General features: G+C 56.9%; 52 protein-coding genes and 2 pseudogenes (1 of these 54 cut by a window edge). 23 read left to right on the top strand and 31 right to left on the bottom strand.

The window, feature by feature from the left end; translation table 11 throughout:
- Positions 1-445: 445 nt before the first annotated feature.
- Both F7R06_RS03725 and salA read right to left on the bottom strand, forming a co-directional pair.
- The gene (locus F7R06_RS03725; protein WP_090326253.1) at positions 446-1,396 is read right to left on the bottom strand and encodes a SphA family protein; all 951 of its coding nucleotides are present in this window, start codon (positions 1,394-1,396) and stop codon (positions 446-448) included.
- A gap of 451 nt (positions 1,397-1,847) precedes the next feature.
- Positions 1,848-3,134, bottom strand: a complete 1,287-nt coding sequence (gene salA / locus F7R06_RS03720; protein WP_090326251.1) for a salicylate 1-monooxygenase — start codon at positions 3,132-3,134, stop codon at positions 1,848-1,850.
- A 315-nt stretch (positions 3,135-3,449) separates the two neighbouring features.
- Between salA and F7R06_RS03715 the strand changes: the two genes are divergently transcribed.
- Positions 3,450-4,379 (top strand): LysR family transcriptional regulator, encoded by a 930-nt coding sequence (locus F7R06_RS03715; RefSeq protein WP_090326248.1) that lies wholly within the window; start codon positions 3,450-3,452, stop codon positions 4,377-4,379.
- A 163-nt stretch (positions 4,380-4,542) separates the two neighbouring features.
- On the opposite strand, the gene F7R06_RS03710 is transcribed toward F7R06_RS03715, so the two are convergent.
- Genes F7R06_RS03710 through F7R06_RS03700 form a run of 3 tightly spaced genes read right to left on the bottom strand, consistent with a single transcriptional unit; the run spans position 4,543 to position 7,463 of the window.
- Positions 4,543-5,613: a maleylacetate reductase gene (locus tag F7R06_RS03710; RefSeq protein WP_090326245.1), complete on the bottom strand. Its 1,071-nt coding sequence runs from the start codon at positions 5,611-5,613 to the stop codon at positions 4,543-4,545.
- A gap of 11 nt (positions 5,614-5,624) precedes the next feature.
- Positions 5,625-6,635: a cyclase family protein gene (locus F7R06_RS03705; RefSeq protein ID WP_090326242.1), complete on the bottom strand. Its 1,011-nt coding sequence runs from the start codon at positions 6,633-6,635 to the stop codon at positions 5,625-5,627.
- Between the two features lie 30 nt (positions 6,636-6,665).
- Entirely contained in the window at positions 6,666-7,463 is a 798-nt protein-coding gene (locus F7R06_RS03700) for an IclR family transcriptional regulator domain-containing protein (protein WP_090326240.1), read from the bottom strand.
- Between the two features lie 207 nt (positions 7,464-7,670).
- Between F7R06_RS03700 and F7R06_RS03695 the strand changes: the two genes are divergently transcribed.
- The 3 genes from F7R06_RS03695 (at position 7,671) to F7R06_RS03685 (ending at position 11,251) form a co-directional block, all read left to right on the top strand.
- Positions 7,671-8,456 carry a dioxygenase family protein gene (locus tag F7R06_RS03695; protein WP_159437827.1) on the top strand — a complete coding sequence of 262 codons (786 nt, stop codon included), beginning with the start codon at positions 7,671-7,673 and terminating at the stop codon, positions 8,454-8,456.
- 66 nt (positions 8,457-8,522) lie between these two features.
- The gene (locus F7R06_RS03690) at positions 8,523-9,653 is read left to right on the top strand and encodes a muconate/chloromuconate family cycloisomerase (RefSeq protein WP_090326234.1); all 1,131 of its coding nucleotides are present in this window, start codon (positions 8,523-8,525) and stop codon (positions 9,651-9,653) included.
- Positions 9,654-9,916: 263 nt separating this feature from the next.
- Positions 9,917-11,251, top strand: a complete 1,335-nt coding sequence (locus tag F7R06_RS03685) for an MFS transporter (RefSeq protein WP_090326232.1) — start codon at positions 9,917-9,919, stop codon at positions 11,249-11,251.
- Positions 11,252-11,469: 218 nt separating this feature from the next.
- Here F7R06_RS03685 and F7R06_RS03680 read toward each other — a convergent pair whose 3' ends face one another.
- Both F7R06_RS03680 and F7R06_RS03675 read right to left on the bottom strand, forming a co-directional pair.
- Positions 11,470-11,835: a histone-like nucleoid-structuring protein, MvaT/MvaU family gene (locus F7R06_RS03680; RefSeq protein WP_090326231.1), complete on the bottom strand. Its 366-nt coding sequence runs from the start codon at positions 11,833-11,835 to the stop codon at positions 11,470-11,472.
- A 739-nt stretch (positions 11,836-12,574) separates the two neighbouring features.
- Positions 12,575-13,195, bottom strand: a complete 621-nt coding sequence (locus tag F7R06_RS03675; RefSeq protein WP_090326228.1) for a TetR/AcrR family transcriptional regulator — start codon at positions 13,193-13,195, stop codon at positions 12,575-12,577.
- A gap of 219 nt (positions 13,196-13,414) precedes the next feature.
- Between F7R06_RS03675 and sdhC the strand changes: the two genes are divergently transcribed.
- Entirely contained in the window at positions 13,415-13,792 is a 378-nt protein-coding gene (gene sdhC, locus F7R06_RS03670) for a succinate dehydrogenase, cytochrome b556 subunit (RefSeq protein WP_090326226.1), read from the top strand.
- An 80-nt stretch (positions 13,793-13,872) separates the two neighbouring features.
- On the opposite strand, the pseudogene F7R06_RS03665 reads toward sdhC, so the two are convergent.
- Both F7R06_RS03665 and tnpA read right to left on the bottom strand, forming a co-directional pair.
- A pseudogene (locus F7R06_RS03665) lies at positions 13,873-14,253 on the bottom strand (IS66 family transposase); the annotation flags it as partial.
- Positions 14,165-14,470: an IS66-like element accessory protein TnpA gene (tnpA, locus tag F7R06_RS03660; RefSeq protein WP_090326223.1), complete on the bottom strand. Its 306-nt coding sequence runs from the start codon at positions 14,468-14,470 to the stop codon at positions 14,165-14,167. The gene tnpA and the pseudogene F7R06_RS03665, both read right to left, overlap by 89 nt.
- A 505-nt stretch (positions 14,471-14,975) precedes the next feature.
- On the opposite strand from tnpA, the gene F7R06_RS03655 reads away from it, so the two are divergent.
- The 3 genes from F7R06_RS03655 to F7R06_RS30980 are packed head-to-tail and all read left to right on the top strand — an operon-like array spanning position 14,976 to position 17,990.
- Entirely contained in the window at positions 14,976-16,259 is a 1,284-nt protein-coding gene (locus tag F7R06_RS03655) for an SIR2 family protein (protein WP_090326221.1), read from the top strand.
- Entirely contained in the window at positions 16,256-17,395 is a 1,140-nt protein-coding gene (locus tag F7R06_RS03650) for a helicase HerA domain-containing protein (RefSeq protein WP_245706725.1), read from the top strand. The genes F7R06_RS03655 and F7R06_RS03650 overlap by 4 nt, the downstream gene beginning before the upstream one ends.
- Before the next feature lie 28 nt (positions 17,396-17,423).
- Entirely contained in the window at positions 17,424-17,990 is a 567-nt protein-coding gene (locus tag F7R06_RS30980; protein ID WP_245706724.1) for an ATP-binding protein, read from the top strand.
- A 442-nt stretch (positions 17,991-18,432) separates the two neighbouring features.
- On the opposite strand, the gene F7R06_RS03640 is transcribed toward F7R06_RS30980, so the two are convergent.
- From F7R06_RS03640 to F7R06_RS03625, 4 genes are all read right to left on the bottom strand, one after another.
- The gene (locus tag F7R06_RS03640) at positions 18,433-18,801 is read right to left on the bottom strand and encodes a hypothetical protein (protein WP_090326215.1); all 369 of its coding nucleotides are present in this window, start codon (positions 18,799-18,801) and stop codon (positions 18,433-18,435) included.
- Positions 18,802-18,964: 163 nt separating this feature from the next.
- The gene (locus F7R06_RS03635; protein WP_090326214.1) at positions 18,965-19,321 is read right to left on the bottom strand and encodes a hypothetical protein; all 357 of its coding nucleotides are present in this window, start codon (positions 19,319-19,321) and stop codon (positions 18,965-18,967) included.
- Between the two features lie 489 nt (positions 19,322-19,810).
- Positions 19,811-20,233: a hypothetical protein gene (locus tag F7R06_RS03630; protein WP_090326209.1), complete on the bottom strand. Its 423-nt coding sequence runs from the start codon at positions 20,231-20,233 to the stop codon at positions 19,811-19,813.
- Between the two features lie 42 nt (positions 20,234-20,275).
- The gene (locus F7R06_RS03625; protein ID WP_090326206.1) at positions 20,276-20,683 is read right to left on the bottom strand and encodes a DUF6957 family protein; all 408 of its coding nucleotides are present in this window, start codon (positions 20,681-20,683) and stop codon (positions 20,276-20,278) included.
- Between the two features lie 157 nt (positions 20,684-20,840).
- Between F7R06_RS03625 and F7R06_RS03620 the strand changes: the two genes are divergently transcribed.
- Both F7R06_RS03620 and F7R06_RS03615 read left to right on the top strand, forming a co-directional pair.
- Complete coding sequence (locus F7R06_RS03620; RefSeq protein ID WP_090326203.1) at positions 20,841-21,344, top strand: helix-turn-helix domain-containing protein; 504 nt, start codon at positions 20,841-20,843, stop codon at positions 21,342-21,344.
- A 574-nt stretch (positions 21,345-21,918) separates the two neighbouring features.
- Positions 21,919-22,236, top strand: a pseudogene (locus F7R06_RS03615) (thymidylate synthase); the annotation flags it as partial.
- Between the two features lie 130 nt (positions 22,237-22,366).
- Here the strand turns inward: F7R06_RS03615 and cadR are convergent.
- Positions 22,367-22,816, bottom strand: a complete 450-nt coding sequence (gene cadR, locus F7R06_RS03610) for a Cd(II)/Pb(II)-responsive transcriptional regulator (RefSeq protein ID WP_090326201.1) — start codon at positions 22,814-22,816, stop codon at positions 22,367-22,369.
- Positions 22,817-22,901: 85 nt separating this feature from the next.
- On the opposite strand from cadR, the gene F7R06_RS03605 reads away from it, so the two are divergent.
- The 7 genes from F7R06_RS03605 (at position 22,902) to F7R06_RS03575 (ending at position 31,987) form a co-directional block, all read left to right on the top strand.
- Entirely contained in the window at positions 22,902-25,199 is a 2,298-nt protein-coding gene (locus F7R06_RS03605; protein ID WP_090326198.1) for a heavy metal translocating P-type ATPase, read from the top strand.
- 16 nt (positions 25,200-25,215) lie between these two features.
- Positions 25,216-26,079, top strand: coding sequence for a LysR family transcriptional regulator (locus tag F7R06_RS03600; RefSeq protein WP_090326196.1), 864 nt, complete (start codon positions 25,216-25,218; stop codon positions 26,077-26,079).
- A gap of 222 nt (positions 26,080-26,301) precedes the next feature.
- Positions 26,302-27,378: a putative 2-aminoethylphosphonate ABC transporter ATP-binding protein gene (locus tag F7R06_RS03595; protein ID WP_090326194.1), complete on the top strand. Its 1,077-nt coding sequence runs from the start codon at positions 26,302-26,304 to the stop codon at positions 27,376-27,378.
- Positions 27,378-29,102 (top strand): putative 2-aminoethylphosphonate ABC transporter permease subunit, encoded by a 1,725-nt coding sequence (locus F7R06_RS03590; RefSeq protein ID WP_090326191.1) that lies wholly within the window; start codon positions 27,378-27,380, stop codon positions 29,100-29,102. The genes F7R06_RS03595 and F7R06_RS03590 overlap by 1 nt, the downstream gene beginning before the upstream one ends.
- A 53-nt stretch (positions 29,103-29,155) precedes the next feature.
- Positions 29,156-30,181, top strand: a complete 1,026-nt coding sequence (locus F7R06_RS03585) for a putative 2-aminoethylphosphonate ABC transporter substrate-binding protein (protein WP_090326187.1) — start codon at positions 29,156-29,158, stop codon at positions 30,179-30,181.
- A 115-nt stretch (positions 30,182-30,296) separates the two neighbouring features.
- Complete coding sequence (locus tag F7R06_RS03580; RefSeq protein WP_090326184.1) at positions 30,297-31,430, top strand: TIGR03364 family FAD-dependent oxidoreductase; 1,134 nt, start codon at positions 30,297-30,299, stop codon at positions 31,428-31,430.
- On the top strand, positions 31,430-31,987 hold the full coding sequence (locus F7R06_RS03575; protein ID WP_090326182.1) for a phosphonate degradation HD-domain oxygenase: 558 nt from the start codon (positions 31,430-31,432) through the stop codon (positions 31,985-31,987). The genes F7R06_RS03580 and F7R06_RS03575 overlap by 1 nt, the downstream gene beginning before the upstream one ends.
- A gap of 47 nt (positions 31,988-32,034) precedes the next feature.
- Here the strand turns inward: F7R06_RS03575 and F7R06_RS03570 are convergent, their stop codons facing one another.
- Both F7R06_RS03570 and F7R06_RS03565 read right to left on the bottom strand, forming a co-directional pair.
- The gene (locus F7R06_RS03570; RefSeq protein WP_090326180.1) at positions 32,035-33,399 is read right to left on the bottom strand and encodes a GTPase/DUF3482 domain-containing protein; all 1,365 of its coding nucleotides are present in this window, start codon (positions 33,397-33,399) and stop codon (positions 32,035-32,037) included.
- A complete protein-coding gene (locus F7R06_RS03565; RefSeq protein ID WP_090326177.1) occupies positions 33,392-34,762 on the bottom strand; it encodes a DUF2868 domain-containing protein in 1,371 nt (456 codons plus the stop codon). The genes F7R06_RS03570 and F7R06_RS03565 overlap by 8 nt, the downstream gene beginning before the upstream one ends.
- Before the next feature lie 100 nt (positions 34,763-34,862).
- Here F7R06_RS03565 and F7R06_RS03560 point away from each other — a divergent pair, with 100 nt between their 5' ends.
- A complete protein-coding gene (locus tag F7R06_RS03560; RefSeq protein ID WP_090326174.1) occupies positions 34,863-35,375 on the top strand; it encodes a dihydrofolate reductase in 513 nt (170 codons plus the stop codon).
- A 115-nt stretch (positions 35,376-35,490) separates the two neighbouring features.
- Here the strand turns inward: F7R06_RS03560 and F7R06_RS03555 are convergent, their stop codons facing one another.
- Entirely contained in the window at positions 35,491-36,882 is a 1,392-nt protein-coding gene (locus F7R06_RS03555) for an L-cystine transporter (protein ID WP_090326171.1), read from the bottom strand.
- Positions 36,883-37,122: 240 nt separating this feature from the next.
- Between F7R06_RS03555 and F7R06_RS03550 the strand changes: the two genes are divergently transcribed.
- Positions 37,123-38,178, top strand: a complete 1,056-nt coding sequence (locus tag F7R06_RS03550) for an HAD family hydrolase (protein ID WP_090326169.1) — start codon at positions 37,123-37,125, stop codon at positions 38,176-38,178.
- Positions 38,179-38,360: 182 nt separating this feature from the next.
- Here the strand turns inward: F7R06_RS03550 and ilvD are convergent, their stop codons facing one another.
- The 4 genes from ilvD to F7R06_RS03530 all read right to left on the bottom strand — a co-directional run bounded on the left by ilvD (position 38,361) and on the right by F7R06_RS03530 (position 43,758).
- Complete coding sequence (gene ilvD / locus F7R06_RS03545; protein WP_090326166.1) at positions 38,361-40,202, bottom strand: dihydroxy-acid dehydratase; 1,842 nt, start codon at positions 40,200-40,202, stop codon at positions 38,361-38,363.
- A gap of 259 nt (positions 40,203-40,461) precedes the next feature.
- A complete protein-coding gene (locus F7R06_RS03540; protein WP_090326165.1) occupies positions 40,462-41,664 on the bottom strand; it encodes an MFS transporter in 1,203 nt (400 codons plus the stop codon).
- Positions 41,665-41,901: 237 nt separating this feature from the next.
- A complete protein-coding gene (locus F7R06_RS03535) occupies positions 41,902-42,360 on the bottom strand; it encodes an REP-associated tyrosine transposase (protein ID WP_090326162.1) in 459 nt (152 codons plus the stop codon).
- Between the two features lie 201 nt (positions 42,361-42,561).
- Complete coding sequence (locus tag F7R06_RS03530; protein ID WP_090326160.1) at positions 42,562-43,758, bottom strand: class I SAM-dependent rRNA methyltransferase; 1,197 nt, start codon at positions 43,756-43,758, stop codon at positions 42,562-42,564.
- Between the two features lie 248 nt (positions 43,759-44,006).
- Between F7R06_RS03530 and F7R06_RS03525 the strand changes: the two genes are divergently transcribed.
- Entirely contained in the window at positions 44,007-44,822 is an 816-nt protein-coding gene (locus tag F7R06_RS03525) for an HDOD domain-containing protein (RefSeq protein ID WP_174552509.1), read from the top strand.
- A gap of 44 nt (positions 44,823-44,866) precedes the next feature.
- The gene (mutM, locus tag F7R06_RS03520) at positions 44,867-45,679 is read left to right on the top strand and encodes a bifunctional DNA-formamidopyrimidine glycosylase/DNA-(apurinic or apyrimidinic site) lyase (protein WP_047534590.1); all 813 of its coding nucleotides are present in this window, start codon (positions 44,867-44,869) and stop codon (positions 45,677-45,679) included.
- Between the two features lie 195 nt (positions 45,680-45,874).
- On the opposite strand, the gene F7R06_RS03515 is transcribed toward mutM, so the two are convergent.
- The 5 genes from F7R06_RS03515 to F7R06_RS03495 form a co-directional block, all read right to left on the bottom strand.
- The gene (locus tag F7R06_RS03515) at positions 45,875-46,126 is read right to left on the bottom strand and encodes a YfhL family 4Fe-4S dicluster ferredoxin (protein WP_090326155.1); all 252 of its coding nucleotides are present in this window, start codon (positions 46,124-46,126) and stop codon (positions 45,875-45,877) included.
- Between the two features lie 203 nt (positions 46,127-46,329).
- Complete coding sequence (gene coaD, locus F7R06_RS03510; RefSeq protein ID WP_007939322.1) at positions 46,330-46,809, bottom strand: pantetheine-phosphate adenylyltransferase; 480 nt, start codon at positions 46,807-46,809, stop codon at positions 46,330-46,332.
- Positions 46,810-46,924: 115 nt separating this feature from the next.
- Positions 46,925-48,520 carry a GMC family oxidoreductase gene (locus F7R06_RS03505; protein ID WP_090326153.1) on the bottom strand — a complete coding sequence of 532 codons (1,596 nt, stop codon included), beginning with the start codon at positions 48,518-48,520 and terminating at the stop codon, positions 46,925-46,927.
- A 132-nt stretch (positions 48,521-48,652) separates the two neighbouring features.
- Positions 48,653-49,198, bottom strand: coding sequence for a twin-arginine translocation pathway signal protein (locus tag F7R06_RS03500; RefSeq protein WP_090326151.1), 546 nt, complete (start codon positions 49,196-49,198; stop codon positions 48,653-48,655).
- A gap of 28 nt (positions 49,199-49,226) precedes the next feature.
- A complete protein-coding gene (locus F7R06_RS03495) occupies positions 49,227-50,657 on the bottom strand; it encodes a coniferyl aldehyde dehydrogenase (protein WP_090326148.1) in 1,431 nt (476 codons plus the stop codon).
- Between the two features lie 146 nt (positions 50,658-50,803).
- On the opposite strand from F7R06_RS03495, the gene F7R06_RS03490 reads away from it, so the two are divergent.
- Both F7R06_RS03490 and F7R06_RS03485 read left to right on the top strand, forming a co-directional pair.
- Positions 50,804-51,472 carry a TetR/AcrR family transcriptional regulator gene (locus F7R06_RS03490; protein WP_090326146.1) on the top strand — a complete coding sequence of 223 codons (669 nt, stop codon included), beginning with the start codon at positions 50,804-50,806 and terminating at the stop codon, positions 51,470-51,472.
- Positions 51,473-51,522: 50 nt separating this feature from the next.
- Positions 51,523-52,377, top strand: a complete 855-nt coding sequence (locus tag F7R06_RS03485; protein ID WP_090326143.1) for a sulfurtransferase — start codon at positions 51,523-51,525, stop codon at positions 52,375-52,377.
- Between the two features lie 51 nt (positions 52,378-52,428).
- On the opposite strand, the gene F7R06_RS03480 is transcribed toward F7R06_RS03485, so the two are convergent.
- The 5 genes from F7R06_RS03480 to F7R06_RS03460 all read right to left on the bottom strand — a co-directional run.
- Complete coding sequence (locus F7R06_RS03480; protein WP_090326142.1) at positions 52,429-53,268, bottom strand: AraC family transcriptional regulator; 840 nt, start codon at positions 53,266-53,268, stop codon at positions 52,429-52,431.
- Between the two features lie 3 nt (positions 53,269-53,271).
- Complete coding sequence (locus F7R06_RS03475) at positions 53,272-54,270, bottom strand: hydrolase (RefSeq protein WP_090326140.1); 999 nt, start codon at positions 54,268-54,270, stop codon at positions 53,272-53,274.
- Positions 54,271-54,333: 63 nt separating this feature from the next.
- Positions 54,334-54,948 carry a 16S rRNA (guanine(966)-N(2))-methyltransferase RsmD gene (gene rsmD / locus F7R06_RS03470; protein WP_090326137.1) on the bottom strand — a complete coding sequence of 205 codons (615 nt, stop codon included), beginning with the start codon at positions 54,946-54,948 and terminating at the stop codon, positions 54,334-54,336.
- Positions 54,948-56,438: a M16 family metallopeptidase gene (locus tag F7R06_RS03465; protein WP_090326134.1), complete on the bottom strand. Its 1,491-nt coding sequence runs from the start codon at positions 56,436-56,438 to the stop codon at positions 54,948-54,950. Before F7R06_RS03465 ends, rsmD begins: the two co-directional genes overlap by 1 nt.
- Positions 56,431-56,644, bottom strand: the 3' end of a protein-coding gene (locus F7R06_RS03460) for a M16 family metallopeptidase (RefSeq protein ID WP_090326132.1). Its footprint extends 1,142 nt past the window's final position; only the last 214 of its 1,356 coding nucleotides appear in the window; the start codon falls outside the window, past its right edge; the stop codon is at positions 56,431-56,433. Before F7R06_RS03460 ends, F7R06_RS03465 begins: the two co-directional genes overlap by 8 nt.

Raw genomic sequence — 56,644 nt, 5'->3', positions numbered from 1 at the left:
CCTTTGCTTGTTCTTTTGCTGTGTTGAAGCCAGACGTCCCTGCCTGATGCACCAATGTCCCCCAATTACCAGTACGGCCGATCGATCGTCGTTGACCGAGGGGGTGTCCAGAGGAATCCGTTCCCAGTAAATCTGATGTAAACCAGGCAGCCTTTGTGCTACCCGACAGAGACTTCATCCTATGTGGAAATCCAGGATCCCGAGCTAGAGATAATTGTCACTCATGACACGTGAGTGAGTAGGTACAGAGTCTGAAAAGCTAACCGGAAGCTAACGCTGTAGGGGGCGGCGGGGATAAAAAGGGCCGCTCGCACCAGCCAGGCACGAACGACCAAAAAAGTTTGCGAGCTATCAGAGCGGATAGGGCTAATCAAAAGCTCTACTGTGAATCACGTCATCTTAGTGAGCACTGAGATGACAGCACTGATTGCTAGACTCTACGGCATTAAAACCGGAAAACTGCTTGGAGCCAAAACTTATCGCCTTCAGCTCTGTTTAACACCATTGATTCATGTTGCCATTTTGCAACAAAGCCCCAAGCAGGGGTTTGATATTTCATTGCTGGGCCTATTGCGAATGCGCGCCCCTTATTGTCTTCTGTGCTAGTAGTGACAATATCTTGGTCGTCACCGGTTATTTGTTTGTAAAAGTAACCGCTTACACCAAGCTGGAGCGTCGGTGTAATGTTGTACCCTATGTTGTAGTCTATATTTAGTTCATTGCCTGATTTATATTTGGTTGCGCTGTTTTCTTTGTTGACTATATAGAGTGCCTTGGCGCTAACTTCAAGATTTTTTATGGGATATGCCGTTATCCCGTACCAAGGGGCGAAAGACCAATAATTTCGGCCAGGATTAAAAAGCCTATCTTTGTCATAAGAGCCGGTTGGCGTAAAAATATCTACCGCTACGACTTGACTCAATCCAGGCGAACTCCATCCCAAAAGTAGTGGAACAAGCGTAATATCGCCAACTCCCTCTTGGCGATCACTTCTGTGCACGCGTCCTGCTGGCGTATCAACGTCAAAGCTGACATTGCCTTTGACAAGCGGAATGATAAATCGACTCGAGAGTGTTGCACCGAGAATTGAGTAATCTGAATAAGTATAGTCGAAACGCAATGCAAGCGCTTTGACATCAAGATCGAAGTTATGAATGTTGGGCTTCTCGGATCCATTGTTTCCGATGGTTTTAGTTGCCTTATAGTCTGATACATAAACGAAATTGGTCAAGCCGGGAGGGGGAAGCTTTCCAGAGAGCACGGTATTCACCCCAGAAGGGTATACTGATCCACCCCCTTCTGTAGCGACAGCAACGCCTGTAAAAAAAGGAAGCATGGCAAGAGTAATCGACGCGGGAGATAAGGCACGCCGAGCAGTACATTTTTTATTTTTCATTATTTAAACCCTACTTTTTGATTGTTTTTATATGTTGAGCTGTTTTTGTTTCGGAGTTTCTAATGGAAGCGTTGCTCTGCCTGCAGGTGGTTATAAAATATTCATAGGTGTACAGCTTAAGTTGCTCCGAGCGAATAAATCGCTAGGGGGCGATCTACAGTTAGCGTCGCCGAAAAATTACCCCAGCCCAACTTGCGTGGAGTTGAGTTGGGGGGTATAGAATACCTTTCGACAAAACTTAATGAGTCTGTCAGGCCAGTGGTTATATGGCCTTAGGGTTGCCCCTGCTAGTACCCTGTTTAAGGGTCGTAATCTCAGCAGAACCTGGAGCATATCGATAATAGAAACTTTTGCGCCTACTCTTGCCAGCCAATATTTCGCGGGGTGCAAGCTCGCGAAGATCAAAACTTGCAAGAGTATCTATTTATCTTTGACTTTCGACATTGCCTCTCTACGAATGGGAAGGATGCACTTCACGCATAGTGTCTTTCATGGCTTGTTGCACCTCTTCGCCAAGATCATGCTTCCAGATCCAGTCCATTCGGTTCTCTAAGCAAAATTTCAGCTTCGAAGTGTCCCGCCCAACGCCTTGAGTTTTATATTCGTACAAATCCCCAGCTTCCCGTGACGTTAGCTGGACTCGCGAAGCGCGCGCTCTACGTGTGTCGTCATAAGCAGCTAGCAGACGAGGCACATCAGCTACACCATGGGCAGGATTGCTGAGTACTTCGGTCATGAAGAATGCATCTTCTAACCCTTGGCCTGCACCTGCTCCTTGATGGGGAAGCATCGCGTGAGCCGCATCACCAATCAGAGCCACCCGACCATGGACATAAGTTGGCAAAGGATCGAAATCGTGTAGGGCCCACAGCGTGGGATTTTTTATGCTTGATAGCAACGTCTTAACTGCAGAGCCCGCACCATCGAATCGATGCAGCATTTCATCCGTAGTAGCGTTGCGAACCCAAGGCTGGCCCGCTGGCCATTCTGGCTCAGCTACACTTCGGTCAGATACAAAGGCAACAATATTGGTCAAGCGACCTTTTTTTACTGGGAAAGTTAAGACGTGACCATCCTCAATCAGGAACATTTGGGGAACATTCAGGAGGTGTTCATCCAGCGAAGCGGCTCGGAATGCTTCCCGTAGCACGGCAGTTTCAACGAGCCCTCGATATGCGGATGTGCCAGTAAAACGAGGATCAACGCGGTCGTGACCTGCAGCAGTCAGAACGGAATTACGGATTGTGGATTTGATACCGTCTGCTGCGATCAGTACGTCGGCCGTGTAAGTACTCCCATCTGCAAACTTCAGCGTGACGTCATCAGGATTCTCTTCGTAACCCAGAAGATGTTTTCCTAGCGACGCTATACCTGCCGGCAGACGCCTTTCTAGCATGTCTATGAAATCGGCACGGTGAATGGAGGACTGGCCAATGCCCGGTGCTAAAGTCGCCACAATCAGAGATGCATCATCCGCGTGCCGCCATTCAAACCACACATCCTGCCAAGGTGCGGGAGTGCTATCCGCGATGTCTCGATAGACGTTACCAACGCCCAAACGATTAATAGCCTCAACGGCATTCACACCGAACGATATACCCGCGCCGATCTCACCAAATGCGGAAGCGGTTTCAAATAGTTTGACGTGGATGTGTGGGGCTTTGCTGAGGCCTAGCGCCAAAGCCGCCCCAGCTATACCGCCACCAACAATTGCTACACGCAGAGGTGATGAGTTCATGGAGCACCTTTTGTTTTGTGATTGTAGGTAATGAATTTTCCTCACTGGAGGTGGTTGACGTCCAAGACTTTATAACTATGCATCATAGCCTCTGGTCTATAGTATAGGGTGAGAGCCTGATCCAGAGGCGCTTAGGTTTTGGAACCTAAAAAGGCGAGGCAAATGAGAAAGGTCTCGAAAGGAGACAGAAGGAAAATCGAAGAATCGTTACGTGCTAAGACAAGCTGGAAAAAATATTGCTGCCTAGTCACGTTTTCGCGTTCGCTGCTGTGTTTGTGGAAGTAACTTTCGTACAGAAACTAGGAGTGGCTTACTGTGGAAATCCGTCAACTGAAGCGATTTATCACCGTCGCAAAGACCCAAAATTTCACTAAGGCAGCGGAGCTCCTGCATGTAGCTCAACCATCTCTTAGTAAGCAGATACTCCAGCTGGAGGAAGAATTGGGTTTTTCCTTGTTTCTAAGGGATACTCGACCAATTCAGCTTACCGAAGCGGGACAACGGCTCTTTGAAGATGCAGTTAGTGTAGTAGCTCGTTTAGATCAAATGAAGTTTAATGCCCAACAAATTGCTTTAGGCACAAAGAAAACACTGACAATTGGATTCGTTGCTTCCGCGCTTTATGCTGCACTCCCAACAGTCATTCGCCGACTCAGGAGGGTTAGGCCTGATTTAGAAGTAAAGTGGTTGGAAATGTCGTCAGGCGAACAAGTCGCAGCTTTAGCCGAAGGACGAATAGATCTGGGATTTGGGCGTATCTATACAGACTCTAATGAGATATGTAGAACCGTGCTGCGAGAGGAGAGACTTCTTGCGGCATTTCCGCCCAGCTTCGCGCTGGCGAGTGTACCAGACGATATCTCTCTTACTGAGCTCGGAGATCTTCCAATCATCGTTTATCCAGCGCACATTCATCCAAGTTTCGCCGATAAGGTACTGGAGTTACTACGGTTGCACAGTTCATCCCCTTCGATAATTCATACGGTTGGTGATCTACAAACCGCCTTAGGATTGGCTTCGGCCGAGTCGGGATATTGCGTAATACCAGCTTCTTCAAGACATCTTAGGTCTGACTTGGTTTATCGAATAATAAGTGAGCCTGAAGCAGTATCTCCGCTCATAATGAGTTACCGATTGGAAGATAATGAGTCAATAGTTGAGACAATAAAACAGTTGACGCGCGAGCTATATGCAGAGAGACCAGATTGGCTGGAAGCCAAGTACAATCGAATATTTGACTTCTGATCAAGGTATATATTTATGTAATATTAATGCTCGGGGCGAAGTCGTGATCGCCAGCCTATTGTCAATATCTATAGGTGCAATTGATTTCGACAAGAATGAAGCTGAACTAATTTATTGAGTGCGATAACTGGTCAATAGCGCACCATTGACCAGTTTGCTTTACCTATAGGGGACGTTTTCCCTGCCATGCATGAGTGATCAGCACCTTGACTCCCTCTGGCTCCAACGTGCGAGGATTGGGGTACATGTTTTTAAAGGCCAATTCAGTAGCCTTTTGAATACCTTCTTCCGGCATGCCTAATTCTTTAAGCGACATCTGTGCCCCTAATTTTTTAGCCAAATCATACAGCGCCTGCGCTGGACTGATAGTGTCAAGAGCTCGACGCAGGCGTTCTATCGCTTGAGGTGTGTGGCCTGCGTTGTAGGCTAAAGCATGAGGAAGTAAAGCCGTATGGGTTTCTGCGTGGGGTAGGTTGAAGGTGCCTCCCAACGTATGGCAAAGCTTATGGTGAATCGCCATTGAAACTGACCCTAGGCAAATACCACAGAGCCATGCGCCATAGAGCGCATTGCTACGGCCATCCAAATCTTCTGGATTTGCTGCGATTAATGGCAATGCTTTTACTAAGGAGCGCACCCCCTCTTCGGCTAGTGTCGCGATCACCGGATTGGTGTCATGGGCATAAAGCGCTTCTACAGCATGAGCGATTGCATTCATTCCACTGGTTACTGATATTGCTACAGGTAACCCCGTAGTCAGGTTCACGTCGTAAATAACCACCTTGGGACGAATTTTGGGGTCACTCTTCGTAACCTTAAGTTCGTTTTCGGTTTCCCCCAGGATTGCAGTCATCTCTGAACCTGCATACGTTGTGGGGATGACGACTTGGGGCAGACCGGTTCGAAATGCGATCGCTTTGCTGAGACCGATACTAGACCCGCCGCCAACAGCTACAACGCCGTCGACCTGATGCGACTCAACGATGCTCATGGCTTCGTTAGTGACGGAGACCGGTGTATGCATGACCGCCTCACTGAAGCAAGCTACGATGCGGCCACCTAATTTAAGGCGTAGTTCCTCGTTGAAAGCTCGCTGGCCAGCAGTACCAACAATCAAAACCTTATTAAGTCCTAATTGATCAAGTTCTCGAGTCAAGAAATCGATCGAGCCGGCGCCGAATACCACACGCGATTGAGCGCTGGTGTATACGAAAGGTGTATTAAATCGTTGCACGTGTTATCTCCTTAGCGAATCGCGATAGCGTTGGCGGGCGAACCAACGCCACCTACGATGGGCAAAGGTGCGGCGGTTAGCATAAACGTGTACCTCCCGTCTGCCGCACATGCTTTGGCCAGTTCATCAATATTCCAGAGCTCGCCAATGGGCATACCCATGAGTGGAATGATGGCCCGGTGCATGATGCCCGCGTGCGCACTGCATTCTTCATGGCGAAGCTCCCCAGGCGTGAAAAACGGGCTATCAGGTTTAGCTGGCCAGCATTCTAATGCGAAGTTATCGGCGGCAATGATGCTGATCCGGTTATCCCACAGCCAGGAAAGAGTTTTGGTGGATTGTTCAAGACCGGGGTGAAACTGCTCTGTGACAAGGTTGGCCCGAGTTGATTCGTCCGTGCGGTTGAGATAGTAATCGAGCCAGCCGAACCGGATGATCACAGCGTCACCCCACTGAATCTCAACACCCTGACTTTTTCTAGCTGCCTCCAGAATATCAACCGAGATGGCTTGGCCGCTTGACTGATCCAGAGTTAAGCCTTGCTTGGCCATATAGCGTTCCACATCGATCAACACTCCGCGAGTTGCAATAGGTAACGCCGCGAAATGATGGATACTTAGTGTATTGGTACCAGGTTTGAACTGAGTATGGTCATAGCCATTGTAAAATCCGTACTCGGGGTGCCCTATATGGCGCAGTCCATCGATTTGACTGCCATATTGCGTGTAAAAATTGTCTAGCCACTCGTCGTGGTGAAAATCATTACGTTGAAATATATGGTGTGCAATAGGCTTGCGTGTTGGTGCCAGAGAGGGGTAGATGGACGTCGACGGTAGATCGAGGCTAAACGCCTTACCATCAACGACAGAGGCAATGCCTCGCAAGCGTGACTCTGTGTTGATGAGATTGAGCGTGCCTACCTGGTCGTTGTCACCAAACAGCCCCCAGCTTGACCCTGGAGGAGCATCTTTGCGTTCAAGCAATTGCTCATAAGTTGGCAGCGATTTTGAATTGAAGCTCATCTGATGGCACCTCTCTCGAAGTTGTTATTGTTACGGGGAGTTTTTAGGCCGATGGCCTAAGGCGTTACTTATTTGAGATGCCGTACCCAACAGATGCGGAAGGTAGTACTCGCACATTTCCTCAAGCGTCCTACCTGTAGTTCCGCAGGACAGGGAAAGTGCTGCTGTAACATTTCCTTGCATGTCAAATATTGGTACGGCTATAGATCTGCGACCGATCTCAAGTTCTTGGTCTACTGCATCCCAACCTCGGATGCGCACTGCAGCGATTCTCTCTTCCAACTGAACTCTATCGACAATTGTTCTGTCGGTAAGGGCTTTAAGGTTGGCGGTTTCCAAGTACCGCTCTAAAGCCCGAGTATTGAGGCCTGCTAGGAGGACATGCCCAGAAGATGTGGCGTGTGCGGGCAGGCGTGTCCCGACAGCCAGCGTAATACCGGTAATCCGGTGACGATGCACTCGGCTGACGTAGATGACGTCCGTGCCGTCCAGTGCCACCAATGAGGTGCTTTCATCTAGGAGATCTGTCAATTGCTCAAGGCGAACTTGAGCGATCTGGGTAAGGCTCTGCGAGGAAAGGTAGGCATACCCTAGCTCCAACATCTTGGGCGTCAGGCTGAACGTCGACTCCCTCTGTTGTACGTACCCCAGTCGCTCAAGAGTGAGCAAGATTCGCCTGGCCGTTGGCTTGCTCAGGCCGGTTCGTCGTGCGACCTCGCTGAGCGTGCTTGCTGAGGTTTGGTGGGTATAGGAGGCAATGACCGTCATACAGCGCTCTATCGACTGTATGTGGTCGGCATTCCTTTCCTCAATGAATTCGTCAGTCATCAATTACCCCTTGGTTGCGTGACTGCCTGGTGTTGACACGCAGGCGGATTATAACCACTATGTTCACATGCCGTACAGATAGTACGCATAGCGTACAACGGTAATGGGTTTGGGATCAAGTGCCATCGTTTCAGGGCTACCTAAACCCTTGGTAAATAACTATAAAACAGGCGATATCGCGTCCGACCGATGCGACCCGGAGGAAAAATGAGTAACGCTCGATTAGCCGAATTGGTTTCTGCGCTTGAGTCAGAGCTCCTTGATTTCATGGAGCGCCATCAGGTAAATCACGACGAATATCGCGCTGCGACCGATTTAATCGTTTCGTCGATCAAGCAGGGAGAGGAATCGCTCCTCTTTGATGTATTTTTCGAAGCCCGGGCGACTGACACAGGTAACGTAGATCGAGAGGGAAGCCCAGAGGCGATCGAAGGGCCTTTCTACGTTCCAAATGCTCCTTTTCTTCCCGCTCCAAGCGTCATGCCTCAACGACCAAATGAAGCGGGAGTCATCCTCTTTTTTACAGGAGAAGTTAGAGACGCAAAGGGAAACCCTATATCGGAAATGGAAATTGACCTCTGGCATGCCGACGCTGAAGGCTTGTATTCCAACATTCACCCAGGGATCCCCGACTTCAACCTGCGCGGTAGGTTTAACACAGATTCGGACGGCAAATTTGAGGTCAAGACGATTTTGCCTCCACCCTACGAAATCCCTAAGTCAGGGCCTACCGGTTATGTACTTAGTCAGCTAGGCCGTCACTTTTTCCGCCCGGCACACCTTCATATGAAACTGCGTCATCCCAATCATGTTGAGATGACATCGCAGCTTTACTTCGCCGGTGGTGACTATCTTAAAAATGACGTCGCCAATGCGGTACGGGAAGGTTTGATCGGCGTTTTTAGCTACGTCGATGATCCCGCAGAGATAGCGCGCCGGGGTCTTTCCGACCCCTTCTACGTGTACAGATACGACTTCACACTGCCATCTTGAGGAAGCTTTTACATTTTAAAGCCTGACTGATTGCTGTCGGGCTTTTTCCTAATTTTGGAGCGATCAATGTCATCCGCATTCATCATTGAAAACGTTGTTTCTCAACGCTTGGATATTCCATTTTCCGAACCCATTCGCATGTCATTCGGAACCTTGGATCGCCTCAACTTGCTCCTTGTCCGCCTGACCGACAATAGCGGCCTTGAGGGTATTGGAGAGACGACCGTGATGGGAGGGCCGTACTGGGGTGGAGAAAGTATCGAGGCCGTTCAAGCGGCAATCGACAAATATTTGCGACCTCAGATCATGGGTATTTCCTATGGTGGCGTGGAGGACTTCAGCAATCAGCTTTCGCGCCTTGTGCGTGGTAATGCTTCCGCACGCTCTGCGCTCGAAATGGCGGCGTTTGACCTAGTGGGGAAGCGGACGGGGCTGTCAGCCGGAAGTCTTCTAGGCGGTCAATGTCGTAGTAAGCTACCAGTCGCTTGGACTCTTTCTACCGGGTCTGAAAAGGGAGACATCGAAGAAGGCGATAGGGCGATTCAGGCTCGTGGGCATTCGCGATTCAAGCTGAAGTTCGGAGTTGGTAAGGCAGATGACGAGCTATCGCGTATTGCTAGTATTGCCGAGGCATTCCGGGGACGAGCTTCAATAATTCTGGACATTAATCAGGGTTGGGATTTGAGTTCTGCATTGCGATATTTTCCTCTACTGGAAGAGGTAGGTATCGAGTGTATCGAGCAGCCTCTCCCAAGCGCAGATCACCAAGGTGCTGCACGGCTCCGTAACTCTACCTCCATGGAGATCATCGCTGACGAGGCGTTGGTAGATCTACGATCGGCATTTGAGGTAGCTCGTTACGGGGCAGCTTCAGCGGTCTCGCTCAAGCCTACTCGAGATGGCGGGCTCTTGGCGGCCAAACGAATCTCATACGTTGCATCAGCGGCCGGCATGAAAATTTATGGAGGGACTGCATTGGAGAGTTCCCTTGGAACTGCTGCGAGTGCACACCTATATGCCAGCTTGCCGGAAATTCATCTTGGAACGGAGCTGTTCGGGCCTTTACGTTTGCAGGCGGATATTGTCAAGAATCCGCTACTACCTCGGGATGGCCTCCTTGAAGTGCCACAGGGCCATGGATTGGGAATGGTTTTAGACGAAGATTTGGTCAGAACCCTTCGCTATACAGGGGGCTGAGCATGGAAATATGAAAGAGGTAGAGAGCGTTTATTCTCTCGCTCTCTCATCGAAGTTGCCTAGGTCGTTATTTCCCAATCGCTCCAGGTGTTTACGGAATTGAGAGCACCCTGAGCCTCACCATATCAAAGTGCAGCCCCTTGCGTTGCTCGTATAACAAAAACAAGAAGGTATCCAATGCATATCAAAAGTCCCCTACAAGGCAGGGTGGGTTCGGCCGCCTTAAAGCTCCTTCCGATTAATATTTTTCTGGGAGGAAAATTATGAACAGGTCTATTAGCGATCAATTGGATCATAAAGAGATGGGGAGATTTCAGTGGGCAGTCGTTGCTCTCTGTTTTCTCATCAACATGCTCGATGGCTTCGATGTTTTGGTAATGGCATTTACAGCTGCATCAGTCTCAAATGAATGGGAACTTAGCGGCATTCAGCTTGGCTATTTACTCAGCGCAGGCCTGGTAGGAATGGGCCTCGGCTCGCTTTTCATTGCCCCCTGGGCAGACCGGTTCGGCCGCCGTCCGCTGATCCTACTCAGCATATCAATTGCCGGCATCGGAATGCTGGCTTCATCCCAGGCGACCTCCGTGACGATGCTCGGTATCTTAAGGCTTCTGACAGGGCTGGGAATTGGCGGTGTAATCGCGAGCAGCTATGTCATCGCTGGTGAATATGCCAACAAGAAGTGGCGAAGCTTGGCTATCAGCCTACAAGCAACGGCCTATGCGCTTGGGGCAACAGTGGGTGGATTGATTGCGGCGCAGATCATTCCCCATTTTGGATGGCGCTCAGTATTTTTCTATGGCGGAGTCGCCACCTTACTCACGCTTCCGATCATGTATTTCGCGCTTCCCGAGTCCATCGCATTTCTAATTTCACGTCAGCCCCGTAAAGCCTTGTACAAAGTTAATCGGCTACTGAATCGAGTAGGGATTGATCAGATAAACGAGATGCCAAAGGTTGCAGTAGGCGCGAAAGATTCCCCGCGCAATGCGTTTACTGCGCTGTTTTCACGCGATCTTCTGCGCTCCACCCTATTGGTCTGGGCCGGTTTTTTTCTAGTGATGTTCGGCTTCTACTTCGTAATGAGCTGGACGCCAAAGCTTCTGGTTTCTGCTGGCCTTACGAATCAACAAGGTATCACCGGAGGCGTATTACTCAATGTAGGAGGAATTGTTGGGACTTTTCTGATTGGATTGTTCGCTGCCCGATACAGGCTTTCTCGGGTCTTGATGAGCTATTTGATTCTCAATGCCTTGTTCCTCGCTATCTTCGTTCATTTCACCTCAAGCTTGAGCTTGGCTTACGTCCTAATCCTGATTATTGGAGTTCTGCTGAATGGTTGCGTGGCAGGCTTGTTCGCACTGACACCTACCATTTATGGGGCCGAGCGACGTGTTACCGCGCTAGGATGGGGGATCGGTATGGGACGAATAGGTGCCATACTCTCATCTCTTGTGGCAGGTAGATTGATTGATGCCAGTTGGAAACCATCTGACATATATCTCCTATTCGCCATCACATTCGTGATCGCAGCGATAGTTGTTTGGCTTATGCCTAAGCCTACAACCTTGCAGGTAGCGCTTAAACCTGCCTCCTGACGTACAGGTCTATGAGCCGAACCAAGTGATCTTCGAGGATCAACTCTTCCAGCGAGACCGGAAATAGACTGGTCTCGCTGCGGTACTCTCATTGAATGTAGGCCTAACGAAAAATGCTCCGTGTCTTTTGATACGGAGCATTTCTTTGAGCTCTATGCGGATTGCTAGATTCACACACACAGCCTGTCAGAGAGCCCTTCCTTGTACTCAGACCAAACTCATTTGGTTAACCAGGACTCAACGGTCGCGGAGCCGTGTTCTGCTTTCCATTCCTTGAGGGTCTTGTGGTTGCCGCCTTTGGTTTCGACAACTTCGCCGGAATGAGGATTTTTATAAACCTTCACCTGGCGTGGCTTCCGAGTACTGGTTTGGGGCTCAGCGGCTGGTGCACGACGACTGGACTGTGGATCAAGCAGATTGATCACGTCTTTCAGGCTGTAGCCGTACTCGGCAAGCAGAGCGCGTAGCTTGTTCTCAAATTCGATTTCTTTCTTGAGGCCAGCATCGCCTTTCAGGGCTTCGAGAGCCTCGAGCTGTTCGGCGAGGTGTTTTTCGAGCTGGCGGAATTCAGCGAGTTTGGACATGAGAGATCTCTTTTCAGTAGTTACCTAACAGTATATTGCAAATCGGACAGTGTAATAGGGACTGCTGGCGACAACTGAGACAGCAGCTGAAAATTATGGCTCAGCAATAATTATGGCTGAGCCATAATTTGAGATAATTCAGTTTTGCCGATTCCCCACCGATGGTGAAACTCGAATCACCTGCAGTACACCGTCCAAAGCTGGTCGATCTACGTTGTGATGCGCCTTCATGATGACAAAACAAGCCGGGAGGCCAAGCTTTTGAGAAGCTCTGCAAGCATTCGCGCATCTAGCAACGCATGGTGTGGCAGATCAGACAGCTCTACCTGTTCGAGAGCTTCCGCATTCACCTGATTGAAGAGGCTTGTAAGGTTGGTCGGTTGATGCAGAACCTGGACTGGCCAGGATTGATGATCGGCACAAGCGAGATCATGGAAAAATCCCCAATCCCAATGTGGCGCATCTGAACACACCTCTAGCTCTTCGTTGAAGCCGCCTAGAAATCTTCGAAGAGAGGCTCGGGCTTCGACAAGCGACTGACCGTATCGCGAAAGCTCGAGCTGCGGCAGAACGTACTGGATGACGAAATCACTGCAGTCCTCAACCGAATATACGTGTCAAGTTATCCCGTTATGAGTCGGAGTTCGATTGCTCAGCGCAATAGCTATCTCTCACATGATCACAGGCCATTGGAAGCGGTGCCAGCGTTTGGCGTCGTTGAGCTTTGGCTCTCAAAGCTTCATGGCTTGGACATAGGTACTCCATAGGCGAGAAGAAAAGCCTCCACAGCCCGCCCCGTGGTAGCCCGAATCTTTATCTTACTTTCCGACTTCGAGGTCGAGAACAGGAAGTGATCGATCCATTCAGCTTCAAGCAACGCTCGCATATGAAGTGCTGCTACCTCTGGGTCTGATTGTCGCAACAGCCCTCGACCCATCGCGTTTTGCAGGCTTTGTGATATGGCTGAAAGAAACTGGGCGGGCCCTGCCTGGTAGCATTTAAGGCCCAACTCATTCTTTCGCCCGGCTTCGGATAACAGTAGGCGCCGCACAGCCATCACCTCTTCCGAATAGAGAAGCTCGGTGATTTTCTCGCCGAGCACTTCCAAATCCTTGCGCAGGTTCACTAGCGGTTTCTCAATGATCTGGAAGATCTCGTCCATTTGGGAATTCGTCGAATCCATAAGCACCTCATAGAACAGCGCTTCTTTGGAATCGAAATAGGAGTACAAGGTTGCTTTCGAGTAACCCAATCTCTGGGCAACCTCAGCCATAGATGTACCCTCAAATCCGAGTTCTTTGAAAACCTGCCCTGCGGCTTCACGGATGGCCAGACGCCTCGCTTCGGTTTTCTTCTTCATCGACTACCCTCCACAGCAAAGCGGCATGTTAAGCGAAAAAAGCTTGTACAAGGTCAGGACTCCAACTGTAAAATGAACCAGCTGGTTTTGTTATGGGTGGCTATGACTCCTCAGATAAATCGCCAACGCCCAAGCGAAAAAGTCAGTTGCGTACGGTTGCCGCATTGAAAAGCGACCTGTGTTCGCCGATGAGCCTTGTCTCACCGTGCAGGATTGGATATGAACAAGAAAAGACCCGTGAACCTCGACCTTGGAACCTTCAAGTATCCGATCACCTCAATCACATCGATACTCCATCGGATCTCAGGAATAATCCTGTTCCCCTGCGTGTTCCTGATGCTGTATGCACTGGGGAAATCTCTGAACTCCGAGGAGGGGTTCAATGAAATGAAGACGATGTTGTCCACGCCGTTTGCGAAGGTTGTCGTTTGGTTCGTCGTGTCGGCGTTGGCGTACCACTTGGTAGCAGGTGTAAGACATCTCATCATGGATATGGGCGTTGGGGAAACTTTGGAGGGTGGTAAGCGTGGATCGCTGATCGTGCTCGTCGTCTCTGTAGTCCTGATCGCCGTTACTGGGTTTTGGCTCTGGGGTTGACGGTTCGAGATAGCTTGCAGTGGATGCCCATGGATGCTCGCTGGCTTTGCGCCGTCACGTGTTGACGTGTGAAATACGAGTTAAATCAGTGCCTTGTGCCACTTATGTGGCAGCAAGTCCTCTATTTTACACGCCCGATGAGTCGGCAGACGAGTTAAAACATCCTTGAGATACGCATACGGATCGTGCCCGTTCATGCGCGCGGATTGGATCAAGCTCATAATCGCCGCCGCCCGTTTTCCGCTGCGTAGCGATCCGGCGAACAACCAGTTTGAGCGTCCAAGTGCCCACGGCCGAATTTGGTTTTCGACGGGATTGTTGTCTATGGGTACAGCCCCGTCCTCCAAGTAACGCGTTAGCGCTACCCAGCGTTTAAGGCTGTAATCCAAGGCTTTGGCCGTTGCCGATCCGTTGGGCACAAGATCGCGCTGGGTCAACATCCAGTCGTGCAGTGCTTTCGCTAATGGCGCCGCTTTTTCTTGCGGGCGCTAGTTTCATCGGAACAAAAGCGGGCAACGCCGGCGCCTGACGATCTCGATAAGCAGGTATCCACTTTCGAACCAGGTTGGCATTGATGCCGTGGCGCAGGGCTACGCTAGCCATTGAAACGCCAGGTTGCAGGCACTCCTGGACGATCTGGGTTTTAAAGGGTTTGGGATAAGAGGTTCTTTGGCGCATGGCAATCCTGATGATAAGGGCGATAGTGTCCACGTATTTTTAAGTGGACAACATCGCCCTTATCTCTGGGATCGGGTAGGTGACTTCGCTGGACGGTTACATATCTTCAACGCCCTTTCCTTTTCAACGATTGTTAGCGTGACCTGTCATCGCAGCCACGCTCATCCCACTATTTACAGTGCACCGTCCATAGCTGATCAACCCGCGTAGTGAAACCCTGGCCCATTATCTCCCGGCGCATTAGGGCGGAATACGCTTTCGCAGCTCGCGTAGGAGCGGTGCAGTCGATCAGCGCAAAGAGGATCAGGCTTGCGGATCATGTGCACGCACGCTCCCCTTAATAATCAGCCCATCGGCTTCGACGATGAAGTGAATCTTCGTTCTACTTCACCATCGCCGATGTGCCACTATTCGAGGATTCGTCACGGATGGCATGGACTTGCTTGCATGCATACCTGGCGTACGGGTTACAGCACTCTGATTTCCGACGAACAGGATTTTTGTCATGACCGCTCCTTTAGTGCCTCCGATACCGTTAGCTCTTCCCGTGCCCTTGGCGCCTGCCCACAATGGATTGTTAGCGTACTTACGCCCTGGTAGCTCCGAATGGCTGCCCGTAACAGAGACGGCTTTCAAAGTATTAGCTGGCGTTAATGAGATAGATGACACGGGACTTCAGCGAGTCCGATCCAACCGTTCGGCCTTAGCAGACCTTTTCGGCAACGCTTTACAGATGCCAAATTTAGGTTTTTTTGCCGGTAGCGGTACCTCGCTTGCACCAGTGGGTGGCCCTAGCATGTGGCAGTTATGGACGGCGGCAATGTGCACGGACTCAACGGGGGCTCAGCTCACGATAGGTGCAGCCGCCGTTTGTGAGACAGTCAGATACGTTGAGCTAAAATCTCCAAATATTGAGCATTTTCTTTCCCGTTGCGATGCGTTTCTTGCATTCAATGAGAGCGAAGAGGTCGCTTCGTTTGTTCGCAGTGTTAAAACCATAATCTTGCATCTATGCACTGATTTTTTGAACAATACTCAATCAGACATCTCTTCCTACAGACATTTATTGCAAAAGCTTGCACGTCGCCGCGTACGTGATCCCCGCTTGAAGGTTTTCACGACCAATTACGATATGTGCTTCGAAACAGCGGCATCTGACCTGGGAATGGTTGTTGTCGATGGCTTTTCCTACACCCGCAAACGAAGATTTGACGGCCGTCATTTTGATTTCGACATCGTCCGTAGGGAAAGCGACAAGCACGAGTTTGTAGAAGGGATATACCAGCTTCACAAACTGCACGGTTCAGTAAGCTGGACTCGCAATGAAAACGATATTTATGAAGACGGGTCACCCCATCCAGACGACGCTTGCTTGATATACCCTGCAAAAGGGAAATATCAACAAGCATTCATTCAGCCGCATCTGGAGCTTCTTTCTCGGTTTCTGGATTTCGTTCGTCAGCCCAACAGCTGTCTGGTTGTCTCCGGTTTCGGCTTTAACGACGATCATTTATCCGAGCCGATTTTATCCGCGATCCAGTCCAATCCCAGTTTAAAATTGATCCTCACCGACTATCGTTGCATTGAACATGCGCATAACAAAGGGCACCACGGCTCAAGCGCCTATTGGGCAAAATTCCACGAGTTGTCTCAAAAGGGATTCGACGTCCATTTCGTTGGGGGCTCTTTTTCTGACGTCGTAGATCAGATCCCTTACCTGCGCGCGATTTCCCCAGCAGAGCAGTTGGCGAATGCCGTGAGAAGGCTCGGTCATAGAGATCAGGGATGACTGTTGACATATCTACCGATGGGATATTGCTAGCAGATCTCAAGATCGGAGTTGTATCTAGCGTCGCGGCTCAGCACGTTAAGGTAAATCTGGCTCACGCCGGGGAAGCTAGTGGTCACTACTTAAGTAGCAAGAGATACGGCAAGGGTGAAGTTGGGGAGCTTGTCCTGATCGAGGGACAGCAGTCCATTGTTCTAGGCCGGATCACCGAGGTCAGCCTGCCCGATAGAGATCGCAATGAGATATCTCAGGATTTCTCCGGGCTCAGAAAAGTCGACGCAATTGGCTTCGTTCGGCTGCTAGGTTCAGTTCACCCCATCAGCTTGAAAGTCCAGGCGGGCGTCGCCGCATATCCACGCCTTGGAGACCGGGTGTACTCGGCACCAGGCGAATTCATATCGATGATTCCGCTGCTAACCAGCGCGGGCATTGACGTCCAATCACCACCGGTATCGCTCAATCTTGGCGTGGTGTCAGGAGAGGGTGGATTCCCAATTTCTGTGACCCCGGAAAAGCTTTTTGGCCGGCACTGTGCAATCTTGGGCTCGACCGGAGGTGGGAAAAGTTGGACTACTTCAAAAATCATCGAAGAATGTCGACGCTATCCTTCAAAAACGATATTGCTGGATGCGACCAGTGAGTACAGATCACTCAGCGGTGCCGATACCGTTCACCTTCATTTGGGTGACCCGCTGCATGAGAATCGTGACTCTGTAGAAATTGTCATTCCTCCTACCAATTTCACGGAGGGAGATTTCATTGCCCTCTTCCAGCCTGCAGGAAAAACGCAAGGCCCTAAGCTCAGAGAGGCTATTAGAAGCTTGCGCCTTGCCGCACTGGCTCCGGAGCTATTTCCACAAGGTTACATTCCCAAAATTAACACCTCTAAGGAGAATTTCAGAAGGGCCCTTAACACCAATGGGAACGCGAGCCTCGTAAACAAGCCAACGCAGCCTTTTGACATCAGCCTTTTGGTACGGCAAATCGTTCAGGAATGCTGTTTCCCCGATGCAGGAGCAAACGGCTTAGACCGATTCGGCGCCGCCAACAACGAGCTTTCATATTGCTCATCGCTACTGACGAGAATCACGGGAGTTATGGACTCCCCCTTCACTTGCATGCGTTTTCAATTCTGACGCAGCACTTCCAAGTCTATCAGCTCAGATGGACGAATTCTTGGACGGTGACGCCAAGCTTTTGCGTGTCTGCCTTAGCGCTGTCGGCTACGAGTTCAACGCACGAGAAGTCGTCGCTAACGCAATCGGCCGGATGCTTCTGCAGCGTGCTAGGGCAGACGCTTTTCGCACGAATCCGCTCTTGGTGATCCTGGACGAAGCACATAACTTCTTAGGGAAGTCGGTGGGCAGTGAAGACGATCTTCAAAACCTTGATGCGTTTGAAATGATCGCCAAAGAGGGACGTAAGTATGGCCTGAACATCTGTCTCGCAACTCAAAGGCCTCGTGACATTACGGAAGGAGTACTGAGTCAAATGGGGACGATGTTGGTTCATCGTCTGACCAATGATCGAGATCGCGACGTTGTCGAAAGAGCTTGTGGAGAAATCGATAGGTCGGCTGCTGCCTTTCTTCCGAACCTCAAGCAAGGTGAGGTAGCCGTCGTGGGAGTCGATTTTCCGATCCCTGTTACCATCCAGATCGACAGGCCGTCCCAGCCTCCGCTCTCAGATGGGCCCAGCTATCAAATGCTTTGGAGGGGTTCCAGTAGCTGAAGCTTGAATGCCGTGCGTGGCAAGTTCAACGGGGCAACAGGTAGAGAAACGCGCACGCTCATGAGGTTTGGCGACGCTCGACCCTGCGAAAAAGGCAAATGGCAGATGCATATCAGCCTGAGGATATGCATTAAAAATGCGCTCCGGATCATCAATCGGAGCGATACTCAACGGGTACATGTCAAGTCCCAATACGAGACTTTTTCAGAGGGTAGATGAAGAGGGATACCTGCGTTTTTCTTGGGCGGAAATCCATTCCTCGATTGATATCAGCACCGCGCTCTTACTCTCACCGTCGATGAAAACTGGCTCTCGGGTGGTGATAACGTGCTCGAGCAACTCATCGAAATGGATCGCTGCCCGAATAGCAGTCCACCGTTCCTCATTTGCCATGCTGCAAGGCCCTTTTAGTTGAGATCAAACAACACCGTCTCCCCATCGCCTACCCGACACAAGTCTTCAAGCGTTCAAAGGCATCCAATTTCTTGAACGTCGACCTGCCCATTTGCCGCTTGAAGCTAGCAATAACGTACAAGCTGTTCAGCGTCGTCAGAACCCAGAAGCGACCTTCTTTATGCACAGATAAAATGTGGGAGGTTCGAATCATGTTCCCATCCTTGAATTGCTCACGAGGCCCTTTCCGTGAGTGATCAAAGACTATGGCGATGCACGTATTGCCCACGAACAGCGCATCGCTAAGATACCCAGTGATCGGTGAATCGTAAGGCCACTGTTGGGCGCAAATGATCCTTTTGAGTTGAAAGTCAGTCAGGTGGCGCTCATGACGGCCTGAGTCGCTCGTGTCGAGCATGTTAGATCTCCATCCACTTTAATGATCTGACGTGGCTGAGGTGCCTCGCCCGAGCCAGCTCTGGTGGCTGTTGAGCTGATACCCACAAACCTAACTCTTGGTGCTAAAGGGAAGACGCGATAGTCCCTGCGATCAGCCCTTTTCCTTTGAGATCTAGGCATCGTCAGAGGCGTTCGCCGGACTTGAGGAACTGGAGCAGGCTAGCTCTTCCGCCGCCTCGCTTGAAGGTACCTACAACGTAATGTCCTTCATGCGTTGATAGCACCCAGAACCGGCCTTCCTTTCGAGCCGATAGAATTTTTCCTGTTTGGATGATTGAGCAATCAGCGTGACGGCCAAAGTCATCCTTATCTAGATGGCCAAAGACCACACCCAAGCATGTGTCATCTATGACCATCGCACCGCTGATAAATGCCGTGATGGCAATGGTGTACTTTTGATTTGTTGCTCGCACCAGACGAATCAACTCAAAGTCGGTCAGCCACTTACTGTGGAACTCCACGTTAATAACTTCAGACAAAATGTCCTCCTAATGCATTTCCTTCTTCTTCGATTTCCACCCAGCCCCTCGTTACGACGTTTGGGCGCTGGTGTAAATCTTCCCGGTCTCTGTCGTGAATTCGTAGAGGGGCGGGTCTCTTTTAGTATTTCGCAATATGATTTTGGTAAGAGGCTCCATTAGGTACTGACCTTGATGGTTCATCCAAGGTGGGGAAAACAATGACACCTGGTTAACCAAAATAAAATCCGACTCGCCTTGCCATAATTCTAGAAGAGTCTCTTCGTCACTCACAAGCTTCCTACATGGCCCAATTTTTCCATTAATCGAACCTACACCCTCTACAAAAAAGGAGTACGTACTGAAGGAAAGGTCGATGGTTTTCCAAAGAAGCAGTTCCTCATCAGGCCCGCCCTGTAGGTCTCTCCGAGTCGTTCTAAACAAATGAGTCTCCAGCAATGGGCGCTACGCGATCATTTCATCGCTGCAGATGCACGTTAGGAGATTAGATCAAAAAATCACTCGCATTCCTTTTAGGGAATGGGCATCAATTAGTTGTCCAGGCGCATCGGTATAAGCCTTTTCGTCATCTATGTTGTGAAGACAAACCCGACGCCCCGTGGAGTCATATCCCACCAGCAATCCCGAAAGCCCCTCCATAATCCATTTGCCGGCTTTGTTCATCCACCCAGGCGTGACGACCTGAATTTCCGTAACGACAAAATCGCTGGTTTGTTGGGAAAGTATTTCTTCGAGCATATCGACGTCACTAATCATCATGGTGCGTGTCCATACCCTGCCCTCCAATCGCTCTTCAAGGACAACGTGATACCAAGCATGAGCCAAGTGGCGCTCAAACATCCGCCAGTTCGAATACCCATCCCCGAAGAAATTAGGAGTGCCCTCGGCAACGGTTTCATGACTTCTAAACATTTCACACTCCCGTGGATCTACAGACCGCAGTTGCAGCTGACATTATTGATAAAGAGACAATATCGAGGCGAGACTGGCTGACTTTTCGTCGCCGTCTCCCGCCAAAACGTACACCGTGTTTTTGGTTTCAAAGAGAAAGCCATCTTGGAATGAAATGGCCATGGTGCTGCGCACCCAATTTCCGTAATCGAAGCGGCCTCGGCTGTCTAGGATCACTTTTTCGGCGAAAACAAAGAGCGGCAGGTGGCCATGAAGGTGGATTTTGGTGAGATCCGTATCGCTCGCTATTGCGCGCACGATCGTCCACTGCTGGACGATGCAAAAGCCTTTGTTTGGAAAGCGGCTCTGTACCAGCTGAATCAAGCTCTCTTGGCTTTCCGTAGAACCAGACCGAGGCTCTCCATTGCTGGAGAGGAGCTCACCGGCTGCTTGGGTATCTTCTAGTTCCAATCAAAAAGCCTCTGTCAATACATGTGATATGTTTGCGGGGGGTGGCTCGCTCCCTGATCGGAGCGCGGATGATACCGGCGATTCCCAAAGAAGAACTATATTGCATAGATGGGAATTTATCAATGTGGCCTTATCCTTTCCTTTGTGGGAAGTACTCATGCCACTGCGATTAGCGCTAGCCGCGATCCTACGATTGACCAGGAAAGCACGCGGCTTGTCCCAAGAGCAGCTTGCTACCGCAGTAGAAGCGAGGCACCTACACAACCTTGAGCACGCAAAGTCCAGCGTAACCCTGGACACTCTTGAAGGGATTGCCAAGCGTCTTGACGTCGATGTTTTAGCTCTACTCGCTATGGCATCTAGCTACGAGAGGCAACAGTCCACTGCTGACTTCCTTTCATTCCTGAGCAATGAAATCCAGAAGCTGGAAAAGCTCGGTGTAATGGCCAGCCTGCCAAGTGAATTTCAAGATGGTGATTTGCGGACGGGTAAAGCGGGCAAGCGGCCCGTGCCTGCTGAAAAGATCCAGGCGGTGCTTGCATGCAAAGCAAAAGGTTTTACTCAGAAACAAACGTGCACAGAGCTTGGCATGGCGGCTTCAACGGTGAACAAGATTTGGCACTCGGATGCAGGTGGCGTCGTAGCCGAGCTCAACGAATAAGCTGATTGGTTTGGTTGCAAAGCAATAAGCCCGATGTGCTACCAAGATAAAATTGTTCAAATATTTCGAGCTGGTCTCCATTGCTCCGATCTTCAAGCGTGCGGCCAATTCGCTTTTTGAACTCCAGCTTTAAGGATGGAGGTTTCAGCTTATTTTTAAGCGAACACCATCGCTCTCAAGATTTCGAAGCACTTAAAGAAGCTGATACCCAAACCTTAACGAACTCGGTCGCTAATCTTTGATGGGGATCGTGACCTTTTGCGACTCGCAATTCCTTCCTACAGGTCAGGCCCGTCGTCTCACCCCCCCCCACAATTGGTCATCAGCGTTAGGTTTTAGGTGAAAATATGGCAATATGCCTTCATGTTGGCCAGCGCTTTTTTAAGGGCGTTAATACAGGACGTCTAGCAGGCAATCGCTTTCCTTCGGCCCAGATGAATAACCGGAAAAATATTGATTTATTACGCCCGATCGCTTGCTTCCTAAATGTGCAAATGTTTATAATGCACACATAGTAAAATGCTCGGGAAATCCCATATTTAGACGTAATGTGCAGGAGGTAGGGGGGACAAATGGCCTGGGCACGCCGTTCAACCTCACCGAAGGTGCCGCGCTGCTGAGCCTGATCGGTCGCCTGACCGGCTACACGCCGCGTTGGTTCACCTATTTCATCGGTGACGCCCACGTCTACGAAAACCACCTGGACATGCTCAATGAGCAGCTCAAGCGCGAGCCGTTCCCGATGCCGAAACTGGTGATCAGTGATCGTGTGCCGGAGTTTGCCAGGACGGGTGTGTACCAGCCGGAGTGGCTGGAGCTGGTCGAACCGAGCGATTTCTCGCTGGAAGGCTACGAGCACCATCCGCCGATGACGGCGCCAATGGCGGTCTGAAGCCTAACGCTGCCCCCTGTAGCGAGCCTGCTCGCGATGGACGTGAACGATGACGCGAATTGTCTGAAAGAATGCGTCGTCATTGAGTCCATCGCGAGCAGGCTCGCTCCTACAAGGGTAAGTGGTGTTTTCAGTGGCCGTGACTACGGCCCACATGTGAATGCTCAACCTCCGTCGCCACCACCCCGCCACTCACTTCCAGCCGCTGCAAAATCCCGCATTGATCGATGTCCGGCCCTTCGCTGCAGCGTTGGCGCAGGTCGAGCAGTTGTGCCTGTAGCGCGAGCAGCCCATCGATCCGCGCCTTGACGTGGTGGATGTGTTCGTCGATCAACGCATTCACGCTTTCGCACTGATCCTGCGGACTGTCGCGCAACGTCAGCAGGCTGCGGATTTCTTCGAGGGTCATGTCGAGGGTGCGGCAGTTGCGGATGAAGGTCAGGCGCTCGGCGTGGGCCTGGGTGTAGACGCGGTAGTTGCCATCGCTGCGGGCGGGTTCCGGCAGCAGGTTTTCGCGCTCGTAGTAGCGGATGGTTTCCACGGCGCAGTCGGTGAGCTTGGCCAGTTCTCCGATCTTCATGATGGCAATCTCCAAATGGGTGCTTGACCCTATAGTGGCTACAGGGTCTTTACTTGGCAACAGGCACCTTCATGGACGCGACCCAATGAGCGATTCCCTTCACACCCACAAACCCGAGGCTGAGCACGATCACGATCACGATCACGATCACGATCACGATCACGATCACAGCCACAAGCTGCAGCCTGTGCAGAAGCATGAACATGGCGGTCACGGCGATTCCTGCTGTTCCGCCAAAGTGGCGGCGCCGTCGCTGGTCAAATTGAGCGAAACGCCAACCGCTGGCGCGCGGCTGAGCAGCTTCCGCATCGAAGCGATGGACTGCCCGACCGAGCAAACACTGATCCAGAACAAACTCGGCAAGCTGGCGGGTGTGCAGCAGCTGGAATTCAACCTGATCAACCGGGTGCTGGGCGTGACCCACGACCTGCCAGGCACCGCACCGATCATCGAAGCCATCAAGTCCCTTGGCATGCAGGCCGAGCCGCTGGAGCAGGGCGTTGAAGCGCCAGCTCCGGCCGTCGAGAAAAAGCCCTGGTGGCCCTTGGCGCTGTCTGGCGTCGGTGCATTGCTGGCCGAAGTCATTCATTTCACCAGTGCCGCGCCGAATGGGGTGGTGGCGATCATTGCGTTGGTGTCGATCCTCAGTGGCGGTTTGGGTACCTATAAAAAGGGCTGGATCGCCCTGAAGAATCTAAACCTGAACATCAACGCACTGATGAGCATTGCAGTGACCGGTGCGATCCTGATCGGGCAGTGGCCGGAAGCGGCCATGGTGATGTTCCTGTTCACCGTGGCCGAGTTGATCGAAGCCAAATCCCTTGACCGTGCGCGCAACGCCATCGGCGGCTTGATGCAGATGGCCCCGGAGCGGGCCACGGTGCAGCAGGCCGACGGTGTGTGGGTTGAACAGGACGTCAAAACCATCGAGCTCGGTACCCGGGTGCGCGTACGCCCCGGCGAGCGCATCGGCCTGGATGGCGAGGTGCTGTCCGGCACTTCGACCATCGATCAGGCACCGATCACCGGCGAAAGCTTGCCGGTGGAGAAAACCGTCGGCGATAAAGTGTTCGCCGGCACCATCAACCAGGCCGGTTCGCTGGAATACGCCGTGACGGCCGCAGCGAACCACTCGACCCTGGCACGGATCATCCACGCCGTCGAACAGGCCCAGGGCGCGCGGGCACCGACCCAACGATTCGTTGACCGGTTTTCGAAAATCTACACCCCGGCCGTGTTCATCCTGGCCTTGGCGGTGGCGGTCATCCCGCCGTTGTTCATGGGCGCGCTGTGGTTCGACTGGATCTATCGCGCGCTGGTTTTGCTGGTGGTGGCCTGCCCCTGCGCGCTGGTGATTTCCACACCTGTGACCATCGTCAGCGGCCTCGCTGCGGCGGCGCGCAAAGGCATTCTGGTGAAGGGTGGCGTTTATCTGGAAGGTGGTCACAAGCTGGATTACCTGGCGCTGGACAAGACCGGCACCATCACCCATGGCAAACCGGTACAGACCGATTACCTGGCGCTCGATCCGGTTGCTGCAACGTTGGCCCCGGCCCTTGCCGCGGCGCTGGCCGGTCGCTCGGATCACCCGGTGTCCCTGGCCATTGCCAATGCAGCTGTGGATAAACAGCTTGCGCCGCTGACTGTGGATAACTTCGAGGCCCTGGCCGGGCGCGGGGTGCGCGGGGAGGTGGGCGGACAGGTCTATTACCTGGGCAACCACCGCCTGGTGGAAGAGCTGAATCTTTGCTCGCCTGAATTGGAAGAGAAGCTGTTCGCGCTGGAAAAACAGGGTAAATCCGTGGTGCTGTTACTCGATCAGACCGGCCCATTGGCGCTGTTTGCCGTGGCCGACACGGTAAAGGACTCCAGCCGTGAAGCGATCCGACAACTGCACGATCTGGGTATCAAAACCCTGATGCTGACCGGCGATAACGTCCACACCGCGCAGGCGATCGCGGCGCAGGTCGGTATCGATCAGGCCCGGGGCGACCTGCTGCCGACCGACAAACTGCAAGCCATCGAAGCGCTTTATGCACAGGGCCATCGTGTGGCAATGGTCGGCGACGGCATCAATGATGCGCCGGCACTGGCCAGGGCGGAAATCGGTTTCGCCATGGCCGCCGCGGGCACCGATACCGCCATCGAGACCGCCGATGTTGCCCTGATGGACGACGATCTGCGCAAAATCCCGGCATTCATTCGACTGTCGCGGCAAACCTCGAGCATCCTCAAACAGAACATCGCGTTGGCATTGGTCATCAAAGCGGTCTTTCTTGGGGTAACCTTCGCCGGGCTCGCTACCATGTGGATGGCGGTGTTCGCCGACATGGGCGTGAGCCTGTTGGTGGTGTTCAACGGTTTGCGCCTGTTGCGCAAGTAGAAGAAGAGGGACGGGTGTGCTGAGTGCCGAGCTTAAGGCTTTTTACATGGTGGCCCGCCTGGGCAGCATTACCCTGGCGGCAAAAAAGCTCGGCCTGAGCCAACCGACGGTGACGACGCAGATTCGCCACCTCGAGAGTCAGTATTCGGTGGAGCTGTTCTACCGTGGCGGCCGCCGCCTCAGTGTCAGCGATGAAGGCGCGAAGCTGTTGCCGATGGTCAAGGTATTGATGCAGCAGGAAGCCGACATCGAGTTTTTCCTGCGCAACTGCGGCCAGGTCCAGGGCACATTACGCATCGCAGCCACGGCGCCGTATTACATCCTCGATCTGGTGAAGACCTTTCGTGAGCGCTTGCCCCAGGTGGAAGTGTCGGTGGAAATCGGCAACTCACAACAGGTGCTCGAAGCGCTTGAGGAGTATCGGGTCGATGTCGCGGCATCCTCGCAGTTGCTGGAAGACGCTCGGTTGATCCGCCGGGTGCTCGGCAGCGATCCATTGGTGCTGGCGGTGCATCGCAATCACCCGCTGGCAGTTCACGATCATGTGCCGCTCAGTGCACTGGCGGGGCATACCTTGCTGATGCGTGAACCGGGCTCGACCACCCGTCGGCTGACTGAAGAGCTGCTGGCTGGCGCAGGCGTGTGCTTTGGGCCGTTGCTGGAGATTGGCAGTCGCGAGTCGATCCGTGAGGCGGTGCTGCGCAACATCGGCATCAGCATCATCGCCCGCCAGGAGGTCCCTCATGATCCGCAATTGCGGGTGCTGACCATCGAGAACGCGCCGCAGATCCCCGAGTATCTGTATTGCCTCAAGGAGCGGAAAAACGCCCGGTTGCCGGCGGCATTTTTGGGCGTGGCGCAGGAAATGGCGCCGGCCTGAAATCTCTATTGCTTGTCCCGGCCTCATCGCCGGCAAGCCCGCTCCCACAGTTGACCGCAATCCCCTGTGGGAGCGAGCTTGCTCGCGATGGCGGCCGATGGCACAACGCAAGACTTGAACCAAAATCCTCGAATACCACTATCGGCAGTTTTTGCCCTACTGCCACATGACGGACTCATTACAACTCTAGGATGGCTCTCATCTGCTAGATGAGGTCCGTCCATGAACAACCCGATCGCAACTGCCCTGACCAACCCGGGCGCACCCATGAAAGTGCGTGGCGTCCAGAAACGCTTTGGCGCTTTCACTGCGCTGGATAACGTTTCCCTCGACGTGGCGGCCGGTGAGCTGGTGTGTCTGCTCGGCCCGTCGGGCTGTGGCAAAACCACCTTGCTGCGCTGCATCGCCGGGCTGGAAAAGCAGGACAGCGGCGAGTTGTACCTCGGTGACCGCGACGTTTCCCACCTGGCACCCCAGGCCCGTGACTACGGCATTCTGTTTCAGTCCTACGCGCTGTTTCCCAACCTGACAGTCGAAGCGAACATTGCCTACGGCCTCGCCGGCAGTGGTCGCGATGAAATGCGCCGCCGGGTCGGTCAGATGCTGGAACTGGTCGGCCTGACTGGCAGTGAGAAAAAGTACCCAGGCCAGTTGTCCGGTGGTCAGCAGCAACGGGTTGCCCTGGCTCGTGCCCTGGCTCCGGCGCCTTCGCTATTGCTGCTGGATGAGCCGATGTCGGCACTGGACGCTCGGGTCCGCGAGCATCTGTGCACGGAGCTGCGCCAGCTGCAACGCAATCTCGGCATCACCACCCTGATGGTCACCCACAATCAGGACGAGGCCATGCTGATGGCCGACCGCATTGCCGTGATGAACAATGGCAAGGTCGAGCAATACGCCACGCCACAGGAAATCTACAACCGCCCGGCCACGCCATTCGTGGCGGAGTTCGTCGGTCAGGGTAACTGGTTGCCATTCCATCGCAGCAGCGACAGTCACGCCCAGGTCGGTGGCATGAACATGCGCCTGGCCGACGGCAGTGCCAAAAGCGCTTCGGGGCGGCTGTTCTGTCGCCCTGAAGCGATCAACGTCAACCCGCCGGTGCATGAAGAAAACCTGTTCCCGGCCAAGGTTCGCGAAATCACCTTCCTCGGTAATCGCTGCCGCATGAGCTTTGAACTCGATCAGTTGCCGGGGCACGCGCTGCTGGCCGAACTGGCGCCGGAAGCCATGCCGCGTCTGGGTTCGCAGCAAATCATGGTCGCCTTGCCGCCGCGCAGCCTGCAGGTGTTTGCCTGATGAGCGCCAATATCGCGCTGCCGCTGCCACACAAGCAGGTGCGGCAGACCTCCCGTGCCGAGATCGGCGATCGGTTGTTCGTGGTCGGCGGCAAAGTCCTTCTGCTGGTGTTGCTGGGCGTCGCGGTGTTGATGCCGTTGCTGGCGATTTTCTGGCGCGGGTTCAGTTCTGAAGCCGGGCAGGGCGGTGGCTGGATCGCCGCCAGGGAACTGGTGACCAGCGACAATTTCCACTGGTTGCTGGGCAATAGCCTGAAAGTTTCCCTCAGCGTCGCGGCCATCGTCGTACCGCTGGCCTACCTGTTTGCCTACGCCTTGCAGCGCACCTTGATCCCGGCCAAAGGCATCTGGCGCGGCATTTCCCTGCTGCCCTTGATGGCGCCATCGATGCTGCCGGGGATCGCGCTGGTTTACCTGTTCGGCAACCAGGGCCTGTTGCGTGGCCTGCTCTCGGACAACATCTATGGCTTCTGGGGCATCGTGCTCGGTGAGGTGATCTACACCTTCCCACACGCCCTGATGATTCTGCTGTCGGCCTTGTCCCTGGCGGATGCGCGACTGTTCGATGCCGCCTCCAGCATGGGCGCCAGTCCGGCGAAAGCCTTTCGCAGCATCACCTGGCCGGCGACGCGTCAGGCGGTGTTCGCCGCGTTCTGCCTGGTGTTCACCCTGACCATCACCGACTTCGGTGTGCCCGTGGTGGTCGGTGGCGACTATCAAGTGCTGGCGCTGGAAGCCTACAAGGCCGTCGTCGGCCAGCAACAGTTCGGACGCGGCGCCTTGATCGGCATGGTGTTGCTGCTGCCGGCGCTGTTCAGCTTCGGTGTCGATGCCTGGTTGCGCCGTCGTCACGGCGACGCCATGAGCGGGCGGGCCCAGGTGTTCAAGCCGGCGCCATCGAAGCGGCGCGACGGTTGCTACCTGGCCATCGTCCTGCTGATCAGCGCCGCGCTGTTGCTGGTGTTCGGCATGGCGGTGTTCTCCTCGCTGGTGAAGTTCTGGCCGTACAACCTGTCGCTGTCGCTCAATCACTACCAGTTCAACGAAACCGCCGGCGGTGGCTGGCTGGCCTACGGCAACAGCCTGAAGATGGCCCTGGGCACAGCGTTGATCGGCAGTCTGCTGATCTTCACCGGCGCCTACCTGATGGAAAAAACCAAGGGTCAGCGCGGCCTGAACCTGACCCTGCGCATGCTCAGTTTCGTGCCGATGGCGGTGCCTGGCCTGGTGCTGGGATTGGGCTACGTCTTTTTCTTCAACCTCACCGGCAATCCGCTGCATGTGCTCTACGGGACCATGACCCTGCTGATCGTGTGCACCATCGCGCACTACCTGACCACCGCGCAAATGACCGCCACCACCGCGTTGCGCCAACTCGACGCCGAGTTCGAAGCCGCCGCGCTGTCGCTCAAGGCGCCGCTGTACCGGCACTACCTGCGCGTCACCGTGCCGATCTGCCTGCCGGCGCTGCTGGACATCGTGCGCTACCTGTTCGTCTCGGCGATGACCACCGTATCGGCGGCGATCTTCCTCTACAGCCCCGACACCATCCTCGCGGCGGTGGCGGTGCTGAACATGGACGACGCCGGCAATGTCGGCGGCGCGGCGGCGATGTCGACCCTGATTCTGTTCACTTCGGCGGGCGTGTCCCTGCTGCTGGCCTGGGCTTCGCGCGGCTTGCTGCGCCGCTCCCAGGCCTGGCGGCAGACCGCGCCTGGTCACTGAATCCTTCTCCTCAAACCGAAAGCACCCACTCAACTCAACAACAGGAAAAGATCATGTTCAAGCCTATGGCCCTGGCCGCTGCTGTCCTCACCGCTTTCAGCCTGAACGCCTATGCGGCGAAAACCGAGTTGACGGTGTACACCGCCCTCGAAGCCGAACAGCTGACGGCCTACAAGGCCGCGTTCGAAAAGACCAACCCGGACGTTGAAATCAAGTGGGTGCGTGATTCCACCGGCATCATCACCGCCAAACTGCTGGCCGAAAAAGCCCGCCCACAAGCTGACGCGGTCTGGGGGCTGGCTGCTTCGAGCCTGGCGATCCTCGACCAGCAAGGCATGTTGCAAAGCTACGCGCCAAAGGATCTGGGCAAGATCGGCGGCAACTACCGCGACGCCGCCAACCCGCCAGCCTGGGTCGGCATGGACGTCTGGGCCGCGACCATTTGCTTCAACACCGTCGAAGCCGAGAAGCAGGGCCTGAGCAAGCCAGTAAGCTGGCAGGACCTGACCAAGCCTGAGTACAAAGGCAAGATCGTCATGCCGAACCCGGCTTCGTCCGGCACTGGTTTCCTCGACGTCAGCGCCTGGCTGCAGACCTTCGGCGAGAAGCAGGGCTGGGCTTACATGGACGCCCTGCACCAGAACATCGGTCAGTACGTCCACTCCGGTTCCAAGCCTTGCAAACTGGCGGCAGCCGGTGAATTCCCGATCGGTATTTCCTTTGAATACCCGGCCGTACAGCTCAAGCGCCAGGGCGCGCCGCTGGACATCATCCTGCCGAAGGAAGGCCTGGGCTGGGAAATCGAAGCCACCGCCGTGATCAAGGGCACGCCACACGAAGACGCGGCGAAGAAACTCGCGGACTTCTCGGCTAGCCCAGAGGCCATGGAACTCTACAAAGAGAACTTCGCCGTCCTCGCACAACCTGGCATCGCCAAGCCGCAGACTGAACTGCCAGCGGATTACGAGCAGCGCCTGATCAAGAACGACTTTGCCTGGGCTTCGAAGAACCGCGACGAGATCCTGACCGAATGGCGCAAGCGCTATGACGGCAAGTCCGAGAAAGTTGTAGCCAAGTAATTTTCATCGGCTGACAGGGCCTCTTCGCGAGCAGGCTCGCTCCCACATTGGAATGCGCTCTCCTGTGGGAGCGAGCCTGCTCGCGAAAGCGGTCTCGAATTTAAGGCATCTCTTAATGACACAACACAACGACATGCTGATCGTCGGCGCTGGCATCCTGGGTTTGTCCCACGCTTATGCCGCGGCCAAGCGCGGTCTCAAGGTCACGGTTTTCGAACGCAGCGAAACGCCCGTCGGTGCTTCGGTGCGCAACTTCGGCCAGGCGTTGGTCACCGGCCAGCCGCCGGGTCCGATGCTGGAGCTGGCCCGCGCCAGTCGCGGCATCTGGGGCGACTGGGCGCAACTCGCTGGCGTGCAACTCAAGCGCAATGGCTCGTACCTGTTCGCCCGCACCGAGGCCGAAGAACAGTTGCTTGAAGCCTTCTGCGAGGGTCGCGCCGTTGAACACAATTACCGCGTCGACTTGCTGCGCGGCGCTGCATTGCGCGATTTGTACGACGGCCAATTTCGCCATCATCGCGCCGCTTTGCACGGCATGGACGACCAGCAGCTGTATTCGCGCGAAGCGATTCCGGCGCTGATCGATTTCCTGCGCCGCGACCTGGGCGTCGAATTCCACTTTTCCACGCTGGTGCGCGATATCGAACCGGGCCGCTTGCACAGCACGGCCGGCAGTTTCAGCGCCGGGCAGATCATTGTCTGTTCCGGCCACGATTATCAGACCTTGCTGGCCGAGCAGATCGCCGAACTCGATCCGCAAATCTGCCGCCTGCAAATGCTTCGCGCCCGACCGCAGATCAACCTGAACCTGCAACACGCCTTGCTCACCGGTTTGAGTTGCGTGCATTACGGCGCCTTCGCCGACCTGCCGGAAGCGGCGGCGGTGCAGGCTGAAATTCTGCGGCACGCGCCGCATCTGCACGAAAACGGCATTCACCTGCTGATCAGTCCGACGCCCTATGGCGAACTGATCATCGGTGACTCCCACCATTACGGCCGCGATCCATCGCCCTTCAATGCCGAGCAGGTCGACGACTGGATGATCGAGCTGGCTGAGCAGACGCTGGGCTGCAAGGTGCAAGTGGTTGAGCGCTGGCAGGGTGTCTATGGTTCACGGGGGCCGGGGCCGTTTTCGTTCCTGCGTCCGGCTGAAGGTCTGAGTGTGGCGTTGATGCACACCGGCGTCGGCATGAGCGTCGGGCCGGCGATGGCCGAGCGCAATGTGGCTACTGTTTTGGGAGAAATCTGATGGCGCGTCATGAGCAAGTCATCGCCGAAGTGTTCGGGTTGTACGAGCGTTTTGGCGACAGCGATTACATCGGCGAGCCGGTGTCGCAGATCGAGCACATGTCCCAGGCCGCCGAACTGGCCATGGCTGAAGGCTTCGACGATGAAGTGGTGTTGGCGGCATTTTTCCACGATATCGGGCATATCTGCAGCGAAGGCGCGGAGAACATGGGCGGTTTCGGCGTGGTCAGTCATGAGCGGTTGGGCGCCGATTACCTGCGCCGCGTCGGCTTCAGCGAACGCATGGCGCGCTTGGTGGAGTATCACGTTCAGGCCAAGCGTTATCTGACGCTCCGGGAGCCGGGGTACTACGAACGCTTGAGTGAAGCCAGTCGCCGGACCCTGGAATATCAGGGCGGGGTGATGACGCAGACCGAGGCTGAGGCGTTCGAAAAAGACCCGTTGTGCGCGGTCAGTTTGCGCATGCGCCAATGGGATGAACAGGCCAAAGAGATGCATGTGCCGGTCATTGATCTGGCGGTATTGAAGGATAAGGCATTGCGGCTGTTGGCGGCGTAAACCGCTGGCACCGAGTCGCGGCCATCGCGAGCAGGCCGGTCAGGCCACTAGAGCTGCTGCGCCAAGACTTCGATCTGCTCCTGCCGCTCCGCCTGATTCAACTTCGCATGGGGATTGAGCGACGACCACTGCGGATACGCCCGCGCCTTGTTCAAGGCTTCCGGCAGTTTGCCTTCGCGCCAGGTCTTGTCCTGGGGCGTGGCCACTTGAATGCTGTCCATCGCCGCGTGCCCTCGCGCGTCCAGCGCTTGCAGCAGCTGTCGTTGGCGTAGTGCCAATAACCGCAGCACGCTGTCATCGACCGTCAGTTCGCGCTGGCCTTTGATCTTGCCGAGCAACCGGCTGCCGTAACTGCGCGCGGTTTGCAGGGCGCCACCCGCGATGGCCCCGGCCAGTGCCGCTGCGCCAAGGGTCAGGCCGCCGACCAGCAAGTCGACGCCGGCCCCGGCGGCCGCACCGGCCGCAATTCCACCACCAACCCGCACGCCCAGTTGCTTGAGGGTCTCGGGGTTGAACAGGTCATCGCCCCAACGACCATCGAGCAGCGGCAGATCACTGGCCGCCGCATCCTGCGGGCGGAAAGCGTAGAGCTTGAGCAAGGCTTCGACGCAGCGCTGTTCCCGTTGACGCACGGCCTTGCGCAATTCGCCGATGGCCTGTTGTTCCTGCTCGGCATCACTGGCCACGCTGCGCCGGCAGGCGGCGCAGTCGATCAATAACTCGGCGATCAAACGCACCGCACTCTGCTGACGTGCCCGGCGCTGAGCCTGTTGATCGGCAATCAAACGCTCCAGCTGCGGGCGGGCATGTTCGAGCAACAGCGCGAGGCTTTCATAGAGTCGGCGTTCGCCATCCTCGGGCGGTGCGACGCTGTCGAAGCGCACCAGCGCATGCAGGCCGAGGCGCGCCAGGGCTTCGCGCCAGGCCGGTTCGCGGTGGTTGGCGCTGCTGACAAAATTCAGCACCGGCAGCAGCGGTTTGCCACAACCGGCCAGCACTTCCAGTTCGTCGCGGTACTTGGCCAGCACCGGCTCGCGGGCATCGATCACATAGAGGCCGGCGTCGCAGGCCAGCAATTGCCGCAGCACCTTGGCTTCCTGTTCGAAACGCTGTCGTGCTTCGCTGCCCTCGAGGAAGCGAGCCAGCCGGGCAGGGCCATCGAGGCGTTCGCCGGGGCGCTCCAGGCGTTCGAGGTAATCGAGCAGGGCGATGGCGTCTTCCAGGCCGGGGGTGTCGTAGAGATCGAGCAAGGGCTCGCCCTCCACCGACAAGCGCGCGCCTTCGACGTGTCGCGTGGTGCTGGGGCGATGGGACACTTCACCAAAGCCGACGTCACGGGTCAGGGTGCGCAGCAACGAGGTCTTGCCGACATTGGTGTGGCCGACAACGGCGAGCTTCAGCGGTTTAGTCATGACCCGTCTCCAGCCAATTGAGCGGTGCGCAATCGGCAAACGGCAGCTCCAGTTGTTGCAACGCTACGTGCCAGTCGCCAAGGCGCTCGGCGTCCAGCGCCTCACCGGGCGGTGCTTGCAACAACCAGACGCGGGTGGCGCTGGCGCTGCGGGCCAATTCGGCGATCAGCGCAAGACTGCCGCGATCCGGCGAGCGCCGTGGATCGCAGGCGATGGCCAGGCGCGCAGGCGGGAAACGGCTGAGTTGTTCGAGGAGTTTGTGCCGCGATTCGCGACTGTCGAGGACGCCGGCATTACTCACATTCTTCGGCAGTGGCGGCGGCCACGGACGCTGGTCGTCCAGTTCGATGGCCACCAACAGCGCGCCATCGCTTTGCTGGTCGCTGACACCGCTTTCGACCCGATGAAGTTGCTCGGGCGCGGCGTCGCTGATGCCCAAACGTTCGCTGGTCGGCATCAAGCGTTCGCGCAATTGCGCATAGCCGGGCAGATTCAAATCCAGGTGCAAGGACGCCTGGCCGGTTTTCCAGCGCCACAGACAAAAAGCGGCGAGCAGCAAGCGCGGGACAACGCCGCAGACCAGTAGCACGCCCACCAGCCAGGTGGCCCAGGCCTGGCGGGCGCTTTCGATGTTCAGTGCGGCATCGCCACTGGCGCGGATCATTTCCACGGTCGGCACGTTGAACCCGAGCAAGGACGGCAACGCACCGAGGGCCTGGGTCACGGTGATGAAGGTATCGGCGCTGAGAATGGTGGTCTCCCAGACAAAGCCATAGCGCCGGGTCGCCAGCAGCGTCAGCAGAATCGCCAGCGCGCTGAGCATCGCCAGCAACCACAAGCTGTTGACCAGGATGCCGATGGCCCAGCGATTGAGTTTGTGTCGTTGCAACATCAGGATCAGGGCCGGTGCCAGTTGTGCGGCTTTGGCGTCGCGGGCGAGCTTTTCGCTGAGCCACAGCCACAAACGTCCGAGGCTGGCGCCATGTTCGCCGGCAAACACCAGGCCCAATGCCCAGCTCAACAGCAGGATCAGGTTCAGTCCGAGCAAACTGCCCAAGGCCCAGAACACATTGACCGGCATCTGGCCGTCCCCCAGGGCGGCAAACGCCAGGCCGGCACCACTGACCACGGCCAGCACGGCCAATACAAGCAGCGCCAGCCGCGCCCCTTGCAGCCAGTGTTTGAGTGCGTCGCTCAGGCCATCGCGCTCGGCCAGCCACAGGGCGCGGCGTTGAATGCGTGTCGGCAAATCACCGCCGGCATTGCGGGCGAGGCGATTGGCTTCCAGATCCTCCAGAGGGCCGGCGTGCTCTTCGCGCAGGCGGATGGTTTCTGTCAGCCAGAGGTTGTTCAGTTCAGTCACGCGGCATCCCGTCGCTTGGATTGAGTCGTGAGCATAACCGCTGTGGCGCTTGTCGGGGGGCTACGTTGCGAGAAGCCGAGCCTCTGGTATCCTCGCCGGCATGACTAAATCACTCCCCCTCAGCCTGATCGCAGCCCTCGGCGAAAACCGTGTGATCGGCATCGACAACAGCATGCCCTGGCACTTGCCAGGGGACTTCAAATACTTCAAGGCCACCACCCTGGGCAAGCCGATCATCATGGGGCGCAAGACCTGGGATTCCCTCGGTCGTCCGTTGCCGGGCCGCTTGAACATCGTGGTCAGTCGTCAGGCCGATCTGGTGCTGGAAGGCGCGGAGGTTTATCCGTCGCTGGAGGCTGCGGTGATTCGCGCAGAAGCATGGGCGAAGGAACAAGGCGTCGATGAGCTGATGCTGATTGGCGGCGCGCAGTTGTATGCGCAAGGGTTGGCGCAAGCTGATCGCTTGTACCTGACGCGTGTGGCGTTGAGCCCGGAAGGGGATGCGTGGTTTCCGGAGTTTGATTTGGGCCAGTGGAAGCTGGTGTCGAATGTGCCAAACCCGGCCGAAGGCGACAAACCGGCGTACAGCTTCGAAGTCTGGGAAAAAGCCTAAAAGCTTCGCTGGCAAGCCAGCTCCCACAGGGATCCATGGTGTTCACACAATGGGTGTTTCACCCAGGACACTGTGGGAGCTGGCTTGCCAGCGAAGGCGATCTGTCAGGCGCTGCTTATGCGTGCGCCAACTCCGAATGCTCATCCGCATCCAGCAAGGCTTTATCCGTCTGTTGCATCACCTGACTGGTAATCGCCCCGGCCGTGATCGATCCACTCACGTTCAACGCCGTGCGCCCCATATCAATCAGCGGCTCGACCGAAATCAGCAACGCCACCAGTGATACCGGCAAACCCATCGCCGGCAGCACGATCAGCGCGGCGAAGGTCGCGCCACCGCCCACTCCGGCCACCCCGGCCGAACTCAGCGTCACAATCGCCACCAGTGTCGCGATCCACAGCGGGTCCAGCGGATTGATGCCCACGGTTGGCGCCACCATTACCGCCAACATCGCCGGGTACAGACCGGCACAGCCGTTCTGGCCAATGGTCGCGCCGAACGAGGCGGCGAAACTGGCGACAGACTGTGGAATGCCCAGGCGACGGGTCTGCGCTTCGATGCTCAGCGGGATAGTCGCCGCGCTCGAGCGGCTGGTGAAAGCGAACGTCAGCACCGGCCAGATTTTGCGGAAAAAGCGCAGCGGGTTAATTCCGGCCGCCGACACCAGCGCGCCGTGGACCACAAACATCAGGCCCAGGCCCAAGTAGGAAACCACCACGAAACTGCCGAGCTTGATGATGTCCTGCAGGTTGGAACCGGCGACCACTTTGGTCATCAGCGCCAATACGCCGTAAGGGGTCAGCTTCATGACCAGGCGCACCAGACGCATCACCCAGGCTTGCAGGGTGTCGATGGCGTTGATCACTTTCTGACCTTTTTCCACGTCATCCTTCAACAGTTGCAGCGCCGCGACACCCAGGAAGGCGGCGAAGATCACCACGCTGATAATCGACGTCGGCTTGGCCCGCGCCAGATCGGCGAACGGGTTTTGCGGGATGAACGACAGCAACAGTTGCGGCACGTTCAGGTCGGCGACCTTGCCGGCGTAATCGGTCTGGATGGTTTGCAGGCGGGCCATTTCCTGGGTGCCGGCGACCAAGCCTTCGGCGGTCAGGCCGAACAGGTTGGTCAGGCCGATGCCGATCAGCGCCGCGATGGCGGTGGTAAACAGCAGCGTGCCGATGGTCAGAAAGCTGATTTTGCCCAGCGACGAAGCATTGTGCAGACGGGCCACGGCGCTGAGGATCGAGGCGAACACCAGTGGGATCACGATCATTTGCAGTAATTGCACATAACCATTGCCTACCAGATCGAACCAGCCAATCGAGGCTTTGAGCACCGGGTTACCGGCACCGTAGACCGAGTGCAGGGCCACGCCGAATGCCACGCCCAGCCCCAGTGCAAGCAGGACTTTTTTCGCCAGGCTCCAGTTGGAGCGGCGGGTTTGTGCCAGGCCCAGAAGCAGGGCGAGGAACACCAGCAGATTCAGAATCAGCGGCAGATTCATTGGAACTCCCATTAGACATGTGCCAACTGCCTTCCGGGGCAGTTGCGAACCGGCAAGGCTAACAGCTTGATATCTAATGAATTAATATCAAAAACGTCTGGTAACTGTCGTTTTTGGAATAAGCGCATGTCGCTCTCGGCGATGCAATTGGCGCTATAGGTACGTTGGCGGTCGCTGACAGACGAGGACTGTCACACTTATTTGTTAGCGTCGATGCCTTTAATTCAGGGAGAAACGCCAATGAAGTTCGCACCGAAATTTCTGGCAGCAGCACTTTGCGTGGGCCTCGCGGGCCAAGTGTTTGCAACGGATCTTAAACACTGGCCCGCCGATCAGGCCAAGGCGCTGGACGCGATGATTGCGGCCAACGCCAACAAGGGTAACTTCGCAGTGTTCGACATGGACAACACCAGTTACCGCTACGACCTCGAAGAGTCCTTGCTGCCGTTCATGGAAAACAAGGGCCTGATCACCCGCGAGACCCTTGATCCCTCCCTGAAGCTGATGCCGTTCAAGGACACCGCCGACCACAAGGAAAGCCTGTTCAGCTACTACTATCGCCTCTGCGAAGTCGATGACATGGTTTGCTACCCATGGGTCGCCCAAGTGTTCTCCGGCTTTACCCTGCAAGAACTCAAGGGCTATGTCGACGAGATGATGGCTTCGGGCAAACCGGTCCCGGCCACTTATTACGATGGCGACGTGGTCAAGAACCTCGACGTCAACCCGCCGAAAATCTTCACGGGTCAGAAAGAGCTCTACAACAAGTTGATGGAGAACGGCATCGAGGTCTACGTGATGACCGCCGCCTCCGAAGAACTGGTGCGCATGGTCGCTGCCGATCCGAAGTACGGCTACAACGTCAAACCGGAGAACGTGATCGGCGTGACCACGCTGCTCAAGGATCGCAAGACCGGCGAACTGACCACCGCCCGCAAGCAGATCACCGCCGGCAAGTATGACGAGAAAGCCAACCTCGGCCTCGAACTGACCCCGTATCTGTGGACACCTGCGACCTGGATGGCCGGCAAACACGCGGCGATCCTGACCTACATCGATGAGTGGAAAAAACCGGTGCTGGTCGGCGGCGACACCCCAACCAGTGATGGTTACATGCTGTTCCACGGGGTCGACGTGGCCAAGGGCGGTATTCATTTGTGGGTCAACCGCAAGGATAAGTACATGACCCAGATCCAGGGCATGATGGCCAAAAACGCCGCAGCCCAGGCCAAGGAAGGGCTGGCGGTAACGGCGGACAAGAACTGGGTGATCGTCAAACCGGAAGAAATCCAGTAAGGATTTGCTTCACTGTAGGAGCGAGCCTGCTCGCGATGGTCGTCAACGATAACGCTGGAAGCCTGATACCCCGCAGTGCTCTCAGGTTTTTCGCGAGCAAGCTCGCTCCTACAGCTGACCGGATGTTGCCCAAAAAAATACCCCGCACTTGGCGGGGTATTTTTTTGTTCGACGGTTAAGCCTTACAGCCCGTCGAGCATGGCCTTGTTACGTACTGCACCCTTGTCGGCGCTGGTCGCCAGCAGGGCATAGGCTTTCAGGGCCGTGGTCACTTTGCGTGGACGCTTCTCGACGGGTTTCCAGCCTTTCTTGTCCTGCTCGACCCGGCGCGCGGCCAGTTCTTCATCGCTGATCAACAGGTTGATCGAGCGGTTCGGAATGTCGATCAGCACTTTGTCGCCGTCCTGCACCAGGCCGATGGCGCCACCGGCTGCCGCTTCAGGCGACGCGTGACCGATGGACAGGCCCGAAGTACCGCCGGAGAAACGGCCGTCGGTGAGCAGGGCACAGGCTTTGCCCAGGCCTTTGGATTTCAGGTAGGACGTCGGGTACAGCATTTCCTGCATGCCCGGGCCGCCTTTCGGGCCTTCGTAGCGAATGATGACGATGTCGCCTTCCTTCACTTCGTCGGCGAGGATGCCGCGTACGGCGCTGTCCTGGCTTTCGAAGATCTTCGCATTGCCTTCGAAGACGTGGATCGACTCGTCCACGCCCGCGGTTTTCACCACGCAACCGTCGAGCGCGATGTTTCCGTACAGCACGGCCAGGCCGCCCTCTTTCGAGTAGGCGTGCTCGACACTGCGGATGCAGCCGTTTTCACGGTCGTCGTCCAGGGTTTCCCAACGGGTCGACTGGCTGAACGCGGTCTGGGTCGGGATGCCTGCCGGGCCGGCCTTGAAGAAGTGGTGCACGGCTTCGTCAGTGGTCTGGGTGATGTCCCACTTGGCGATGGCTTCTTCCATGCTGCGGCTGTGCACGGTTGGCAGGTCGGTGTGCAGCAGGCCACCACGGGCCAGCGAGCCGAGGATGCTGAAGATCCCGCCGGCACGGTGTACATCTTCCATGTGGTACTTCTGGATGTTCGGCGCGACCTTGCACAGTTGCGGTACATGACGGGACAGACGGTCGATGTCGCGCAGGTCGAAATCGATCTCGGCTTCCTGGGCAGCGGCCAGCAAGTGCAGGATGGTGTTGGTGGAACCGCCCATGGCGATGTCCAGGGTCATGGCGTTTTCGAACGCCTTGAAGTTGGCGATGTTGCGCGGCAATACCGACTCGTCGTTCTCGCCGTAGTAACGCTTGCACAGCTCGACGATGGTGCGGCCGGCCTGCAGGAACAGCTGTTCGCGGTCGCTGTGGGTGGCCAGGGTCGAACCGTTGCCCGGCAAGGCCAGACCCAGTGCTTCGACCAGGCAGTTCATCGAGTTGGCGGTGAACATGCCGGAGCACGAACCGCAGGTCGGGCAGGCGCTGCGCTCGTACTCGGCGACTTTCTCGTCAGAAGCGCTGGAGTCGGCGGCGATCACCATGGCGTCTACCAGGTCGAGGCCGTGGGAGGCGAGTTTGGTCTTGCCGGCTTCCATCGGGCCGCCGGAAACGAAGATCACCGGGATGTTCAGGCGCAGGGACGCCATCAGCATGCCTGGGGTGATCTTGTCGCAGTTGGAGATGCAGACGATCGCGTCGGCGCAGTGGGCGTTGACCATGTACTCGACGGAGTCGGCGATGATTTCGCGGCTCGGCAGCGAATACAACATGCCGTCGTGGCCCATGGCGATACCGTCATCGACGGCGATGGTGTTGAATTCTTTCGCCACACCGCCAGCGCGTTCGATTTCGCGGGCGACCAGTTGGCCCAGGTCTTTGAGGTGCACGTGGCCCGGTACGAACTGGGTGAACGAGTTGGCGATGGCGATGATCGGCTTTTTGAAGTCGTCATCTTTCATCCCTGTTGCGCGCCACAGTGCGCGGGCGCCGGCCATGTTGCGGCCGTGGGTGGATGTTTTCGAGCGGTAATCAGGCATGAAGCACTCCGGGCGGCTAAATCAGGTATCAAAAGGGAAGTGAGCTTCTATTGACGTCTGGAACACTCAGAAATGGCCGTGTGTCCGGAAGTTGCCGATAACTTTGCGGGATCGCCGCGCGCTTCAGCTTGAGCTCATAAACCCGCCGGGGGATGACTGGCGATGAATGTCGCGATTCTACACGGCTGGCGGCTGGAGGGAATGCCGGGAAGCGTCGAACCCGTATCAGCGGAGCACACGGGATGACGACCGGCAGCTGTCACGCCCCGTCCAGGGCCCCCTGATTCTTGTGGTCGATCAACGCATTCAGGCCCAGACCTGCAAGACTCAATATCAGGAAGCCAATGGCCAGTGTGGTGGTCAGGTCCCCGGACACCAGATTGATCACCATGCTGACGACGCCGCCACCCATGAAGATCAGCACAGCGCCGACCGATGTAGAGGTTCCGGCATATGCCGGATGGATGCTCATGGCCCTGGAGTTGACGACGGGCCGGGTAATGGTGGTCCCGACCGTGCAGATCAGCATGGATACCAGTACCGCAGCGGCAGACAGGCCGAAGTGGCGAATCAGCCACAGCATCAACACACCCGAAACCGCGATCAGCCCCAGGCCAACAACGATCTGGGTATGGGCTTGCAGGCGTTCATGCAAGACGTTGGCGACTGCGCCGCCGCCCACGTACGCAACGCCATAGAGCAATAACGTCCAGGCGAACTCGTAGGGTGAGAGGGCCAGGTGTTCCATGAAAATAATGGGTGAAGTCACGATGAACGAAAAATGGCAGGCGAAAGCCAGGGCCGAAATCAGCCAGTAAGCCATGAAGCGTGCATTCGAACAGACGTGCCAGTAGGCACTGAAAAATCCCCCGCGCGATGCGGTGCGGATAGCTGAGGACTCCTTGAGCAGCCAGCAGGCGCTTGACCAGACTGAAACGGCCAGTGCGACAAACACATAGAAGCTGCCTTGCCAGCCAAGCTGCAATTGCAACCACGTCCCCAACAGCGGCGAAATTGAAATGAATACGCCACTGGCGGTCACCATCCAGATCCTCAGTCGCTGCCTTTCATGGCCTTCGAACAAATCCTGCACCAGCGCCTGTGACAGCGAAAAGGACCCGCAACCGATCGCCTGGACCACACGAAACCCCAGGAACCAATGGTATTCGCTTGAAAATGCGCATCCCAACGCGCCAATGGCCGCGATAGCTATACCTCCCAACAACAGCTTCTTGCGGCCCCACATGTCCGAGAGGGGGCCAACCAGCATCACGGAGAACGCCAGGCTGACGGCGAACAGGCTGACAGACAACGCAGTGTCGGCAGGCGAAATCCGGAAGTAGGCCGACAGGTCTGGAAAGGAGGGAAGAACCACGTCCAATGGAAAAACGCCCAACAGTGTCATGGTCATGAGCAATAGGACGATCAACGGCTTTTCTTTGGCATTATTGGTGTGCCGCATTCTTCAACACGCTCGTTCCGTGAGAGGTGGACGAGAATTGATTTGATGAAGAAGCAAGTCAATGCGGCAGGGCGTGGGCCCTTTCTGAATCTGCTGTAGGAGCGAGCCTGCTCCGGGCGGCGTTCCGACGATGAGCGTCAACGATAACGCGGTGTGTCTGGCTATCCGCGGTGTCTTTGCGTTTTTCGTCGGAACGCCGCCCGGAGCAGGCTCGCTCCTACAGAGGTGGGGTGTGTATTAGAGCCAGACGGCATCCCAGAGTGGATAGTTGCCGATATGGTCGACAAGCCCTGCGCGAAGCGGGTTGGCGATGATGTATCGAGCCATGGCTTTCAGATCTTCCTCACGCCGCAGGGCTCGGTCGAAGTAGCCTTTTTGCCATACGGGAGTATATGGATCTCGTTTCTGATTGATCAGACGCGTGCAGCGAGATTTGGTGGCTTGCACCAGTTTCGGTAAATCACCGTTGTGAAGTTCAATCAACCAGTGGAAGTGATCCGGCATGACTACCCAGGCTATGGAGGTGGCATGGCCGGCTTCCTGAGCCCTTCTGAACTCATGCACCAAAAAACGGCCCGTACGCCAATCCTGGAAGAAAGGCTGTCGTTCATGGGTGACGGCGGTCAGGTGATAGATACGACCGGATTGCGAGTGTCGACCGGTGCGTAATCGATGGGCTTTTGGCGTGTTGGACATTCCGTTGTCCTCTTCAATGGTGGGAAGAGAAAACGGTAGGCGTGGGGCAGGAGGTTGTCGTATCGACAGTGGATCAGGATGTGTCGTAAACCTGTAGGAGCGAGCCTGCTCGCGATGAACGTCAACGATAACGCGGTGTGTCTGGTGCCCGCGGTGTCTTTGCGTTTTTCGCGAGCAGGCTCGCTCCTACAGGAGGTGTTGTCAGCTGTTTGGCAGCAACCGGCAGGTGATGCTCTTGATGTAACGGGTTTCGGCAATGGCTGGGTGCACCGGATGATCCGGACCCTGGCCGCCGCGCTCGAGCATCTGGATGTTGCGATCCAGGTGACGGGCGCTGGTCAGCAGGATGTTCTGCAGGTCGTCTTCCGGCAGGTGCATCGAGCACGAAGCGCTGACCAGGATGCCGTCCTTGGTGAGCAGGCGCATGGCTTGCTCGTTCAGGCGGCGGTAGGCGCCTTCGCCGTTCTTCATGTCTTTCTTGCGTTTGATGAACGCCGGCGGGTCGGCCACGATCACGTCGAAACGTTCTTCGCTGGCTTTTAGCTCTTTCAGGGCTTCGAAGACGTCGCCTTCGATGCAGGTCATCTTCTCGGCGAAGCCGTTCAGCGCGGCGTTGCGCTCGACGCCGTCGAGGGCGAAGGCCGACGCGTCGACGCAGAACACTTCACTGGCGCCGAAGGCAGCGGCCTGCACGCCCCAGCCGCCGATGTAGCTGTAGAGGTCCAGTACGCGTTTGCCTTTGGCATAAGGTGCCAGGCGTGCGCGGTTCATGCGGTGGTCGTAGAACCAGCCGGTTTTCTGGCCCTGGATGACGGGCGCTTCGAATTTCACGCCGTTTTCTTCCAGTGCAACCCACTCCGGCACCAGGCCGAAGACGGTTTCGACATAGCGATTGAGGCCTTCGGCATCACGGGCCGCGGAGTCGTTCTTGAACAGAATGCCGCTTGGCTTGAGCACTTGGGTCAGGGCCGCGATCACGTCGTCTTTATGGGCTTCCATGGTCGCCGAGGCGATCTGCACGACCAGGATGTCGCCGAAACGATCGACCACCAGACCTGGCAGCAGGTCGGAATCGCCGTAGACCAGGCGATAGAAAGGCTTGTCGAACAGGCGATCGCGCAGCGACAGGGCGACGTTCAGGCGATGCACCAGCAGCGACTTGTCCAGCGGCAGCTTGATGTCGCGCGACAGCAGGCGGGCGCAGATCAGGTTGTTCGGGCTCATGGCAACGATGCCCAGGGGCTTGCCGCCTGCGGCTTCGAGGATCGCCTGGTCGCCGGCCTTGAAACCGTGCAAAGGGGTCGCCGCTACATCGATTTCGTTGCTATAGACCCACAAGTGACCGTTGCGCAGACGACGGTCGGCATTGGCTTTGAGGCGCAGGCTAGGCAGGGACATGACGTCGCTCCAGAAAAAAGAGCGGGAGTATAGCGTGTTGCGGCGCTTGCAGGTTCAGCGGGTAGACATGTGGCAAACGGCTTGAGAAATCCATAGACACCCTCACCCCCGGCATAAAGCATTGCCTGGCGATTTGGTATGTCGGATCCAACTTTAAGAAGCTAGAATCTGCGCCTGACCCAGAGTGTGTACTTATGTCCCAAGAGCTGACTCCCGAACAGATCCAACAGTCCCTGCAAGGCATTAGCGTGCCCGCTCAACCGCAGATCATGGTGGATTTGCAGATGGAGCAGTACATGCCGGACCCGGATCTGGAGGTGATCGCGAAGCTGATTTCCCAGGACCCAGGCCTTTCCGGCTCCCTGCTGAAAATCGTCAACTCGCCTTATTACGGCCTGACGAACAAGATCGCCTCGATCCAGCGCGCGGTGAATCTGCTGGGCAGCCGTTCGATCATCAACCTGATCAACGCCCAGTCGATCAAGGGTGAGATGAACGATGAAACCATCGTCACCTTGAACCGTTTCTGGGACACCGCCCAGGACGTGGCGATGACTTGCCTGACCCTGGCCAAGCGCATCGGCGCCCAGGCCGGCGATGAAGCCTATGCCCTGGGCTTGTTCCACGACTGTGGTGTGCCGCTGATGCTCCAGCGTTTCCCCGACTACATGAGCGTCCTGGAACAGGCCTACGCCAATGCCGGCCCCGAGTGCCGGGTGGTGGATACCGAGAACAACGCGTTCAACACCAATCACGCGGTGGTCGGTTACTACACGGCCAAGTCCTGGCGCCTGCCGGATCACGTGACGGCGGCGATTGCCAACCATCACAATGCCCTGGCGATCTTCAGCGATGAATCGTCGCGCAACAGCTCGCTGAAAAACCTGCTGGCGATTCTGAAAATGGCCGAGCACATTTGTGCGTCCTACCGTGTACTCGGGAACCAGACCGAAGACCACGAATGGAACAGCATCGGGCATCTGGTGCTCGATTATGTCGGTCTGTCGGACTACGACTTCGAAACCCTCAAGCAGACCATTCGCGATCTCGGCACTCACCGCTGAGTGCCGGACCTTCTTCTTTTTCGAGCGCCCGATTCGAGAGCACCATGCCTGAACTGCCAGAAGTCGAAACCACCCGTCGCGGCATTGCCCCGCACCTGGAAGGCCAGCGCGTCAGCCGGGTGATCGTGCGCGATCGCCGTCTGCGCTGGCCGATCCCCGAAGACCTCGATGTGCGGTTGTCCGGGCAGCGTATCGTGCTGGTTGAGCGGCGCGCCAAGTACCTGTTGATCAATGCCGAAGTCGGTACGTTGATCAGCCATTTGGGCATGTCGGGCAATTTGCGTCTGGTGGAAGTCGGCACGCCGGCGGCCAAGCATGAACACGTGGATATCGAGCTCGAATCAGGCCTGGCCCTGCGCTACACCGACCCGCGACGGTTTGGTGCGATGCTGTGGAGCCTTGATCCACTCAACCACGAATTATTGATTCGCCTGGGGCCGGAGCCGTTGACCGACCTGTTCGATGGCGAGCGATTGTTCCAGCAATCCCGTGGACGCTCGATGGCGGTCAAGCCGTTCATCATGGACAACGCGGTGGTGGTCGGCGTCGGCAATATCTATGCGACCGAAGCGCTGTTCGCCGCCGGGATTGACCCGCGTCGTGAGGCCAAGAGCATTTCCCGGGCACGCTATCTGAAGCTGGCCATCGAGATCAAACGCATCCTGGCCGCCGCCATCGAGCGCGGAGGCACCACGCTGCGGGACTTCATCGGGGGTGATGGTCAGCCGGGCTACTTCCAGCAGGAATTGTTCGTGTACGGCCGTGGCGCTGAACCGTGCAAGGTCTGTGGTACAGAACTGCGGGAAGTGAAGCTCGGGCAGCGGGCCAGCGTCTTTTGCCCACGCTGTCAGCGCTGAAACGCCTGCAGTCTATAGGCAGGTTTCTGACTGTCCAGCCGGAGTCGGGGAGAGGGTCGAGCGGCGGGAGTTATTCAGTCGGATATTGGGTGCATCTTATGACGTCATCGCGGGCAAGCCCGCTCCCACAGGGTTTAAGCGATCCTTGTGGGAGCGGGCTTGCCCGCGATGGCGTTTGAACAGATATCGAAAGACTCAAGCCTTGCCGGTGATTTTCCGGTACTTCTCCATCAACTGCTCGTGAGTTTCCGGATGGGCTTCGTCCAGGGGAATGCAATCGACCGGGCAGACCTGCTGGCACTGCGGTTCGTCGTAGTGGCCGACGCATTGGGTGCACAGGTTCGGGTCGATCACGTAGATCTCTTCGCCTTGGGAAATGGCGGCGTTCGGGCACTCAGGTTCGCAGACGTCGCAGTTGATGCAATCGTCGGTGATGATCAGGGACATGCTAACTCCAGCCGGGGCGGCAGGCCCGGGCGCAATAAATCAATGCGCGTAATTGTGCCGCATTGGCGCCTGCGTTGCACGCAGGTGCGACGTACTGTAGAGCCAGCCTGCGGGCGATGAACCCGAGAACGCCGCGGGGTGTCAGGGTTCCCGCGTTCGTTCACGTCCATCGCCAGCAGGCTCGCCCCTGCAGCTTGCGGGGTTTATTTCTTGAAGCGTTCGGTCAGGGCGTCCGCCACCACGGGGTGCACGAACTTGGTGATATCGCCGCCAAGGGCTGCAATTTCACGGACCAGCGTCGAGGAAATGAACGAATAACGCTCGGACGGGGTGAGGAACAGACTCTCCACATCCGGAGCCAACTGACGGTTCATGTTGGCCAGCTGGAATTCGTATTCGAAGTCCGACACCGCGCGCAGACCACGCAGGAACACGTTGGCATTCTGCTCTTTGGCAAAGTGTGCCAGCAGTGTCGAGAAGCCGACGACTTCAACGTTCGGCAGATGTTTGGTGACCTCGCGGGCCAGCTCCACACGCTGTTCCAGGGGAAACAACGGGTTTTTCTTCGGGCTGGCGGCGACGGCAATGATCACGTGATCGAACAGGCGCGAGGCGCGTTCGACCAGATCGCCATGGCCCTTGGTAATAGGGTCGAAGGTACCTGGGTACAACACTCGGTTCATCGCGTCGTCCTGGCGGGAGTGCGTTGGGGAGTCGGATGGTATCGCAGCCTAACCGGTCGGCCAAGTCGCCTGTTGGGTAAGAAAGCACTATAGACGATGGGAATATTCGTCGTTTTCATGAGTTTTTCAAACGTTCGGCCAGGGAAGTCGCCAGTTGCGCCGTCAGCCCGTAGACCGATAGCTGCGGGTTTGCGCCAATGCTGGTGGGGAACAGCGAGCCGTCGTGAATCGACAGATTGGCCAGTTGATGATGTCGACCGAGGCTGTCGGTCACGGCGGTTTTCGGGTCTTCGCCCATGGCGCAACCGCCCATCACATGGGCGCTGCCCAGCCGCGTGCGGTACAGCTCCAGGCTCAAACCATCGATCAGCGTGCGCGCTTCGCCCAGGGTTTTCACATAGCGGGCGTCGGCGTGCATGGGCATCACGGCCTTGGCGCCACCGGCAAACTGAATCTCGGCCATGCTGTGGAACGCACGGCGCAAGCCTTCCCACACATAAGGCGAAACCTGGTAATCGAGCACCGGCGTGCCATCACCGCGCAATTCGACGGTGCCGCCGGTGCTGTCCGGGTGAAAACCGTCCCGCAGCAACGCGAGCATGGCGTGAGTATGGGGAAGGTTGGCCAGGTGCTGGGCATTTTCCTGGCCGAAACCACCAAGTAGCGTCGTGGCCAGCGCCGGGTGCAGCGGCGGCACCTCCAGTTTGTACGCCATCCTGCCCGTGGTGCCGTCCAGCCATTGGAAATGGTCGGAGTAAATCGACTGCGGTGCCCCGTAGAACGGATTGATCACCTCATCAAACAGCCCGGCAGACATGTTCACCACATGCAGGAAAGTCCGTTTGCCCAGCCGTTTGTGCGGATCGGGCGCTTCGGAACGCAGCAACAGCGCCGGGCTGTTGATCCCGCCACCGGCCAGCACGTAATGCCGCGCCTTGACCGTGATTCGACGTCCAGTGGGTTCGACGCAGCGCTCGTCCATCGCCACGCATTGCAGGCCGGTGACCTTGTCGCCAGTCAGAATGAGTTTTTCAGCGCGGGCCAGGTAAAGCAACTCGCCACCCTTTTCCAGGGTCGCCGGAATGGTCGTGACCATCATCGATTGCTTGGCGTTGGTCGGGCAGCCCATGCCGCAGTAGCCGAGGTTCCAGCAGCCGCGCACGTTGCGCGGGATCACATGCCAGCTGTAACCGAGTTTCTCGCAGCCTTTGCGGATCACGTCGTTGTTGGCATTGGGTGGAACCATCCACGGCGCCACCCCCAGGCGCTGCTCCATTTTCTCGAACCACGGCGCCATTTCAGCCGGTGAGTGGCCTTTTACGTTGTGCTCCCTGGCCCAGTGTTCCAGGGTCGGTTCCGGGGTGCGGAAGCTTGAGGTCCAGTTGATCAACGTGGTGCCGCCCACCGCCCGGCCCTGGAGAATGGTGATCGCTCCATCCTTGCTCATGCGGCCGATACCTTCCTGATAAAGGCTGGCGTAGGCCTGGTCTTCAAGCAGTTTGAAGTCACTGCTGGTCTTGAGCGGTCCCTCCTCGATCAGCAGCACTTTGTAGCCGGCTGCGCTGAGGATTTCGGCCGTGGTTCCACCGCCGGCGCCACTGCCGATGATCGCCACATCCGCTTCGAGGGTCAGGTCCTGGGTCAGTTGTGAGCCGTTGTAGGTTTTCCAGCCACGGGCCATGCCTTCGCGGAACGGATCGGGTACGGGCATCTTGGGGTTCTCTTGTTGTTATGGTTTGGATCAGCGGTGTTCATGACGCCTTCTTCGCGAGCAGGCTTGCTCCCACAAGGGGAGGCGATTCTCTGTGGGAGCGAACCTGCCCGCGATAGGGTTGACTCGACTTCAAACCGTGGGCGGCCCGGGATACCCGCAGTGCGCCCACGATTCCTTGCGCCCGTACCAGGCCATCATCACCAGTTGCAGTAACGAGCTGTGACCCATGCGTAACAGGCTCAAGGAGCTGTTTTCCCAGCGATCGAGAAAGTGCCGGATCTCATCGCCGCTGGCGTTTTCCCAGCTGCCCCAGATACCGGTCAGCGGCCCGCGGGTCACGGCCATGCCCAGCACGTCGAACAACTGCCGGGTCAACTTGAGCATTTCCGGTGACAGGTGATCGAGGCTGTAGTCCAGGCCTTTGAGGGTCCCTTCGACGGCGTCGGGCATCCGTTCGACGGGCACGGCACCGTCGAGCATGACTGGCACCAGTGCCCGCAGACACAGCAGGTCGCCACTGCGCAGGGCCGCGAAACCGCTGGCTGCAATGCTCGACGAGCAACCGCTGAGGCTGGCCCCCAACCCGGCGGTGGCAAGAAAGGCGCTGGCGCCGAGGCTGAATTTGAGCAGGCCGCGCCGTGACAGCGCGGGTGTATCGGACAGGCTTGGGCTCATTATTGTTATTACCCGAGGGTGATGATCGTTAGCGGATGAACAACTTCTGGATCAGTTTCTGAATGGATTTCCCGTACGGCGGGTAGATCAGTTTCGCCGCGTTGAACCGCTGTTTGATCAGCACACCCTTGGCCTTGCTGAAGGTCAGGAATCCTTCGTGGCCATGGTAATGGCCCATGCCAGAGGCGCCAATGCCGCCGAACGGCATGTCGTCCTGGGCAACGTGCAGCAGGGTGTCGTTCAGGCACACGCCGCCGGAATGGGTTTCATGAAGTACGCGGTTTTGCTCGCGTTTGTCGTAGCCGAAGTAGTACAGCGCTAGTGGTCGAGGGCGCTGGTTGATGTAGGAAAACGCCTGATCCAGGCCCTTGTACGGCACGATGGGCAGCAATGGGCCGAAGATTTCATCCTGCATCACCGTCATGTCGTCGCTGACGTTGAGCAGCAAGCAATGGCCCATACGGCGTCCCTGGGCCTGTTCGAACAGCGGTATCAGCAGCGCGCCTTTGCTGGTGGCATCGCTGATATAGCCATTGAGTCGCGCCAGTTGGCGGTCATTGATGATTGCGGTGTAGTCCGGGTTGTCGGCCAGGGTCGGATAAAACCCGCGAACCGCCTGGCGATAGGCCTCGACGAAAGATCCGACGCGTTCTTCGGGCACCAGCACGTAGTCCGGCGCCACGCAGGTTTGCCCGGCGTTGAGGGTCTTGCCGAAAGCGATGCGTTCGGCGGCGTCCTTGAGGGGGACGTCGCGGGATACGATGGCTGGGGATTTGCCGCCCAGTTCGAGGGTCACCGGCGTCAGGTTCTCCGCAGCGGCCCGCATCACGTGTTTGCCGATGCTGGTGGCGCCGGTGAACAACAAATGATCGAAATGCAGTCGTGAGAACGCGACGCCGATGTCGGCCTCGCCCAGTACCACGCAGACCAGGTCTGCGGGAAAGATGCGCCCCAGCAGTTCCTTGAGCAGCAAACCGGTAGCGGGGGTCGACTCGCTGAGCTTGAGCATCACCCGATTGCCCGCCGACAGCGCACCGACCAAAGGCCCGATGGCCAGGTACAGCGGGTAGTTCCACGGCACGATCACCCCGACCACGCCCAGCGGCTGGTAGACCACTTTCGCCGAGGCTGGCTGGAAGGCTACGCCGACCTTGCGTCGCGACGCTCGCATCCAGCCCTTGAGGTGGCGGCTGGCGTAATGAATGCCATGCAGGCTGGGCATCAATTCGGCGAGCAGGGTTTCATCGGCGCTGCGATGGCTGAAGTCCTGGCTGATGGCGTCGATCAAGGATTGGCGTTCGCTGCTCAACAGGTCGCGCAAGGCCTTGAGCCATTGCTGGCGCTGGGCCGCGGGTGGCATCGGGTTGGCGGCGTAGGCGGCGCGCTGCGCGTCGAAGAGGTTTTGGAGTTCTTCCAGAGGCTGCTGCAAGTCTTGCAGGTAGGAAATTTCAGCGGTCATGGTCGGCTCCGAATTTATTGTAATGAGGCTCGTTTTAGAGTCTATGCTCTAGAAAGTCAAATGACATCCTGCCGCAGCTTTGTTTTATCCCTGTCCGGTTAGGTCGTAAGATGCCCGTCAACGCACTCTGAATTAAAGCTCAAGCCATGGCCCCAAGGATCAAAACCAGCGAGCGCATCGTGCAGAACAGCCTGGAGCTGTTCAATCAACAGGGCGAGCGCAGCATCAGCACCAATCACATCGCTGCTCACATGGAGATTTCTCCAGGCAACCTGTACTACCACTTCCCCAACAAGCAGGCGATCATCGCTGTGCTGTTCAGTGAGTACGAAAGCCTGGTGGACAGTTTCCTGCGTCCGCCACAGGGCCGCGCCGCCACAGTGGAAGACAAGCGCTACTACCTCAAGGAGCTGCTCTCGGCGATGTGGCGCTACCGGTTTTTGCATCGAGACCTCGAACATTTGCTCGACAGCGATGCAGACCTGGCCGGGCGCTATCGGCGCTTTTCCCAGCGCTGCCTGATCCAGGGCACGCACATCTACGAAGGCTTCGTCGAGGCAGGCATCCTGAAGATGGATCGGGTGCAGATCGAATCCCTGACCCTCAATGCCTGGATCATCCTCACGTCCTGGGTGCGCTTTCTGTGCACCACGCGGGAAAACTCCAGCCACCTCAGCGAGCAAGCGATCAAGCGCGGGGTCTATCAGGTATTGGTGCTTGAGGCCGGCTTCGTCACGGATCAGGCGCGCGATGCGGTCAACGCCTTGTTCGAAGAGTTTTACGTGCCGCTGGCCCAGGCTCTGGAAGAGCTGTGAATCGCAAAGTGCAGTAGGATCGTCATTCGACACCATCACAGGAGCCTGTTATGCCCATTGCGCAACTGATCAGCCCGCCAGCACTGGACCTGAAGAAGGACCAGCCGGGGTTGGTGATTCTGGATTGTCGTTTTGCCCTCGAGGACCCGGATTACGGTCAGCGCAGTTATGCCGAAGGACACATCGCCGGGTCGAGCTTCGCCGATCTTGAACGCGATCTCAGCGGCAAAGTGGTCAGGGGCGTGACCGGGCGTCATCCGTTGCCCGAGCCGGCCGACCTGATCGAGCGCCTGCAAGCCTGGGGCATCAACGCCGACAGCGAAGTGGTTTTGTATGACGATGGTCCCGGGGCCTACGCGGCTCGGGCCTGGTGGTTGCTGGCGTGGCTGGGCAAGCGTGATGGCGTGTTCATCCTCGATGGCGGGCTCAAAGCCTGGCATGCCGCGGGGTTACCGTTGAGTCTGGACGCGCCTTCAATCACTCGCGGTACCTTTACCGGGAGTCCCGACGCCTCGCTGTTGCTCAGCGCAGAACAGTTGCACAAGCGTCTGGGCCAACCCGCACTGACCTTGCTTGACGCCCGCGCCTTGCCGCGCTTCAAGGGCGAAGTGGAGCCGATCGATCCGATTGCCGGGCACATCCCCGGCGCGCAGTGTGCGGCGTTCACCGACAACCTGGGCAGCGATGGGCGTTTCCTTCCGGCCGATCAACTCAAGCAGCGTTTTGCGGCGAAGCTGCAAGATCGTTCGCCAACTGAGCTGGTGGCGTATTGCGGCTCCGGTGTGACGGCTTGCCATAACCTGTTTGCGTTGTGCCTGGCGGGTTATCCGTTGGGTTCGTTGTATGCCGGGTCGTGGAGTGAGTGGATCAACGAGCCTGCTCGGGGCATCGCCACCGGCGAATAAACAGCGCAAACCTGTGGGAGCAGGCTCGCTCCCACATTGTTTTTGTCGTCATCAGGATCCGGGCAACTGCCGCGCACTGCGATACGCCCCCGGCCCAACCCCATACACCTGCTTGAATTGCCGACTCAGATGGCTCTGGTCGGCAAATCCCAACTGCGTCGCAACTTCCAGCGGCCAGCAACCGCCCTGCAAGAGTGCCCGCGCCCGAGCGATGCGTTGTTGCATCAGCCAGGTGTGCGGCGGCATGCCAGTGGCGCGGCGGAACACCCGGGCAAAGTGAAAGGGCGACAAGTTCACAGCCGCTGCCAGTTCTTCCAGCGAGGGAGGCGCCGCCAGGCGCGTGTGCAGCAGGTCCTTGGCCAAGGTCACCGCCCGGTGTTCCTTGCCCGGTTTTCCCGCATCCGCAACTGCCGCGTGGCGCTGCAACAGAGACAGCATCAGTTCACGCCAGGCGGTCTGTTGTTGCAGTGCGCTGGCCGGGCTTTCCAACAAGCGGTGCAATTGGCAGAAGCCGTTCACCAGATCCGGATCGCGGTACAGCGTGGCACCGAACGCCGGCAGGTTGTGGGTGGGCAATTCGAGTTCGGCCAGCAGCGACAGGATCTGCCCGCTATCGGGATAAAACGCCCGGTATAACCAGCCGTCCTCCGTACCCTTGTGCCCGGTGTGCAGTTCATCCGGGTTGATCAACACCAGTGTGCCGCTGCCAGCCAGATGCTCGGCACCGCGATACCGGTAGCGCTGGGCGCCGGCCATGATCATGCCGATCACGTAGCCGTCGTGCACATGAGGGGCGAAACGCTGCTCGATGTAGCGCGCCGACAATAACTCGACCCCGGCCAGCGGCGCGGTATGCCAGAAGTGGATGGATTCGCCCTGAGGGTTGTTCACGGTCTACTCGCGGGCCACGGTGGCCAGCCACTGTGGGATGCGCCGTTCCAGGTAGTACCCCGGTTGGCGGAACGAGCCGTCGACAAATCCGACATGCCCGCCTTTGGCCTGCAACTCGAAATGCGTGCAGGCCGACAGCTCTTGAGTTTGGGGCAGGCTGTGGGGAAATACGAAGGGGTCGTCGGCGGCCTGAATGATCAGGGTTGGCGTGCGGATTTCGCCGAGGAAGTAGCGGCTCGACGCGCGGCGATAGTAGTCCTCGGCATCGGCAAAACCATTCAGCGGTGCAGTCACCCGGCCGTCGAAATCCCAGAACGTGCGCATGTTCTCCAGCGAGCCCAGCGCCGCGATTGCCGCCAGGCCGTCTTCGCGCCCGTCGTGCTGGAACTGCCGTTGCTTGTTCTTGATGTAGGCCAGCATCTCGCGCATGAAATGCGCCTGATAGACCTTGGAAAATCCCTGGCCGATGCGGTCGGCACATTGGTCGAGGCGAAACGGCACTGACACCGCCACCGCACCGAGCACGCCGCTGGCACTGCCGGTTTCGCCCAGGTGTTTAAGCAACACATTGCCGCCCAAGGAGTAGCCGACCGCAAACAGCGGAGCGAGAGGGCGTTTGGCGCGCAAGTGCCTGATGGTTTCGGCCAGGTCTTCACTGGCACCGGAATGGTAGCTGCGCGGCAGCAGATTGGGCTCGCCGGAGCAGCCGCGCCAGTTCAGCGCGACACTGGCCCAGCCGCGATCGCCCAGCGCCTTTTGTATCCCGGCCACATAAGGCGAATTCGACGAACCTGTCAGGCCGTGCAACACCAGGACCAGGGGCGCATCGATGCTGTGCGGACCGTGCCAGTCGAGGTCGAGGAAGTCGCCATCCTCAAGCCACAGGCGTTCACGCTCACGCTGAAGATGAGTGGTTTTGCGCCACAGCGGTCCCCACAAGGTTTGCAAGTGCGGGTTGCCGAGGCCGAAGGCCGGGATGAAGCGTTCTGACGGATGGGACACGAGTGTTCTCGAAGCATCGGCGCGTGCCTTGAAGGAGGCACGCACCTTGTTCAGGCCGATCGATTAGCCGGCAATCTCTGCCATACGTTGCCACAACGAATAATAGACCCGCCCGGACTTTTGCTCCCGGTGCAGACGCCAGTTGCCTGGCAGGCCCAAGGTGGAGGGTGCGGTTTCGCTTTCGGTATAAACCCAGGCGTCGTCTGCCAGCCACTGACGCTCTTCAAGCAACGTACAAACGGCGGGTAACAGGTTTTGGTTGAACGGCGGGTCGAGGAATACCAGGTCGTAGGCAACCGCTGGCTGGGTTTCCAGATAGCGCAGGGCGTCGGCGGTCTGCACCTGGCCAGTGGTGCAGCGCAGCGTACCCAGATGCTCCTTGAGGCTGGATACCGCCAAGCTGCTGGCGTCCAGCGCCTGGCCCATGGCTGCACCACGGGACAAAGCCTCGAGAAACAGCGCGCCACTGCCGGTGAACGGGTCGAGCACCTTGGCGCCGGGGACGTAGGGAGCCAGCCAGTTGAACAGGGTTTCACGCACCCGGTCCGGCGTCGGGCGCAGGCCCGGAGCGTCAGGGAAGCTCAGCTTTCGGCTGCGCCATTCGCCGCCGATGATGCGCAGTTGGTTCACGCCGTTATGCACGTTGTGAACCGGTTTTTTAGGACGGGAAGTGGCCATTAATGCTCCGGAACCCCGAGCGGTTGCTCGGCAGGTTTATCAGTAGGGGCCGGTAACGGCTTTTGTGGCACGGTCGGGCCAGCGCTGACGATGACCATTTTGTCCGTGCTCAGGTGTTTGTTCAGTGCAGACCGGACTTGCTCGACAGTCAGGTTCTGGGACTGTTGCATGAAGTCCTCCAGATGACTCAACGGCAGGTTATAGAAGCCGATGGCGCCCAGTTGGCCGACAATGTCGGCGTTGCTGGCGGTCGACAGCGGGAAGCTGCCGGACAGTTCGCGCTTGGCGTCGTCGAGTTCTTTTTCGGTCGGGCCGGTTTTAAGGTAGTCGGCCAGCACGTCCTGCACCAGCTTCAGGGTGCCTTCGCTCATTTCGGCGCGGGTCTGCAGATTGATCATGAACGGGCCGCGCGCCTGCATCGGGGTGAAGCCCGAATACACGCCATAAGACAGGCCACGCTTTTCGCGGACTTCGCTCATCAGGCGAGTGCCGAAACCGCCACCGCCGAGGATCTGGTTACCCATGGACAGGGCCGCGTAGTCCGGATCGTCACGGTCGATGCCCAGTTGCGCGATCATCAGATTGGTCTGCTTGGACGGAAACTCGATGTGGCTGACGCTGGCCTTGGGTTCGGCCGGTTGCGCGATTTTCGGCAGGGCCGGGCCTTTGGGCAGGGCCGCGGAAACCTTTGCTGCAATGGCTTCGGCTTCAGTGCGGGACAAGTCACCCACCAGTGCGATCACTACGTTTCCGGCAGCGTAGGCTTTCTGGTGGAACGCACGCAGTTGCTCCAGGGTGATGGCCGGAATGGTGTCCGCCGTGCCGTCGCTGGAATGCGCATACGGGTGATCGCCATACAGGCGGTTCATCAATTCGACGCTGGCCAGTTTGCCGGGATTCTGTTTCTGGTATTCGAAACCGGCGAGCAACTGGTTCTTGATGCGGGTAAAGGAATCAGCGGGGAACGTCGGTTTGCCCACGACTTCGGCGAACAGCTTCAAGGCTGGCTCGCGTTTGTCCGCGGCGCTGAGGCTGCGCAAGAAGGCGACCGCCATGTCTTTGTAGGCACCGTTGCCGAAATCGGCGCCCAGTCCTTCGAAGCCCTGGGCAATCGCGCTGACGTCTTTGCCGGCGACGCCTTCGTTGAGCATGGCGTTGGTCAGGGTCGCCAGACCGGGTGCATCGCCATCCTGGCTGCTGCCGGCGGCGAAGATCAGGCGCATGTCGAACATCGGCAGCTCACGGGCTTCGACAAACAGCACCTTGGCGCCTTCGGCTGTTTGCCAGGTCTGGATGTCGAGTTTGCGATGGCTCGGTGCCTTGCCGTTGAGCGCGGTCAGCGATTGCAGTTTCTGGCTGGCCCTGGCTTTGTCCAGTGCCTCGCTGGCAATGGAATCATCAGTCTTGGAGAAATAGAACGCGGCTGAGCCGATCAGCATGGCTGCGATCAGGCCCAGCAGGGCCAGGCGCGATTTTTTACGCTCACTCATGAGTCGTCTCCTCTGGCAGAACATGGGCGACGCTGAGACGTTCGCGGGTGAAATACAGCTTGGCGGCTTTCTGGATATCTTGCGGTGTCACGCTTTCAAGGTCGGTGAGCTCGGTGTCCATCACTTTCCAGGACAGGCCGACGGTTTCCAGTTGACCAATAGCAGAGGCCTGGCTGGTGATCGAGTCACGTTCGTAAACCAGACCG

This window comes from Pseudomonas moorei (genome assembly GCF_008801475.1).
GTDB lineage: Bacteria > Pseudomonadota > Gammaproteobacteria > Pseudomonadales > Pseudomonadaceae > Aquipseudomonas > Aquipseudomonas moorei.
The sequence above is the reverse complement of the archived record's forward strand: the minus strand, read 5'-3'. Positions and strand labels throughout refer to the sequence as shown.

Bases quoted from the DNA above. Each gene is read 5' to 3' on its own strand.
- coaD (WP_007939322.1), bottom strand. From the start codon at position 46,809: ATGAACCGAGTGTTGTACCCAGGTACCTTCGACCCTATTACCAAGGGC.
- F7R06_RS03725 (WP_090326253.1), bottom strand. From the start codon at position 1,396: ATGAAAAATAAAAAATGTACTGCTCGGCGTGCCTTATCTCCCGCGTCG.
- F7R06_RS03595 (WP_090326194.1), top strand. From the start codon at position 26,302: ATGAACAACCCGATCGCAACTGCCCTGACCAACCCGGGCGCACCCATG.
- F7R06_RS03650 (WP_245706725.1), top strand. From the start codon at position 16,256: ATGACTGTTGACATATCTACCGATGGGATATTGCTAGCAGATCTCAAG.
- F7R06_RS03540 (WP_090326165.1), bottom strand. From the start codon at position 41,664: ATGCGGCACACCAATAATGCCAAAGAAAAGCCGTTGATCGTCCTATTG.
- ilvD (WP_090326166.1), bottom strand. From the start codon at position 40,202: ATGCCTGATTACCGCTCGAAAACATCCACCCACGGCCGCAACATGGCC.
- F7R06_RS03585 (WP_090326187.1), top strand. From the start codon at position 29,156: ATGTTCAAGCCTATGGCCCTGGCCGCTGCTGTCCTCACCGCTTTCAGC.
- tnpA (WP_090326223.1), bottom strand. From the start codon at position 14,470: ATGCGCCAAAGAACCTCTTATCCCAAACCCTTTAAAACCCAGATCGTC.
- F7R06_RS30980 (WP_245706724.1), top strand. From the start codon at position 17,424: ATGGACGAATTCTTGGACGGTGACGCCAAGCTTTTGCGTGTCTGCCTT.
- F7R06_RS03515 (WP_090326155.1), bottom strand. From the start codon at position 46,126: ATGTCCCTGATCATCACCGACGATTGCATCAACTGCGACGTCTGCGAA.
- F7R06_RS03630 (WP_090326209.1), bottom strand. From the start codon at position 20,233: ATGTTTAGAAGTCATGAAACCGTTGCCGAGGGCACTCCTAATTTCTTC.
- F7R06_RS03655 (WP_090326221.1), top strand. From the start codon at position 14,976: ATGACCGCTCCTTTAGTGCCTCCGATACCGTTAGCTCTTCCCGTGCCC.
- mutM (WP_047534590.1), top strand. From the start codon at position 44,867: ATGCCTGAACTGCCAGAAGTCGAAACCACCCGTCGCGGCATTGCCCCG.
- F7R06_RS03685 (WP_090326232.1), top strand. From the start codon at position 9,917: ATGAACAGGTCTATTAGCGATCAATTGGATCATAAAGAGATGGGGAGA.
- F7R06_RS03700 (WP_090326240.1), bottom strand. From the start codon at position 7,463: ATGACTGACGAATTCATTGAGGAAAGGAATGCCGACCACATACAGTCG.
- cadR (WP_090326201.1), bottom strand. From the start codon at position 22,816: ATGAAGATCGGAGAACTGGCCAAGCTCACCGACTGCGCCGTGGAAACC.
- F7R06_RS03505 (WP_090326153.1), bottom strand. From the start codon at position 48,520: ATGCCCGTACCCGATCCGTTCCGCGAAGGCATGGCCCGTGGCTGGAAA.
- F7R06_RS03555 (WP_090326171.1), bottom strand. From the start codon at position 36,882: ATGAATCTGCCGCTGATTCTGAATCTGCTGGTGTTCCTCGCCCTGCTT.
- rsmD (WP_090326137.1), bottom strand. From the start codon at position 54,948: ATGGCCACTTCCCGTCCTAAAAAACCGGTTCACAACGTGCATAACGGC.
- F7R06_RS03695 (WP_159437827.1), top strand. From the start codon at position 7,671: ATGAGTAACGCTCGATTAGCCGAATTGGTTTCTGCGCTTGAGTCAGAG.
- F7R06_RS03490 (WP_090326146.1), top strand. From the start codon at position 50,804: ATGGCCCCAAGGATCAAAACCAGCGAGCGCATCGTGCAGAACAGCCTG.
- F7R06_RS03620 (WP_090326203.1), top strand. From the start codon at position 20,841: ATGCCACTGCGATTAGCGCTAGCCGCGATCCTACGATTGACCAGGAAA.
- F7R06_RS03580 (WP_090326184.1), top strand. From the start codon at position 30,297: ATGACACAACACAACGACATGCTGATCGTCGGCGCTGGCATCCTGGGT.
- F7R06_RS03705 (WP_090326242.1), bottom strand. From the start codon at position 6,635: ATGAGCTTCAATTCAAAATCGCTGCCAACTTATGAGCAATTGCTTGAA.
- F7R06_RS03680 (WP_090326231.1), bottom strand. From the start codon at position 11,835: ATGTCCAAACTCGCTGAATTCCGCCAGCTCGAAAAACACCTCGCCGAA.
- F7R06_RS03590 (WP_090326191.1), top strand. From the start codon at position 27,378: ATGAGCGCCAATATCGCGCTGCCGCTGCCACACAAGCAGGTGCGGCAG.
- F7R06_RS03560 (WP_090326174.1), top strand. From the start codon at position 34,863: ATGACTAAATCACTCCCCCTCAGCCTGATCGCAGCCCTCGGCGAAAAC.
- F7R06_RS03495 (WP_090326148.1), bottom strand. From the start codon at position 50,657: ATGACCGCTGAAATTTCCTACCTGCAAGACTTGCAGCAGCCTCTGGAA.
- salA (WP_090326251.1), bottom strand. From the start codon at position 3,134: ATGAACTCATCACCTCTGCGTGTAGCAATTGTTGGTGGCGGTATAGCT.
- F7R06_RS03500 (WP_090326151.1), bottom strand. From the start codon at position 49,198: ATGAGCCCAAGCCTGTCCGATACACCCGCGCTGTCACGGCGCGGCCTG.
- F7R06_RS03530 (WP_090326160.1), bottom strand. From the start codon at position 43,758: ATGTCCCTGCCTAGCCTGCGCCTCAAAGCCAATGCCGACCGTCGTCTG.
- F7R06_RS03535 (WP_090326162.1), bottom strand. From the start codon at position 42,360: ATGTCCAACACGCCAAAAGCCCATCGATTACGCACCGGTCGACACTCG.
- F7R06_RS03640 (WP_090326215.1), bottom strand. From the start codon at position 18,801: ATGCTCGACACGAGCGACTCAGGCCGTCATGAGCGCCACCTGACTGAC.
- F7R06_RS03485 (WP_090326143.1), top strand. From the start codon at position 51,523: ATGCCCATTGCGCAACTGATCAGCCCGCCAGCACTGGACCTGAAGAAG.
- F7R06_RS03690 (WP_090326234.1), top strand. From the start codon at position 8,523: ATGTCATCCGCATTCATCATTGAAAACGTTGTTTCTCAACGCTTGGAT.
- F7R06_RS03570 (WP_090326180.1), bottom strand. From the start codon at position 33,399: ATGACTAAACCGCTGAAGCTCGCCGTTGTCGGCCACACCAATGTCGGC.
- F7R06_RS03605 (WP_090326198.1), top strand. From the start codon at position 22,902: ATGAGCGATTCCCTTCACACCCACAAACCCGAGGCTGAGCACGATCAC.
- F7R06_RS03575 (WP_090326182.1), top strand. From the start codon at position 31,430: ATGGCGCGTCATGAGCAAGTCATCGCCGAAGTGTTCGGGTTGTACGAG.
- F7R06_RS03675 (WP_090326228.1), bottom strand. From the start codon at position 13,195: ATGAAGAAGAAAACCGAAGCGAGGCGTCTGGCCATCCGTGAAGCCGCA.
- sdhC (WP_090326226.1), top strand. From the start codon at position 13,415: ATGAACAAGAAAAGACCCGTGAACCTCGACCTTGGAACCTTCAAGTAT.
- F7R06_RS03465 (WP_090326134.1), bottom strand. From the start codon at position 56,438: ATGAGTGAGCGTAAAAAATCGCGCCTGGCCCTGCTGGGCCTGATCGCA.
- F7R06_RS03550 (WP_090326169.1), top strand. From the start codon at position 37,123: ATGAAGTTCGCACCGAAATTTCTGGCAGCAGCACTTTGCGTGGGCCTC.